Annotated in this window: 52 protein-coding genes (2 of these 52 cut by a window edge); 19 read left to right on the top strand and 33 right to left on the bottom strand. The window is 43.1% G+C overall.

Annotated features, from left to right (window positions below):
- Nucleotides 1-37, bottom strand: partial view of an acyl-CoA thioesterase gene (locus FQ084_RS11900; protein WP_149490847.1) — the start only. 866 nt of this gene lie to the left of the window's left edge; the window shows 37 of its 903 coding nt (coding positions 1-37); its start codon is at nt 35-37; its stop codon lies off the left edge, out of view.
- Nucleotides 38-387: 350 nt separating this feature from the next.
- Nucleotides 388-3276 (bottom strand): RNA polymerase-associated protein RapA, encoded by a 2889-nt coding sequence (gene rapA / locus FQ084_RS11895; RefSeq protein WP_188032963.1) that lies wholly within the window; start codon nt 3274-3276, stop codon nt 388-390.
- Nucleotides 3277-3988: 712 nt separating this feature from the next.
- Between rapA and FQ084_RS11890 the strand changes: the two genes are divergently transcribed.
- The 3 genes from FQ084_RS11890 to FQ084_RS11880 all read left to right on the top strand — a co-directional run bounded on the left by FQ084_RS11890 (nt 3989) and on the right by FQ084_RS11880 (nt 8535).
- Entirely contained in the window at nt 3989-6304 is a 2316-nt protein-coding gene (locus FQ084_RS11890) for a sensor histidine kinase (protein ID WP_149490846.1), read from the top strand.
- An 84-nt stretch (nt 6305-6388) separates the two neighbouring features.
- Nucleotides 6389-7357 (top strand): response regulator, encoded by a 969-nt coding sequence (locus tag FQ084_RS11885; protein WP_149490845.1) that lies wholly within the window; start codon nt 6389-6391, stop codon nt 7355-7357.
- A 236-nt stretch (nt 7358-7593) separates the two neighbouring features.
- The gene (locus FQ084_RS11880) at nt 7594-8535 is read left to right on the top strand and encodes a D-2-hydroxyacid dehydrogenase (RefSeq protein ID WP_149490844.1); all 942 of its coding nucleotides are present in this window, start codon (nt 7594-7596) and stop codon (nt 8533-8535) included.
- A 19-nt stretch (nt 8536-8554) separates the two neighbouring features.
- Here the strand turns inward: FQ084_RS11880 and FQ084_RS11875 are convergent, their stop codons facing one another.
- Together FQ084_RS11875 and FQ084_RS11870 are read right to left on the bottom strand one after the other, a co-directional pair.
- On the bottom strand, nt 8555-10180 hold the full coding sequence (locus FQ084_RS11875) for a flavin-containing monooxygenase (RefSeq protein WP_149490843.1): 1626 nt from the start codon (nt 10178-10180) through the stop codon (nt 8555-8557).
- 176 nt (nt 10181-10356) lie between these two features.
- Nucleotides 10357-11070, bottom strand: coding sequence for an RluA family pseudouridine synthase (locus FQ084_RS11870; protein ID WP_149490842.1), 714 nt, complete (start codon nt 11068-11070; stop codon nt 10357-10359).
- A 479-nt stretch (nt 11071-11549) separates the two neighbouring features.
- Between FQ084_RS11870 and trxA the strand changes: the two genes are divergently transcribed.
- The 3 genes from trxA (at nt 11550) to FQ084_RS11855 (ending at nt 14280) form a co-directional block, all read left to right on the top strand.
- Nucleotides 11550-11876 (top strand): thioredoxin, encoded by a 327-nt coding sequence (gene trxA / locus FQ084_RS11865; RefSeq protein WP_149490841.1) that lies wholly within the window; start codon nt 11550-11552, stop codon nt 11874-11876.
- 527 nt (nt 11877-12403) lie between these two features.
- On the top strand, nt 12404-13672 hold the full coding sequence (rho, locus tag FQ084_RS11860) for a transcription termination factor Rho (protein WP_149490840.1): 1269 nt from the start codon (nt 12404-12406) through the stop codon (nt 13670-13672).
- Between the two features lie 362 nt (nt 13673-14034).
- Nucleotides 14035-14280 carry a hypothetical protein gene (locus tag FQ084_RS11855; protein WP_149490839.1) on the top strand — a complete coding sequence of 82 codons (246 nt, stop codon included), beginning with the start codon at nt 14035-14037 and terminating at the stop codon, nt 14278-14280.
- A 162-nt stretch (nt 14281-14442) separates the two neighbouring features.
- Here the strand turns inward: FQ084_RS11855 and FQ084_RS11850 are convergent, their stop codons facing one another.
- Nucleotides 14443-15330, bottom strand: coding sequence for a neutral zinc metallopeptidase (locus FQ084_RS11850; RefSeq protein WP_149490838.1), 888 nt, complete (start codon nt 15328-15330; stop codon nt 14443-14445).
- A gap of 587 nt (nt 15331-15917) precedes the next feature.
- Between FQ084_RS11850 and FQ084_RS11845 the strand changes: the two genes are divergently transcribed.
- The gene (locus tag FQ084_RS11845; protein WP_149490837.1) at nt 15918-16274 is read left to right on the top strand and encodes a hypothetical protein; all 357 of its coding nucleotides are present in this window, start codon (nt 15918-15920) and stop codon (nt 16272-16274) included.
- A 285-nt stretch (nt 16275-16559) separates the two neighbouring features.
- Here FQ084_RS11845 and FQ084_RS11840 read toward each other — a convergent pair whose 3' ends face one another.
- The 5 genes from FQ084_RS11840 to rpmI all read right to left on the bottom strand — a co-directional run bounded on the left by FQ084_RS11840 (nt 16560) and on the right by rpmI (nt 21734).
- Complete coding sequence (locus FQ084_RS11840; RefSeq protein WP_079692789.1) at nt 16560-16859, bottom strand: integration host factor subunit alpha; 300 nt, start codon at nt 16857-16859, stop codon at nt 16560-16562.
- A gap of 248 nt (nt 16860-17107) precedes the next feature.
- Entirely contained in the window at nt 17108-19513 is a 2406-nt protein-coding gene (pheT, locus tag FQ084_RS11835; protein ID WP_149490836.1) for a phenylalanine--tRNA ligase subunit beta, read from the bottom strand.
- Nucleotides 19514-19581: 68 nt separating this feature from the next.
- Nucleotides 19582-20637, bottom strand: a complete 1056-nt coding sequence (gene pheS / locus FQ084_RS11830; protein ID WP_149490835.1) for a phenylalanine--tRNA ligase subunit alpha — start codon at nt 20635-20637, stop codon at nt 19582-19584.
- Nucleotides 20638-21021: 384 nt separating this feature from the next.
- Nucleotides 21022-21378 (bottom strand): 50S ribosomal protein L20, encoded by a 357-nt coding sequence (gene rplT / locus FQ084_RS11825; RefSeq protein WP_011281252.1) that lies wholly within the window; start codon nt 21376-21378, stop codon nt 21022-21024.
- A 158-nt stretch (nt 21379-21536) separates the two neighbouring features.
- On the bottom strand, nt 21537-21734 hold the full coding sequence (gene rpmI / locus FQ084_RS11820) for a 50S ribosomal protein L35 (protein ID WP_011281253.1): 198 nt from the start codon (nt 21732-21734) through the stop codon (nt 21537-21539).
- A 546-nt stretch (nt 21735-22280) separates the two neighbouring features.
- Here rpmI and hisIE point away from each other — a divergent pair.
- The 6 genes from hisIE (at nt 22281) to FQ084_RS11790 (ending at nt 28143) form a co-directional block, all read left to right on the top strand.
- Complete coding sequence (hisIE, locus tag FQ084_RS11815) at nt 22281-23129, top strand: bifunctional phosphoribosyl-AMP cyclohydrolase/phosphoribosyl-ATP diphosphatase HisIE (protein ID WP_149490878.1); 849 nt, start codon at nt 22281-22283, stop codon at nt 23127-23129.
- A 252-nt stretch (nt 23130-23381) separates the two neighbouring features.
- The gene (gene tatA, locus FQ084_RS11810) at nt 23382-23654 is read left to right on the top strand and encodes a Sec-independent protein translocase subunit TatA (protein WP_149490834.1); all 273 of its coding nucleotides are present in this window, start codon (nt 23382-23384) and stop codon (nt 23652-23654) included.
- Nucleotides 23655-23701: 47 nt separating this feature from the next.
- On the top strand, nt 23702-24412 hold the full coding sequence (tatB, locus tag FQ084_RS11805; RefSeq protein ID WP_149490833.1) for a Sec-independent protein translocase protein TatB: 711 nt from the start codon (nt 23702-23704) through the stop codon (nt 24410-24412).
- A complete protein-coding gene (gene tatC, locus FQ084_RS11800) occupies nt 24412-25278 on the top strand; it encodes a twin-arginine translocase subunit TatC (protein ID WP_149490832.1) in 867 nt (288 codons plus the stop codon). Before tatB ends, tatC begins: the two co-directional genes overlap by 1 nt.
- A gap of 236 nt (nt 25279-25514) precedes the next feature.
- Nucleotides 25515-27014, top strand: a complete 1500-nt coding sequence (locus FQ084_RS11795; protein WP_149490831.1) for a UvrD-helicase domain-containing protein — start codon at nt 25515-25517, stop codon at nt 27012-27014.
- A gap of 169 nt (nt 27015-27183) precedes the next feature.
- Nucleotides 27184-28143, top strand: a complete 960-nt coding sequence (locus FQ084_RS11790; RefSeq protein WP_316620846.1) for a tRNA dihydrouridine synthase — start codon at nt 27184-27186, stop codon at nt 28141-28143.
- Nucleotides 28144-28225: 82 nt separating this feature from the next.
- Here FQ084_RS11790 and FQ084_RS11785 read toward each other — a convergent pair whose 3' ends face one another.
- Nucleotides 28226-28651, bottom strand: a complete 426-nt coding sequence (locus tag FQ084_RS11785) for an MAPEG family protein (protein ID WP_149490829.1) — start codon at nt 28649-28651, stop codon at nt 28226-28228.
- A 14-nt stretch (nt 28652-28665) separates the two neighbouring features.
- Nucleotides 28666-29079, bottom strand: a complete 414-nt coding sequence (locus tag FQ084_RS11780) for an OsmC family protein (RefSeq protein WP_055125345.1) — start codon at nt 29077-29079, stop codon at nt 28666-28668.
- A gap of 538 nt (nt 29080-29617) precedes the next feature.
- Here FQ084_RS11780 and FQ084_RS11775 point away from each other — a divergent pair.
- A complete protein-coding gene (locus FQ084_RS11775) occupies nt 29618-30139 on the top strand; it encodes an RNA pyrophosphohydrolase (RefSeq protein ID WP_149490828.1) in 522 nt (173 codons plus the stop codon).
- An 82-nt stretch (nt 30140-30221) separates the two neighbouring features.
- On the opposite strand, the gene FQ084_RS11770 is transcribed toward FQ084_RS11775, so the two are convergent.
- The 3 genes from FQ084_RS11770 to FQ084_RS11760 all read right to left on the bottom strand — a co-directional run bounded on the left by FQ084_RS11770 (nt 30222) and on the right by FQ084_RS11760 (nt 34069).
- Nucleotides 30222-31316, bottom strand: a complete 1095-nt coding sequence (locus tag FQ084_RS11770; RefSeq protein WP_149490827.1) for an NAD(P)-dependent alcohol dehydrogenase — start codon at nt 31314-31316, stop codon at nt 30222-30224.
- 227 nt (nt 31317-31543) lie between these two features.
- Entirely contained in the window at nt 31544-32383 is an 840-nt protein-coding gene (locus FQ084_RS11765) for an NRDE family protein (RefSeq protein ID WP_149490826.1), read from the bottom strand.
- Between the two features lie 84 nt (nt 32384-32467).
- On the bottom strand, nt 32468-34069 hold the full coding sequence (locus FQ084_RS11760; RefSeq protein WP_149490825.1) for a DUF4139 domain-containing protein: 1602 nt from the start codon (nt 34067-34069) through the stop codon (nt 32468-32470).
- Between the two features lie 155 nt (nt 34070-34224).
- On the opposite strand from FQ084_RS11760, the gene lgt reads away from it, so the two are divergent.
- From lgt to FQ084_RS11745, 3 genes are all read left to right on the top strand, one after another.
- Nucleotides 34225-35109 (top strand): prolipoprotein diacylglyceryl transferase, encoded by an 885-nt coding sequence (lgt, locus tag FQ084_RS11755; RefSeq protein WP_149490824.1) that lies wholly within the window; start codon nt 34225-34227, stop codon nt 35107-35109.
- Nucleotides 35110-35195: 86 nt separating this feature from the next.
- Nucleotides 35196-36068 carry a thymidylate synthase gene (locus FQ084_RS11750; protein ID WP_149490823.1) on the top strand — a complete coding sequence of 291 codons (873 nt, stop codon included), beginning with the start codon at nt 35196-35198 and terminating at the stop codon, nt 36066-36068.
- A gap of 55 nt (nt 36069-36123) precedes the next feature.
- Nucleotides 36124-36696 (top strand): dihydrofolate reductase, encoded by a 573-nt coding sequence (locus tag FQ084_RS11745; protein WP_149490822.1) that lies wholly within the window; start codon nt 36124-36126, stop codon nt 36694-36696.
- 107 nt (nt 36697-36803) lie between these two features.
- Here FQ084_RS11745 and uvrC read toward each other — a convergent pair whose 3' ends face one another.
- The gene (gene uvrC, locus FQ084_RS11740) at nt 36804-38648 is read right to left on the bottom strand and encodes an excinuclease ABC subunit UvrC (protein WP_149490821.1); all 1845 of its coding nucleotides are present in this window, start codon (nt 38646-38648) and stop codon (nt 36804-36806) included.
- Between the two features lie 149 nt (nt 38649-38797).
- The gene (locus FQ084_RS11735) at nt 38798-40318 is read right to left on the bottom strand and encodes a DUF3360 family protein (protein WP_149490820.1); all 1521 of its coding nucleotides are present in this window, start codon (nt 40316-40318) and stop codon (nt 38798-38800) included.
- 426 nt (nt 40319-40744) lie between these two features.
- Here FQ084_RS11735 and FQ084_RS11730 point away from each other — a divergent pair, with 426 nt between their 5' ends.
- Nucleotides 40745-41302 carry a DUF4442 domain-containing protein gene (locus FQ084_RS11730; RefSeq protein ID WP_149490819.1) on the top strand — a complete coding sequence of 186 codons (558 nt, stop codon included), beginning with the start codon at nt 40745-40747 and terminating at the stop codon, nt 41300-41302.
- A gap of 248 nt (nt 41303-41550) precedes the next feature.
- Here FQ084_RS11730 and rplS read toward each other — a convergent pair whose 3' ends face one another.
- From rplS to rpsP, 4 genes are all read right to left on the bottom strand, one after another.
- Complete coding sequence (rplS, locus tag FQ084_RS11725; RefSeq protein WP_011281271.1) at nt 41551-41943, bottom strand: 50S ribosomal protein L19; 393 nt, start codon at nt 41941-41943, stop codon at nt 41551-41553.
- A gap of 247 nt (nt 41944-42190) precedes the next feature.
- On the bottom strand, nt 42191-42955 hold the full coding sequence (gene trmD / locus FQ084_RS11720; protein WP_149490818.1) for a tRNA (guanosine(37)-N1)-methyltransferase TrmD: 765 nt from the start codon (nt 42953-42955) through the stop codon (nt 42191-42193).
- Between the two features lie 144 nt (nt 42956-43099).
- On the bottom strand, nt 43100-43633 hold the full coding sequence (gene rimM / locus FQ084_RS11715) for a ribosome maturation factor RimM (protein ID WP_149490817.1): 534 nt from the start codon (nt 43631-43633) through the stop codon (nt 43100-43102).
- A gap of 180 nt (nt 43634-43813) precedes the next feature.
- Nucleotides 43814-44083, bottom strand: coding sequence for a 30S ribosomal protein S16 (gene rpsP, locus FQ084_RS11710; RefSeq protein WP_149490816.1), 270 nt, complete (start codon nt 44081-44083; stop codon nt 43814-43816).
- A 408-nt stretch (nt 44084-44491) separates the two neighbouring features.
- On the opposite strand from rpsP, the gene FQ084_RS11705 reads away from it, so the two are divergent.
- Nucleotides 44492-45964 (top strand): ATP-binding protein, encoded by a 1473-nt coding sequence (locus FQ084_RS11705; protein WP_149490815.1) that lies wholly within the window; start codon nt 44492-44494, stop codon nt 45962-45964.
- Nucleotides 45965-46031: 67 nt separating this feature from the next.
- Here the strand turns inward: FQ084_RS11705 and FQ084_RS11700 are convergent, their stop codons facing one another.
- The 12 genes from FQ084_RS11700 to FQ084_RS11645 all read right to left on the bottom strand — a co-directional run.
- On the bottom strand, nt 46032-46211 hold the full coding sequence (locus FQ084_RS11700) for a hypothetical protein (RefSeq protein ID WP_149490814.1): 180 nt from the start codon (nt 46209-46211) through the stop codon (nt 46032-46034).
- Between the two features lie 156 nt (nt 46212-46367).
- A complete protein-coding gene (locus FQ084_RS11695; RefSeq protein ID WP_149490813.1) occupies nt 46368-48053 on the bottom strand; it encodes an ATP-binding protein in 1686 nt (561 codons plus the stop codon).
- A 343-nt stretch (nt 48054-48396) separates the two neighbouring features.
- Nucleotides 48397-49113 (bottom strand): response regulator, encoded by a 717-nt coding sequence (locus tag FQ084_RS11690; protein WP_020444432.1) that lies wholly within the window; start codon nt 49111-49113, stop codon nt 48397-48399.
- A 532-nt stretch (nt 49114-49645) separates the two neighbouring features.
- Nucleotides 49646-50062: a F0F1 ATP synthase subunit epsilon gene (locus FQ084_RS11685; protein WP_149490812.1), complete on the bottom strand. Its 417-nt coding sequence runs from the start codon at nt 50060-50062 to the stop codon at nt 49646-49648.
- 116 nt (nt 50063-50178) lie between these two features.
- Complete coding sequence (gene atpD / locus FQ084_RS11680) at nt 50179-51612, bottom strand: F0F1 ATP synthase subunit beta (RefSeq protein WP_149490811.1); 1434 nt, start codon at nt 51610-51612, stop codon at nt 50179-50181.
- Between the two features lie 38 nt (nt 51613-51650).
- Nucleotides 51651-52532, bottom strand: coding sequence for a F0F1 ATP synthase subunit gamma (atpG, locus tag FQ084_RS11675; RefSeq protein WP_149490810.1), 882 nt, complete (start codon nt 52530-52532; stop codon nt 51651-51653).
- Nucleotides 52533-52776: 244 nt separating this feature from the next.
- Nucleotides 52777-54321, bottom strand: a complete 1545-nt coding sequence (gene atpA / locus FQ084_RS11670) for a F0F1 ATP synthase subunit alpha (protein WP_149490809.1) — start codon at nt 54319-54321, stop codon at nt 52777-52779.
- A gap of 91 nt (nt 54322-54412) precedes the next feature.
- Nucleotides 54413-55036, bottom strand: coding sequence for a F0F1 ATP synthase subunit delta (locus FQ084_RS11665; protein ID WP_149490808.1), 624 nt, complete (start codon nt 55034-55036; stop codon nt 54413-54415).
- 13 nt (nt 55037-55049) lie between these two features.
- Nucleotides 55050-55520: a F0F1 ATP synthase subunit B gene (locus FQ084_RS11660; protein WP_149490807.1), complete on the bottom strand. Its 471-nt coding sequence runs from the start codon at nt 55518-55520 to the stop codon at nt 55050-55052.
- Between the two features lie 117 nt (nt 55521-55637).
- The gene (gene atpE, locus FQ084_RS11655) at nt 55638-55886 is read right to left on the bottom strand and encodes a F0F1 ATP synthase subunit C (protein ID WP_025651437.1); all 249 of its coding nucleotides are present in this window, start codon (nt 55884-55886) and stop codon (nt 55638-55640) included.
- A 33-nt stretch (nt 55887-55919) separates the two neighbouring features.
- Nucleotides 55920-56786: a F0F1 ATP synthase subunit A gene (gene atpB / locus FQ084_RS11650; RefSeq protein ID WP_149490806.1), complete on the bottom strand. Its 867-nt coding sequence runs from the start codon at nt 56784-56786 to the stop codon at nt 55920-55922.
- Between the two features lie 725 nt (nt 56787-57511).
- A protein-coding gene (locus FQ084_RS11645; protein WP_149490805.1) for an ATP synthase subunit I crosses the window boundary here: on the bottom strand, nt 57512-57671 show its final stretch. Its footprint extends 248 nt past the window's final position; 160 of the gene's 408 nt are visible here — the last part of the coding sequence; its start codon lies beyond the right edge, outside the window; the stop codon is at nt 57512-57514.

Here is a 57671-nt window from a genome sequence, read left to right as displayed (position 1 = left end):
CCAACAGCTCATCTATCAGTTGCGAATAATCAGACATGACGATACGTTTCCTTATTTTTATCAATAACGCTCAATGCCAAAGCCTATCAACACGATATAACTTAAGCTAATACAGCATTTTAATTTAAAATAATATGAAATGGCTTGCAGTAACCCCACAAGATAACGCTTAGGATAAGCCATAAACAACCAATAAAACGATTGTTAAGAACTCATTATAAAGCGAAAAGCCAATCATCTTAATGAATATTAACAGCTTTGACTAAGCAGTCGCCGCTGAACGCTAAGCATCAAGTAACTATGTATCAAATAACTATCTAGGATAGTCATGATAAACAAAAGAACGAGATATTTGCTTATACCTCGTCCTATTTAGATTTCTTAAAATTACGGTTTCACCGCCACCAACACACGGATAGAGTCTGGGACTAAAGACAGATTACCCAATGCTTGCTCACCTTGGGCTTTTAGCTGCTCTAAGCGCTCAATCTCTTCTGGACGTACGTTAGGATTGATGGTTTGTAGATGTTTTAGACGTTTGATTTCACGTGACCACTGCTGGCTAAAACGAGCGCTTGCTTGCTCACCGATTCCTGCTAGCTGCTGACGGGCAATGTCTTCTGCTTCATAATAACGCTGCTCAATCACATCGCCGCGAACTTTAATCACTTGGCGGGCGCGGTTTTTATCCAAACGCTCAATATGCGGCATAATCATATCAGCGCTGATACGTGCTGATAAATCACTGCCCTGCTCACTAATAAACACACGGATGTTTTGTGTGGTCAACGTCGCAGGCAAATTGAGCAATCTTGGCGCAATCGCTTCGACGCGGAAATTCACCTCTAACATCACCATACCTTGTGGCATAGCAGCACTTTTGAGCATCGCAACGGTGGTATTACCAAAGGTGCTGGTACTTGCCAGCTCATAAATCGCGCGCATCAATGGATGCTCATGAGTAATGAATTCGATATCTTCACGCTGCAGCGCTTGCTCACGCTCGAATGTCAACGTCATGCCATCTTCATCACCCAGTGGCAGACCGTCGATATAATCACTAATCTCCGTACTATCAATCGGAGCAATCACCCATGAGCCATCACGCTGGATATTGTGGTCAATATTGGCGGAAGCAAAAAAGCGCTCGATAAATTGCGGCAATAAATTATGCCCATCGAATTCACGCATGGCATCAGCGATACGACCAGCAACGCGCGGACGGCATGAGTTGTACTCTAAAAGGCGATCACGACCAGCTTGCAACTGTGCCTCTAGATCCAAACGCGTTTGTAGCGCGGCATCAATAATATCTTGTAATGTCGTACGGTTAGCGTCGTTATCAGCGCCTTCGAGCATCGGCTTTAGGTCTTGGATATATTGCTCTTGCACGCTTTGGGCGGTCGGTGAAATCTGATTAAACATATTTAGTGCATCGTTATACCACTGATACAGACGCTCTTGCGCGGTACCTTGGACATAAGGGATATGCAGCATAATTTGCTGCGTTTGCCCGATGCGGTCTAGGCGACCGATACGCTGCTCTAGTGTGTCCGGATTGGCCGGTAAATCCCATAGTATCAACTGACTAGCAAACTGGAAGTTACGACCTTCTGAGCCAATCTCCGAGCATAATAATATCTGCGCGCCTTCACTATCGGCAAAGAATGCCGCCGCTTGGTCACGCTCAAGCAGGGTCATCTGTTCGGTAAAGATAGCGGTCTTAATACCGGCATGGAGGCGCAATACCGCCTCTAAACTTTCAACCGTCGCACCACTACGGGCAATCAATAGCACTTTTTTATGCTTGAGCTCACCTTTTAAGATATCAATCAACCACGGCACACGCGGGTCATCTTCTAACCAGCTGCCATCAGGTTGATTTTCTTCGCCCCATAGCTGCTCACGCAATTTGCCATTGGTTTGGTAGCTATCTATCCATGCTTCTGGCAACGGTAGTGGATACGGCTGGCTGCTACGCCCATAGAAGCCTTTAACGCTTTCACGGGTATTACGGAATAAAATACGTCCGGTACCATGACGATCAAGGAGTTCATTGAGCGCATAGGTTCTTAATTTTTCATCATCATTAATAGCACCTAACTCATCGACACTAATAGCAAGCAGATGACTTAAAGCGGCAATTTGACCGTCGCTTAAGGGCTTATCTTCGATTAAAACGCTAGCGACCGCAGCCGTTTCAGCAAAGGCTTCTTGACCATCAATAAATTCATCTAAATCATCAAAGCGATCGGGGTCTAATAAACGCAGACGGGCAAAGTGACTTTGCGCGCCAAGTTGCTCCGGCGTTGCGGTTAATAGCATGACGCCCGGTGTTTCTTCGGCAAAGTCAGCGATTAAGTCATATTTATCATTGCCGCCTTGCACCTCATCCCAATGCAGGTGATGCGCTTCATCAACCACCAATAAATCAAAACCGGCTTCCATCGCTTGGTCATATAAGTCAGGATGATCAAGGAGTAAGTCCATACCAGCGATGATACATTGCTCAGTCGTAAAGACGTTTTGCTCAGGGTCATGTTCTTTAATCGCCGCCGTACGTACCAAATCAAACAAAGCAAAATTTAGGTTAAAACGACGACGCAGCTCAATCATCCACTGATATTGCAAACTGTCTGGCACGAGAATCAATACACGCTCAGCCTTACCCGTTAGTAGCTGTTGATGAATAATCAAACCCGCTTCAATGGTTTTACCCAGACCGACTTCGTCAGCAAGCAACACGCGTGGCGCGATACGTTTGCCAACTTCATGCGCTATATACAGCTGATGCTCGATGATATCGACGCGCGCGCCCATCAAGCCTTTCAGCGGATGACCAGCAAGCGCCGACTGCATACGTAGGATATCTTGACGCAGCTCATACCAATCACCGCGCTCAATACGACCAGCGAGCAGGCGCTCAAGCGGCTTGGCCAACGTAATATTGGCAGCCAGACGGGTTTCCATAATGCCGCGCTCGTGCTCATCGACACTGTATTTGAGCACGCCCATCACTTCTTCGACCGCCGTCACTGTATAGCTTTTGCCTGCTTGGTCAGAAATGCTATCACCCACTTTAAACACCACGCGTGATAACGGCGCTGAGTTTTTTGCATAAACGCGGGTCTCTTCACTTTGTGGAAATAGGATATGCACACAGCGGTCATCGACATCGATAACCACCCCCAAGCCAAGCTCAGACTCCGTATCAGATAAATAACGTTGACCAACGGCGAATTCGGTGCTGTGCAATGAAGCGATAGAGATAGTCATAAGGCGGTGTCTTTTGTACTCAGGTGATAAGAAAATAGATAGTTAATGAGGCAAGCTACCATAACTGGATTAATAGCTTAGTATCATTAATAAGCTGCTGGTCATTGGAAATATCAACAACCCCCAACTTGTCAGCTCGGCCAATTGATAAAACAGACCATTATATAACGTTAGCGACTAGATGAGTGCGTTAAGTTAATTTTTCAAGAGCATATTTTGGCAAGATTGTTGCAAAGCTAAGCATAAGTTGGTCTTATAAAACAACGAGATAACGACTCGCAAGTAACCAAAAAATATTGCCATCATATAATTGTTGCTGTATTGTTAAAAAATGCAATAAGTTATTTCTTAGTATGATACATGCGACTTCACATTTGAGCAGCTAGATTACAGAATTTATCGAATTAGCCCGCTTATCTAAGTAAACCGATTACCTGTTCCATATATATTTTTATACATCAATAGCTGTTTCAGAGTTTCTCTAGACATCTATAGAAATAGTATTACCAATAATAGTCCATTAAGTTATGCTTTCATTTGATTATTATTAATTTAAGTTATATGAATTCTTTCTGAAGCTGTGTTTTATAAGTGTTCATTAGATACATTTTAAGCTTCATCTACCTTTAGCATAATCACATAAGTCATGTTAGCCAATAAATCCCATTGGCAATCTTCTTTGTGCTCTCTAATCCCAAGGACAAATCCCGTCATGAGTGCCTCCAAAAAAGTTGGCTTTTTTAATCAAGTCAGTACCCAAGTTACCACCATTTTGTTCATTGCTTTTGCGGTCGTACTTGCGGTCGTTGTTTATGTCGTTGATAAAGAAGGTCATGATAAAATCCGCCTTGAGTCAGCAAAGCTGGTCGCTGAGCGTGGTAATACCGCCGTTAATAGTATCTCCGCCGATATCAATCGCGTCATGCGTAGTGCCTTGCTGTTACAGCAAAGTGCACAAACGCTACCACCACAAGAAGCGATTTTACAAGCCAGTACCGCCAATGCTTTTGATAAGCGTGATTATAACTTATTAGGTAGTGGCGGCATTTGGCCAGAAAAAGGCGCCCTGGGTGCCAATGCTGCAACCCATCCGTTTTTGATGGTGCGTCAAAATGGCGATTATCAAACGGTATTGAGCGACCCAAATCCTACCAACCCTTATTATCAAGAAGATTGGTTTAGTATTTTAAAATTGCTAAAACCTGAAAGCTGCATCTGGAACCATGTCCGCGCCAGCCAAACCAAAGGCGAGCTTGCAATGAGCTGCGGTGTTGCTATCGAACGTGACAATAAGTTCTGGGGCGCCAGCACGGTTAACTTTACGCTGAACCAGCTACAAGAAAATATTGTTAAGTTAAGCGAAAGCTCGGGCTCAGGTTATATTCTATTGCTGGATAATAGTGACAAGGTTATCGCCTCATCTAACCCTGAACGCTTAAGCTATATTGATGAAAAAACCGGTACGCCGCTTGATATCAAACAAGTTATTAACTCTGACCCTGCTTGGAATCCTGTACTAAACTTTTTAGAAGCTCAGCGTAACGAGACTATTGAGCGTGTTGCTGCTAGCGTATCGCCGCAAGTTCAGCAAGTATTGAACACGCTTGATAAAGCCGAAACCGGTACCGCTAAAGGCTACTATTTAGTGAACTACGCTGCTTATTTAAATAACGGTGAAAATAAGCAAAATGCTATGGATAGCCGCTTGTTACAGAGCTTCGAGCTGGCAAAAGACAGCTACTATAACGGCAGTCAAGCATATGTGTTCGAGATTCCTGAGACTTATTGGAAACTTATCGTGGTACAGCCTGATGCTGAGATTAATGCCATCGCGGATAACTTGAGTGAAAACTTGATTAACTGGATTGCACTGGCGCTACTGATCACAGCGGGCGTGATTTACTTTATGCTGACTTTCCTGGCATTTAAACCATTGAAAGAAACCACTGATAAAATCTCTCAAGCGGAAAAACTGATTAACGACAAGCAATATAATAAGCTGAGCGAAGTTAAATTCACTGAAGGCCGCAACGAGATTGGACTAGTCAACGGCTCTATTAATGACCTACTGGATCGAATCCAATCTAACGAAGGTAAGCTTGCCAATATCAATCAGCAGCTTGAGATTAAAGTTGAAGAACGTACCGCTGAGCTGCAAGATACGCTAAAAGAGCTGAAAAATTCCCAGCTGCAATTGATTCGTTCAGAAAAAATGGCGACTTTGGGACAAATGGTTGCTGGTGTTGCCCATGAAGTAAATACGCCATTGTCTTATGTGCAAAACAACCTTGAGATTATCGGTCAGCTGACCGAGCAATACGAAGAGCTGATTGAATTGGTACAAGGCTTAAAAGGTATCAAGCCTGACTCTACGACAACTGATGGCAAGATTGATAAGCTATTGGCAGATATTGTCCGTGCGTCGGATGAAATCCAAGAAGATGATTTGTCAGCTGAGCTCAAAGAGCTGATTAAAGACTCGCTATTTGGCGTCGAGCAAATCACCGAGATGGTCCTAAATCTACGCAACTTTGCTCGTCTTGATGAGTCAAAAGTGAAGACCATCGATGTACGGGAGTGTATCGAAGCCTCGCTTAAAATCGCTGGTAACTCTATCAGACATCAAGAAATTGTCACTGACTTTGCGCCGACACCTGAGGTTAAATGCTCGCCGTCACAGATTAACCAAGTGTTGGTGAACTTGCTCAATAACGCCGCGCAAGCCATGGGAGAAAAACCGGATGGCAAAATTGAAGTGCGTACCCGTGCCGATGACAGCAATGTCTATATCGATGTCAGCGACAACGGTAAAGGCATGAGCGCAGAAGTGCTTGGTCAAATCTTTGAGCCGTTCTTTACCACTAAAGGCGCAGGCGAAGGTACGGGTCTCGGTATGGCCATCAGTCAGCAGATTATGGAGCAGCATAATGGTGACATTAAAGCGGTTTCGACCGAAGGCGTTGGCACCACCTTTACCTTAATGTTACCGATTAATAATGATTTGACAGAACAAAGCCTAGCAGCGTAATCGCTAGGTTTTGCTGTTATTTTAATTGCTATTTTAATGATTATATAAAGCTATATCACTATTATTCATCATAAGGAACTCATCATGAATGAATTGGAAAACGACACCAATAATAACATTAGTACCGCTGAGCTAAGTGCTGAACCAAAACCGAAGTTGGCGTTTATTGACGATGAGCAACGTATCTTACGTTCTATGAAACTGCTGTTTCGTAAAACGCATGACGTTTTTATCACTACTGACCCGACTGAGTATATTGACTATATTAAAAACAATCACGTACACGTTGCAGTCAGTGACCAACGTATGCCTGAGCGTGTTGGTGTTGATATCTTGCGCGAAGTCAAAGAAGTATCGCCGTCTACCATGCGTATCTTATTGACCGGTTATGCCGATTTGAACGCAATTATTGGTTCTATCAACGATGGTGAAATTTACCGTTATTTAACCAAGCCGTGCAAATCTGAAGAGCTACTTGCCGTCGTCGGACGCGCCACCGAAATCGCTTTGACGTATAACCCAGATGAAGACGCTGAGCAGTTCGACAGCTCAGGTAATAAGCAAACGCTCTTGGTGATCGATGAAACTGACGAGCTGATTGAGCAAATAAGCAAGCAGTTTTCGCACAGTTATAAAGTACTGCATGCAGAAGGCTTAGAAGAAGCTTACGATTATTTGGCGAATGAAGATATCGGCGTGTGTATTACCGACATCAATGTCAGTGGCGAAAACATTGCGCCGATTATCTTTACCTTAAAACAAGATGCGCCGCATTTAGTGGTCCTGGTACAGACTGAATTTCAGGATGCGGGCTTACTGATTGACTTGATTAATAAAGGTCAGGTCTATCGCTGCTTACCAAAACCGATGCGCGCCAGCCTGCTTGAGATTAGCGTCAACCGTGCATTCCAACATCATGCAAAACTCAAAGCCAGTCCTGACCTGGTCAAACGTTATGAAGTCGAGCATGACCCTGAAAACGACGTTCGTATTGACTTGAGTAGTCGCGTACGTAGCCTTATTGGCAGATTGCGTAAGCGCTTCTCCTTATAAGCATGGGCTTAGCATACTTAGCAATATGAGATGCTGAAGATTAACTACTGATAATGAAGTGCTAAGAAATTAAGCATAAGAAAATTATTGCCCCATAAAATAAAACCTCTATTTCAATGTTGAAGTAGAGGTTTTTTACTGTACGCTTTTTGACTAAACCCTGCAACGTGCTACATTAGCTCAATAATCACTCTATATATAAAAACAATCAATAAAACGGACATTAAGGAATCATCATGCAAGCGGTTTTTTTAGACAAAGGCACCTTTTCTGATAATATCGATTTACCAGCGCCTCGCGGTGTCAGCGACTACATCACTTATAATGACACGCCAAAAGACAATGCGCTCATCATCGAGCGCTGCAAAGACGCTGATATTATTATTACCAATAAAGTCCAAATCACTGCTGACGTCATCGCCAACTTACCCAAGCTTAAGCTTATTCAGCTGACTGCCACCGGTATGAACAACGTCGATCAAGACGCTTGTGCTAAGCATGGTATCGCGCTATATAACGTCGCTGGTTACGCGGTCAAAAGCGTGCCCGAACATACCTTTATGCTGATGCTCACTGCTATGCGCGCTGGCATTCATTATCATGAAAAAGTCGCTGATGGTACGTGGGAAAACAATGGTAATTTTTGCTTGCTTGATATACCGCTGATAGATTTGGAAGATAAGACGCTTGGTATTATCGGCGTTGGGACTATCGGTAAACGCGTTACCGATATTGCTCGCGCTTTTGGTATGACTGTCTTGTGGGCTGAGCATCAAGGGCGTGCGCCGCGTAATGATAACTATACAATGTTTGAGGACGTGCTGGCGCAGTCTGATGTACTGAGTTTGCATTGTCCATTAAACGAGCAAACCAAGCATCTTATTAAGGCAGATACTTTAGCAAAAATGGCTAAAAAGCCGCTGATTGTTAATGTCGCTCGTGGCGGTATCGTTGATAGTCAAGCGTTGACTGATGCGATTCATAACGAGAAAATTATTGGTTATGCCACTGATGTATTTGAGCAAGAGCCGATTGTCAAAGACGATCCTTTATTAACCCTTGCTAACCATCCTCGGGTGATATTTAGCCCACATAACGCCTGGGGCAGTAAGAGTGCACAAGAAACCTTATGGCAAATACTCAGCAAACAAGTCGCTGAATTTATCGATAAAAATTAAACAAAAGCCACTAAAAATCTTAGCGACTAAAACGTAACCAATCATCTTTTATTTTACGGTGCTTGAGCATCACGCGGTCACTTAGATAATTATTGGTGACCCGCCAAGGATAGATATCGCCTTGCTTAGGCAGCTCGTGTTGCGCGCGCTTGACGTAGCCTGACGATAGCGCGCCCATGACCGTATCTGGCTGAACATGCGCTTCGGCATGGTCGGTCTGTGCACACGCTATGGCAACTTGGTAGCGATGCTTATGCATATAACTCAGTAGCCGTATCACATACTGACACGCCAAATCGATTTTTAGTGTCCATGAAGCATTGGTATAACCGAACAGCGCCGCCAAATTAGGCACACCTTCGACCAGTACCGCTTTGTAAGTCATACGACTACCAATGTCGACCGATTGACCGTCGACATACACCTTTGCCCCGCCCAGCATTTGTATCTTGAGTCCCGTTGCAGTAACGATAATATCAGCATCGAGGTGATTGCCAGAGTCAAGCATGATGCCCGTCTTGGTGAAATGGCTAATCTTATCAGTCACGACGGCGGCGCGCTTACCATGCAATGCTTTAAATAAATCACTGTCTGGCACTGCGCACACCCGTTGCTCCCACGGATTATAGTCAGGCACAAAGTGAGCCACATCAATACCGCTACCTTTTAACTCCTTTTTAACGCCACTTTTCAAGAGCGCTTTCATAGCTTTTGGCGCGTAGGTGGCCGCTCGATAGATTCCTTGTTGCGTCAATACATTGCGTGCACGTAACACGGTATAAGCCTGCGACTTTGATAAGGGTGAAAACCGACCCGCTAACCAATCAAGCGCATGATCATCGCCCGGCACACTTGCCACATAGGTCGGCGACCGCTGTAGCATCGTAACATGCTGCGCGCATTGCTCACCTGCCTCATCTACTAGCGCTGGCAATAACGTCATGGCCGTGGCGCCACTACCGATAATGACGATTTTCTTATCATCATAATTGAGATTTTGCCAATGCTGTGGATGGACGATTTCACCTTGAAAATCTGCTTCGTTTTCAAAAGCAGGGCGATACCCTTGCTCATAATCATAGTAGCCAGTTGCACCAACGACAAACTTGGCTGTTAAGGTAAATACCTGCCCACTGGCATGATTTTTGACTATTGCCGTCCATTGCTGCTCATCACTAGACCAAGATAGTTGCTGTACTTCATTCTGATAACGAATGTGTTCGCTGATACCAAACTCGTGTGCTGTAGCAGCGATATAGCGTTTAATATCCGCGCCTTCCGCTAGCATTCTATAATCCAGCCACGGTCTAAAACTATAGCCAAACGTCAACGCATCAGAATCAGAGCGAATACCAGGATAAGTAAATAAATCCCACGTACCGCCCAAATCTGCGCGTTTTTCTAATACTACAAATCGCTGTGTGCTTTTTTGCTGCTTCCTTTTTACTAGGTTTTTGAAGAGACTTGGACTTTTATGTCCAAACAGCCCTTTGTGCTTTTGCTGCTGTAATCGACAAGCCATGCCTATACCGGCAATACCAGCGCCGATGATAAGCACCTCATAATCTACTGGAATATCTAATGAGTGCTTCTTAGATTTGAAACGACTCTTAGTCGCCTGCTTGGCAGCAGTAATATCAAGCATAATACGATCCTTGTTTTTGCATGATGAGTGTCATATTTAGCGTATAACAGTAGTATGAAAATATCAGATTTTTAAAATTTATGGATTTTAGTTGATTCTATAATAACAGAAACTATAACTGATGGTTTTTATGAAATAGCCTCTAAGCTTAAATAGAAAAGAGAAAAACAAACCTCTTAAAAAGGGCTTGGACTTTCCCAATCCATCCACGCGCCAAGTGTAGGATGCTTAAGACGCAGTTGCTGCGCATGCAGATTCAGTCTTGGCGCAATGTCTAAGGCAGCGCCTTCTGCATAAATCGGGTCGCCAATCATCACATGTCCGACATGGACCATATGCACGCGCAGCTGATGACTGCGACCGGTGACTGGTTTTAACAGTACACGTGTGACTGTGTAACCGTTACACTCTTCATGCGCTAGCACCTCATACAGGGTTAATGCATGCTTTGACCAGTTAGGGTCAACGATATGGCGCGGTTTGGTTTCCGGCTCATAACGTACTGGCACCGATATTTCACCCTTGGCACCAACGCTTTGCCACTGACCAAAGACACGCGCTTGATAGCTTTTTTGTGGCAGCCGCTCAATAAACTGCTTACTAATATGGCTTTGCGCGGCGGCATTTTTGGCAAAAATCAGTAGCCCTGAGGTATCCATATCTAAGCGATGAATCAATTTGACCGCCGGATTGGCACGCTCAAGCCGCGCCAATAAACTCACTTTTAGCGTTTTACCATCGACACTCAATAATCCTGCAGGCTTATCGACGACCCAAATATCATCGTCTTCATAGACGGTAACCTCTTGCGCAAATTCTCGAAAAAACTCCAGTGGATACGCATTTTCTTGAGCGTTCAGGGCATCTATTTTTTCATCGGTGAAAGGCATAAAATTGGGCTACTTATAGTAAGGAATTATGTATATTAATCAGGTATTAATAGTTATAAACGAGCTATACGGATAAACTGCTGATAGCAATAAAATTCAAGGCTAAAGCTATTCTTAATAAAGCCATCCTTAATTTTGGATAAAACTCACTTTGAGCAAAATCGGTTGTGAACGACCAGTTAAAAATAATAATAAATCAGTATTCAAAAAGATAGCTAAGTTTGTGCTAAAGATGACGATAGCGGTAACAAGTCACAGACAAAACATAACCTGTGTCGTTATGTTTCGATTTATTGTGCTAATAGTAATTGTTAAACAATTTAACCAGCCTGCGTCTGTCAACGCTGAGCAAACATGTTAATATAATGGCAGATTTTTACCCCTTCCTAACCATTCTTCAGCCATTCATCTATTTAATATGACTGCCATATTTATAGTGACGACTGGTGATAGAAACACTAAAACAAGAGAGAAAAACTATGTCAGATCTTATTGTTAATACCACCGATGCAAACTTTGACCAAGACGTCCTACAATCAGACGTGCCAGTGCTAGTAGACTTTTGGGCAACCTGGTGTGGTCCTTGTAAAGCCATCGCCCCTATTTTAGAAGATTTAGCGACTGAGTACCAAGGTAAAGTTAAAATCGTTAAAGTCGACGTCGATAGTAACCCACAAGCGGCCAGCCGTTTCGGTATTCGCAACATTCCTACTCTATTTGTCTTTAAAGACGGCGAAAAAGTAGATTCAGTGATGGGTCTACAGCCAAAGGCAGCATTGGCAGCCGTATTAGATAAACACCTATAAGTCGTTTCCTAGTAGTTGTACACTGAAAGGTTTTATTAAAAATCGACAACGAAAAAGCTATTGTCTGCATCAGATAATGGCTTTTTTGCTGCTTTTCTGAGCAAAAAACGAGATTATGCGAATTTTTTGGCAAAAATTATTGACAATGCCAGCTTGAAGCCCGTATAGTCTGCTGACAAGAGAAAACTAACCATTTTCCTAAGTGTCTTGTCGCTATTCTCCTCGTGTTTATCAACAGAAACACAATCGTCATTATAAAACATCACTACTGAACGCAATGACTAAACACAATTACTGATATTGAGTTTTTGACGCAGACTCTTATGTAGACTTCTTTATCTTTACCTCTTATGACCGTGCCTGTATTTCTTGCAACGCGTCTATAAGCTGGCACGTAAAATCTATCCTACATAAACCCCGATGCTGTGCATATATCCTCTATCGCCCTACACCTGTTGTTTTAATCAATGTCTTGATTTGTGCTGATAATGGCATCTCTCATCTGATCAACTGCTAATGACCTATCTATGAATCTTACTGAATTAAAGAAAAAAACAATCGCTGAGCTATTGGCCATCGCCAAAGAAATGGGTCTTGATAATATGGCACGTAGCCGTAAACAAGACATTATCTTTGCTATTTTAAAAACCCATGCCCGTAACGGTGAAGCCATTTATGGTGACGGCGTGCTTGAGGTTCTTCCTGATGGTTTTGGCTTTTTGCGCTCATCTGAAGGCTCTTATTTAGCAGGTCCCGACGATATCTATGTCAGCCCAAGCCAAATCCGTCGTTTTAGCCTCAAAACAGGCGACAGTATCGCTGGTACCATTCGTCCACCAAAAGACTCTGAGCGTTATTTTGCGCTCTTAAAAGTTGGTGAGATTAACTTTGATACGCCAGATCGCTCGCGTCATAAGCTGATTTTTGAGAACTTAACGCCACTATTTCCAACTGAGCAATTAAAACTTGAGCTTGGTAATGGTACGACTGAAGATTTGACTGGTCGTATTATTGATCTAATTGCCCCCATTGGTAAAGGTCAGCGTTCTATCATCGTCGCACCGCCAAAAGCCGGTAAAACCATGCTGCTACAAACCATTGCGCAGTCAATTACCCGCAATAACCCTGAATGTTATTTAATCGTTCTCTTGATTGATGAGCGTCCAGAAGAAGTCACCGAGATGGTGCGTACGGTACGTGGCGAAGTTGTGGCCTCTACCTTTGATGAGCCGCCACAACGTCATGTCCAAGTGGCTGAAATGGTCATCGAAAAAGCCAAGCGTTTGGTTGAGCATAAACAAGACGTGGTCATCTTACTTGACTCTATTACCCGTCTTGCCCGCGCCTATAACACCGTTATTCCATCATCAGGTAAAGTATTGACCGGTGGTTTGGATGCCAATGCGTTAGAGCGTCCAAAACGCTTCTTTGGGGCGGCGCGTAACGTTGAAGAAGGTGGCAGCTTGACCATTATTGCCAGTGCGCTGATTGATACGGGTAGTAAAATGGACAGTGTTATCTTTGAAGAATTCAAAGGAACAGGTAACCAAGAGATTACTCTTGAGCGCGACTTGGCGGAAAAACGTGTCTTCCCAGCGATTAATATCAAAAAATCGGGCACACGCCGCGAAGAGCGCCTACTTGATGAAGATAAATTACGTAAAGTTTGGATTTTACGTAAGCTGCTTCAACCGATGGATGGCGTGCAAGCTACTGAGTTCTTACTAGACCGTCTAAAAGAAGCCAAAACTAACGACGAGTTCTTTGAGCAAATGAAACGTAAATCACAAAACTAATTTATAGTTGTACTTTATTAGATTAATTATCTAGTGATATGCTTGGAAAATAAAGACTGCCTTAGGGCGGTCTTTATCATCTTTGCAACGATTCATTTAAAGACTTTATCAATATTACCTTAAACATTACCAAGGTAATCCTTGAAAACAGTTAGCGGACTTTCACTATTAATACAATGACTGTAAGCAAAAGCCCTACCGACGATATAGTAAAGCAACATACTTTACAGAATATTTGCAAAGATTAGCCTTTTTACTACGACTAGAAAGAGATAAACAGGCTATTATGCAAAGTAATACAGACATATTTAGATACATCCTGTATATTGGATTTCAAACTTGACGACTTAATAGGTGACACTATGAAATTTGCTAAAACTTTTGCACTAACGGCTATCGCTAGCTCTGCTCTTATGATGGGTGGTTGTGCTAATAACGGCTATGGCTATAACTCTGGCTTAAATAACACTGCTAAAGGTGCAGCCGCTGGTGCAGCTGCTGGTGCCCTTCTTAAAAGTGGCGGCAATAGCAAAGACATCGCTCGTGGCGCAATTGGTGGTGCTGCAGTGGGTGGCGCTGGTGCTTATATTCTTAACAACAGCAGATAATTGATTTTAAGTAGCTGTATTGGTTGATAGTATCTGATTAAAAATATTATCTAACCAAATAGCTTATACAAAAAAGCCTGCAATCAATTGCAGGCTTTTTTATGTCTCATAGTTTTAGTTTAATTAAAGAGAAATCTTATAAATTAACTTATAGAAACTGAGTTATAAAGCGCCACTAAATGTGTCGCAAGATTGAATGTTACCACTCTCTAAACCACGGGTGAACCACTGAACGCGCTGTTGACTGGTACCATGAGTAAAGTTGTCAGGAACTACCTCACCACCACTGGCACGCGCTAAGCGATCATCACCGATTTGACCAGCAGCGTTGATTGCTTCATCGATATCGCCTGCTTCTAGGAATTGGACACGCTCTTGATTACGCTGTGCCCAAACGCCAGCAAAACAATCCGCCTGTAGTTCTTGTAATACCGAGAGCTTATTGGCCTGTGCGCGCGTGACTTGACGACTAGCTTCATTGACTTGTTGCGTAATACCTAGCAAGGTCTGTACATGATGACCGACCTCATGAGATATCACATACGCTTGGGCAAAATCCCCTGCTTTACCTTGGTTTTCGCTATCGCCTGAGCCTTGCTCATCACCAGTAATGCCTAAGTTTTGGCGCATTTCCACAAAAAACGACGTATCCAGATACACAGTCTGATCACCTGGGCAATAAAAAGGTCCGGTTGCCGAACTGGCACTGCCGCAAGCCGAGCTGACTTGTCCATTAAATAAAATCAATGACGGCTCTTTATAGGTGCTGCCTGCCTCATTAAATATCTGGTGCCAAACTTCTTCCGTATCCGCCAATACCACCTTTACAAACCTTGTATCACGGTCATCACTGGTCGCAGGCTCAGTAGAGGTATTACTACCACCGCCTGCAACCACTTGACCTGTCTGTAGCGCCGTCATCGGATTGACCCCAAATACTAGCCATAAGATGCCGGCAATGATAATACCGCCGATGCCGCCACCGATCATCTTGCCACCACCACTGCTTGTACGCACATTAGAGCTGCCGCGTCTATCTTGCCATTTCATAATATCTCTCCTAAAAAATACGATAGACATTGCTGTTCATATCGTCGTTAGTGCTGTTATATAATTATGGATATTAAATAATCTTTAGCGCAATCCCTTGATTGACTATTTTATTTAGCCAATGACAGTAAAAAATTAAAGAACGGTCATGAGCCTTCGTATCTCATCGCTTGTATTAACGACTTTTATTGATATCATCTATATTTATACCCTGCTAATACCCATCATTTAAGGACTGTCTTTGGGAATAATAGTACTGACAATATGCCCTAAATAAGTATAGAATAGCGTCCGAGCCATGAGAGAAAACCTTTGATAGGAAAGTTCTTAAATCATACTGATGTCGTTGATTATACGTCGATTAATTTGGCTTGTTGTATTAAAAATTATATTAAATAGGCAAAGTAAAATCCTATTTACAATTTTATTGTTACTTAATTGTACAAGCTCTTTCCATACGGAAAGAAATCCTATAGAATGCGTGGAAGCTGAGTAGCTGTGATTAATCCTAGTTGAATTCTGAGACATCTCGGACATTCAACTTTTCTTGCTGCTACTGATCATTTCATTTTCCCGGAGAAAACCTTATGAACTTAAAATTACTTGCTCTAGCTGGTATCATGACTGCAACTATGGGCCTTACTGCCTGTGACAGCAACAAAGAAAACGCTGCTGAAGATTTATCTGACGCGCAAGAAGAAGTAACTGATGCACAAGAAAACCTAGACCAAGCTGCTGTTGAAGGCGAAGCTGTTCCTGCTGAAACTGTTGAAGCTGTTGACGCTGCTGAAGCTGAAATCGCTGATGCACAAGTTGGTACTGCTACTAACGAAATCGATGCTGAAGTACCTGTAGACGGTACTACTACTAGCGTTGACGTAGCTAGCGAAACTCCTGCAGTTGACGCAGCTGACGAAGTTGTAGTTGAGAAACCAGCTCAGTAATTTTTATTTTCGTAATAAAAATACTGCAGTAAAAAAAAGAGAGCTTACGCTCTCTTTTTTTATGCCTGCTATTTAGGATTTTTATAAGGCTATTAAAGAATAGATAGATAATGCCCTATGTTTAACAGCGTTATAGATAACATGAACCACGATAAGCTATTATTTTAAAATAATAGCTTATCGCTTATTACCCCACCTTTTAATCATAAGATTTATCTGCTTAAAAAGCCGATAGGCTTACTTTCACGCAGGCGATTGGTTAAAAAGGCAACTTTTAGTCAATCCTTATTCGTCAAATAAACGTTCATCAACCTGCTGACGAAATTTTTGACCCGTTTTAAAGGTAACCACGCGGCGCGCAGACACCGCAACAGGCTCACCTGTCTTTGGGTTACGACCTGGACGGCTATTTTTATCTTTAAGTTCGAAGTTGCCAAAGCCTGACAGCTTGACCTCTTTGCCATCAATCAAACTCTCTGACAATTCATCAAAAAAGTTCTCTACCAAACAACGGCCTTCTTGGCGTGTTAGGTTAAGATGACTCATCAAATGCTCAATCATGTCAGATTTGGTTAAGGTGCTCACAGTACGACTCCTATGCTATGTCGTGATGTCGAATATCATGGTTTAGCGGTATGAGGGTTGATATTGGTCATTATAAAGGGTTTTTACCATCTTTTTAATAAAGTCTGCATAAAAATCCTTTATTAATAACCACTTACCTTATTTTATGAATAAGATTTTCTGTCTATTAATAATTTTAAAAATAGCAAAGCTCTATAGCCTCGCTCATGAGGAGACCATAGAGAATTTTATATTGTTATGACTAGGTATTAGCTGTCACGCAACTGGGCAGCGTGCTGTTCGGTTAGGGCTTGCACTACCTTATCGGTCGCCATTTTCACCGCCTCATCAGATAATGTCTGCGTTCTGTCTTGCCATATCAGCGCAAAGGCTAATGAACGCTGATCAGTTGGCACTTTGTCGCCTTGATAAACATCAAATAGCCATAAATCTGTTAATAGCTCACCAGCTGCCGCGCGTATAGTCGACTCTAAAGTCTGTAAGCTGATGTCGCTATTTACTAGTATGGCGATATCACGGCGTACTTGCGGGAATTTGCTTGGGGTGGTGATGGCATGCTGTTCACGTACGAGGGTCAGTAGCGGCGCAAGTGCTAATTGAGCCACCCAAGTAGCAGGCAAATCTAACTGCTTGGCCGTATTAGGATGCAGTTGACCCAACCAACCGACATACTGGTCATCGATATAGAGTTTGGCGCTTTGACCAGGATGCAAGAAGGCAAGCTCACTACGCTCATAACGGATACGCGCACTATCTACTTGCGCAGGTAATAATTGCTCAATATCATGCTTAAGATCGTAAAAATCTAACGCACGGTTTTGATACGCTTGCTCGTCCCAGACATCGCCGACTGCGACCAAAGCAATACTTGGTGTTTGTACCAATTCGCTAATACTTTGACCAACAAAGCTAAGACCTGTTTCGAAGAAACGCACACGCGGCTGCTGGCGATTGAGGTTGTATTGCACACAAGGCAATAAACTTGACAGCAAAGTACGGCGCATTACTGCTAAATCACTAGAGATAGGATTGGCCAGTGCCAACACTTCTCCTAGCGCTTTGTCATCGAGCAAAGCTTCTATTTTTGCATCACTAAAGCTAAAGCTTATCGCTTCCATATAACCGTTATCGACCAGCGCCAGCTTCATTTGGTGAGTCAAGTCCGCCGTATCGTCATAATCCATGCTGACTTGCAAATGCGGCAATACGCTTGGAATATTATCATAACCATAAATACGAGCAATCTCTTCGATGATGTCCTCTTTGATACTCATATCAAAACGATATGATGGCGGCGTGCAAAGCAGGCTATCTGCTTGCTGCTCTACTGCAAACCCTAACTGAGTCAAAATACGTACCATGACTGCTGGCTCAATCTCGATACCGATGACATCAAGGACTTTAGTGATTGGCAAGGTAATAGGCGCACGTGCGGGTAAATGCTCACAACTTTCGACTTTGACTATTTTTTCTGCTTGACCGCCAGTAACGCTCGTAATCAAATCAACAGCACGCGCTAAAGCAAGCGCTGGCAACTCAAAATCTACCCCACGCTCAAAGCGTTGTGAGGCATCCGTATGCAGACCAAAACGGCGTGCACGTGCAGCGATTGCCAATGGATTAAAAAACGCACTTTCTAATACGATGTTGGTGGTGCTATCAGTGACGCTGCTACGCTGACCACCCATAATACCGGCAAGTGCAAGTACACCTTGATCATCCGCAATGACCAATTCATCACCGGTTAAAGTAATGGCTTGCTCATTAAGCAAAGTAATGCTTTCTTCAGGCCGTGCCAAACGCACCACGATATCACCATCGATGGTATCAGCATCAAAGGCATGTAGCGGCTGACCTAATTCCATCAACACATAGTTAGTCACATCAACTAAAAAGTTATGCGAACGTAAACCTGACTGCACTAGTGCATCTTGCATCCACTTTGGTGTATCGATGCTACGATCAATATTGCTAATCGACTGTAATAAATAACGTGGGCACGCCTCAACTGCACTAACGGTGACAGCAAGAGTTGCGCCGTTATCCGTCACCGCTACATTAGTTGGAATCTCAGGCGGCTGCATCGGCAAATCGTTAATGACTGAAATTTCGCGCGCAATTCCGCGTACGCTAAAGCAATCACCACGGTTTGGGGTAATAGAGATATCTAAGATTTGATTGTCTAAACCCAAATACTCACGAATATCCATGCCAATCGGCGCATCAGCTGGCAACTCAAGCAGACCATCGATGCTATCGGTTAAGTCAATTTCAGACGCACCGCAGAGCATACCATTAGAGTCGACACCGCGTAGGTTACCATTTTTAATTTTAAAACCTTTTGCATCATCGCTTGGCAACACTGCACCGACGGTCGCAACAGGTGCTTTCATACCGATAGTCACATTGGGTGCACCGCAAACAATTTGTAATGGCTCAGCTGCACCAATATTAACCTGAGTCACGCGTAATTTGTCAGCATCTGGATGCTGCTCGACGCTGATAACTTCACCAACCACCACACCGCTAAAGGCGCGGGCGACTGCAAAGCGATCATCAATCTCTAGCCCTGCCATCGTAAGTTGTTCAGCCAATTGCTCACTGCTATTGTTGGGATTTACCCATTGACGTAGCCACTGTTCGCTAATTTTCATAAATATCTCGGATCAGAATTTTATAATAAAGATTTTGAATTAAAGGTTTGACGATTAATAATGAAAATCTAGCCAAACTGCTTTAAAAAACGTACGTCGTTTTGGAAAAATAAGCGCAAATCATCAATACCGTAATACAGCATCGCAAAGCGCTCAATACCCATCCCAAAAGCAAAGCCAGTGTATTTATCGCTATCAATACCGCAGTTGGTCAGCACTTGTGGATGCACCATACCGCAGCCCATGACCTCAAGCCATTTGCCATTATCATCGAGGATATCGACTTCAGCAGAAGGCTCAGTGAATGGAAAAAATGACGGACGGAAACGCACGGTCAGTTCTTTGGCAAAGAACGCCTCTAAAAATTCACTAATTAAACCTTTTAACTCAGCAAAGGTACTCGACTCGGTAACCATCAAACCTTCTAGCTGATGGAACATCGGTGAGTGGGTTTGATCGGAATCATTACGATAGACGCGACCGGGGCAAATAATGCGAATCGGTGGTTCGTTCTTTTCCATGGTACGAATCTGTACTGGGCTGGTGTGCGTACGTAGTAGATAGTGCGCATCAAAATAGAAGGTGTCATGCATCGCACGTGCTGGGTGATGCGACGGAATATTGAGCGCTTCAAAATTATAATAGTCGCTCTCAACTTCAGGGCCAGTTGCAACATTAAAACCTGCTTGTATAAAATACTGCTGCATACGCTGAGTAATCATGGTCACAGGATGCAAATGACCTTTTTGACCACCGCGAGCAGGCAAGGTGATATCAATACTCTCGCTCGCAAGCTTGGCATTTAATGCTGCGACTTCTAGCTGCTGCTGCTGCGCTGTTAACGCTTCTTGAATACGGCTACGCACTTCATGTAACCAGCCGCCGTAAGTTTTTTTATCATCGCTACTCAGTTTACCCATCTGCTTCGACCAGCCAGTTAAGGGGCTCTTTTTACCCGTCAGCTGCACACGCAAATCTTGCAGCGCACGCACATCCGTCAGTTGTAGAACCAATGCTTCAGCGGCACTGGCAAACTCGGTTAGCTGAGCTTCGTTAAGCTCGTTAAGCTCTGTAGATAAGGTCGGTAGCGCCGACAAATCGGTGGTAGCAGCAGGGGTAGTCATAAGACGCATTCTTCCTGATTTAAACGGACTATTAATAATAGTGATTGGTAATTGTAGGGATTTGACCAAATATTGCAAACCATTTACCCAATCATTTTAATATAAGGGCAAGTTATATGAATGGCTTGAATATTTAGACAATAACTTTTAATGATGACTTTAGACAATGAAAAGTGCAATTTTACAAAAAGAGTGTTATAGCTTAATTGTGCTAGAACTGGCAATAAAATACTTTAATATAAAAAAAGCCACCGACCAGCGGTAGCTTTTATTAATATCGACCTATTAATCAATATTATCCCTATCCATATAGATAACCACTTAGAAAAAATTACTTATAAATAAGCACTTGGCAAGCAGACTATCCTAAAGGACGGTTAATATTTATGCTAGTTCCGCTTTTGCTTTTTCAACCAATGCGGTGAAAGTTGCTGCATCATGCATAGCGATGTCAGCAAGTACGCGACGATCGATTGCAATGTTAGCTTTTTTCATGCCATTGATAAAGCGGCTATAGCTTAAGCCGTTTAAGCGTGCACCAGCATTGATACGTGCAATCCAAAGACGACGGAAAGTACGTTTTTTGTTGCGACGGTCACGATAAGCATACTGACCAGCTTTGGTCACTGCTTGTACCGCTACGCGGTAAACACGTGAACGGGCACCGTAGTAGCCTTTTGCGCGTTTTAGGATTTTTTTGTGACGACGATTCGCCTGTACACCACGTTTTACACGGGCCATAAATTACTCCAAGATTTCTTTAATTACTGTTAAGCGAGTCACGATGTCATTAAATAGTTGAATAACAGACATCGTTATCAGATTGCAAAGTCAGGTATTTTTAATTCAGTAGCTATTAATTAAACAGCGCTTAATTAAAGATAAATGACGATAGCCTATTAGATGTATGGGCACATACGACGAACTGCTGCTTCGTCAGACTTGTCCACCATCTTCAGACCGCGCAACTGGCGAATACGCTTAGCTGATTTCTTGGTCAAGATATGGCTTTTGAATGCTTGCTTACGCTTAAAGCCGTTCGCTGTTTTTTTGAAGCGTTTAGCTGCACCGCTTCTGGTTTTCATCTTAACTTTCATGATGATTTGCCTCTTTGTCTTTGATAGAACCTGGTCGTCAAATAGTAAAAACGAATAGTGGCTGTGAAAACAAGCACTAAACCTCTATTTGCCTCGAGGTGGGAGGCGCTATTTTAACAGATCATGCGCAGTTTTGCCAAGGAAAGTTTTGGCCGCCTTTATCGTATGTTGTTCTTTCTAATAACAAATACCCTACCACTTATTTTTATCTTCCAAACCTTGATTGTTAGCCGCTTAAAGTACAAGCTTAAAAGTAAAAACTGAGCTACAAAAAACTATCAATAGACAGTTAATAGAAACTAAGGTTAGCTAAGTGAATAGTTGGGTATTATTTACAATTATTGGTTTATCAAAACTCCGCTCAGGTATAATTGTGCTTTAATGACTGATTTAACATATTGAATGTCAGCTTAAGCTGTGTTTAAGTAGAGATTGCGCACTGATAAAGCGCTCACATAAATGATAGATAGGCTGAATGACCTTTATTTAGCGAATACTTAGCGGCTTTTTATTACTGACTACTTTCTACTTATAAGACGATAGATGATGACTTTACCTGCTTGGCTGACTGCCGTGAATTTTAATGCTGATGGTTTGATTCCTGCAATTGCGCAAGATCATCTGTCAGGACGTATTTTAATGATGGCGTGGATGAACGCCGAATCCCTACAATTGACTGCGCAAACGCAGACCGCAGTATACTTTTCACGTTCGCGTGCCAAGTTATGGCATAAGGGCGAGTCCTCTGGGCATACGCAGCGTGTACATGATATTCGTCTAGATTGTGACGCCGATGTGATTGTGCTGAGTGTGACTCAAGCAGGTGGTATCGCTTGTCATACAGGGCGCGAGTCTTGTTTTTATCAGCGTTTGGATTTATCAGGGCAAACCCCTGAGTGGCAAACGGTCGACAAAGTATTGAAAGATCCAACAGAGATTTATCATTCAAATGCTACAGCAAAAGCTACTCCTCAAATTAATAATGTACCATCTCAAAATAGAGTTCATTCGGATACCAATCAGAATGACCGTAGCCTCACCACTCACTCTATTTTGCAACAGCTCGATGGTGTATTGGCAGAACGCAAACAAGCAGATGTTGATAGCTCGTATGTGGCAAGCTTATACGCCAAAGGTCTCAATAAAATATTAGAAAAAGTGGGAGAAGAGAGTACAGAAAGCATCATCGCTGCCAAAGACTTTGCTAATTGCGATGAAAACAGAGACAAAGCACAATATGAGGAAGCGCGTCATGAGCTGATCTATGAGGTCGCAGATGTCTGGTTCCATACCTTAGTGGGACTGGCATGGTTTGATATAGAGTCAGATGCGGTATTACATGAGTTGGGTCGACGCTTTGGTCTCTCAGGTATTGATGAAAAAGCCGCGCGCTAGCTTTTGTAAGGTCAATAACATTTATAATATGAGTATGTTTTGTCATTTAAGAGGGTATTAACAGTAATAACAAGCGAAACCACTGCCCTGTTTGATTATTGTTGCTTTCACCTTTTTGTCACAAGTGCAGGTTATAATATAGTGACGTGTTACTTCGTATGAGATGTCGATATCTTTTGTTTACGATAGCAATATTCTATACACTCAACGTATTCATATAAAGACTGAAAACCAAGACATAAGGATAGCATTATGGGCAGTTTTTCCATTACGCATTGGCTGATTTTATTGGTCGTGGTGGTTGTTGTATTTGGCACCTCCAAACTAAGAAATGCCGGTAAAGATTTGGGCGGCGCGGTCAAAGGTTTTAAAGAAGCCGTCAAAGACGAAAATACCGAACATGCTAAAAAGCAGGTGGTGCTCGATCATGATGGTAATGCACATACAACCGATCGTCCGGCAGCCAATAAAGCGACTGACGCTGATATCAGTCCTGCTCCTATTGACGATAAGCACAATGTATAGTTCTGGGTATAACCTTGGTCGCATCTAGATAGTGATATTTAACGCTTATGTTTGATATTGGGTTTTCTGAATTATTGCTTTTTGGCGTCATTGCCTTAATCGTCTTGGGGCCAGAAAAGCTGCCCCAAGCGGCACGCACTGCTGGGCAATGGTATGCCAAAATTCGTCGCACAGTTTCTACCTTGCAGTCTGAAATCGAAGCGGAACTTGATTTGGCTGAAACTCGCCAACTGATGCAAAAAGAGCTTGCCAAAATTCGCCAAACTGAAGCGGAAATGCGACGTGAAATGGCAGAGATGCGCGGCAGTATGCAACAGTTTGAATCCTCACAAAACCAGCATCTAAAAGCAGCGCGTCACGTGAAGGATGCTGAAGTAGATGCCGAAAACGATAACGGTGACAATGAAAAACGCGATAATTCATTAGCGACACCAAAAGAGTTTGATTATACCTATGACAGTTATGGGTCAGATAAAAAGTCAGAAGAGTCTAAGCAAGCAGAGTCAGCGGCTCAAGATAATGACGATAGTCTAAAAACTGACTGTAGTCACAATGCCAAACAAGTGATTCAAACCGTCACAACTAGACCATGGGAAAATATGTGGTTCCGTCTTGGCGCTTACGATAAAGCGCGACGTTTGCCGCAACCGCCCTATTTACCCAATTATAAAGCCGACATTTTATTAAACAGCGCTATCAACCGTTTAGAGAATCCTTTACATAAACAGGCTTCTGTTAATAAGCAGGAGATTGAATAGTGGGTTTATTTAAACGTAAAAAAAGCCGTCAAGAAAAAGTAAGGGATACAGAGAGCAATGCAGCACCAGAGGCGCTTGATAACGAGGACTCTGATGATATCTTAAGCTCACTGGGCGATATGCCGATTACCGAGCATTTGATTGAGTTGCGTCGGCATCTGATTAAGATATGCGTCGCGGTACTGGTGATATTTTTAGCATTGGTCGGTTTTTCACGCGAGCTTTATGATTTTTTATCCGACCCCTTGGTTGCCCAGTTGCCCGCCAATTCGACGATGATTGCGACCGATATCACTTCCAACTTTATGGCACCGATACGCTTAACGATATTTGTCGCGGCCTTTTTTGCCATGCCGTATATCTTGTATCAAATCTGGTCGTTTGTGGCACCTGGGTTATATAAAAAAGAGAAGAAAGTCGCTATTCCTGTACTGATGTCTTCCATATTTTTATTTTATGCAGGCGTGGCTTTCTCTTATTTTATTGTACTGAAAGGCGTTTTAAAGTTCTTTATCATGTTTGCGCCGCAGAATGTCTTACCAATGACAGATATTGACAGTTATTTAAGTTTTTCCCTCAAGCTCTTTATGGTATTTGGGCTGACATTTGAGATTCCGGTTGTCACTTTACTATTGATATTGGCGGGTGTCGTCTCCATTCAGAGCTTAGAAGACAAACGCCGTTATATTATCGTTGGCTGTTTTGCCGTCGCTGCAATCGTTACACCACCTGATGGCGTGTCGATGTTGATGCTCGCCATCCCGATGTGGTTGTTGTTTGAGCTGGGATTATTTTTAGCGAAAATTTTGATTAAAGAAGAGCGCAGCCTTGATTTGGCAAACGATGCAGGATTAAAGAAAGAATAGCTCTACTTATCAGGCACTTATTTCAAAAACAGCATACACGCTAATCTGTTAATATAATCCGCTTACTTCCACTTTTATTTTCTATTAACTTTTTTATTATTGTCATGTGCGATTGCAAATATTTTGCAATCAACATTAACATTAACATCATCTGACCAATCAGCCATTGTCTATGCAGTGGCTTTTTTTACCCCCGTTATTTTTGCCCTCATTCTAGTATTTTAGGTAGCTTTATTATGTCCGCATCTATGCCAGCTTATATGAGCGATCCCACCGATGAGCAGCTGAACGCGCTAAATATGGCGATGGATCACAAGTCATTTAAAGTGGTCGCTTATGCGGGCGCAGGTAAAACGACGACGCTCAAATTAATCGGTGAGCGTCTGCGTGGCCGCGGCTTATATTTAGCATTCAATAAAGCCATTGCTAACGATGCGCGGCAGAAATTCCCCGGTCACGTCGATTGTCGTACCTTTCACTCACTTGCTTATCGTCATGTTGCCCGTGATATCACCGCAAAGCTATCACTACCACGCTTTTCGCCTAAACGTTTAGGTGATGACTTGGGTCTGCAACCGGTGCAAGTACGTAGGCAGATGGACGGCGTTAATAAATATATTACCCTCACGCCAGCACGATTATCGCGCTTTGTTAGTGATGCCATTAGCAATTTTTGTAGTACGCATGCCAGCTATCCTGCGCCAAGGCATATCCTATTTCCAAGTTGGCTTGATGGCTCAGATGCCGAGCAGTTACGTGAGATGCTCTACCCTGCCGTTGAACAGCGCTGGTTACAGTCGATTGATGCGCGCCATCCTGCCGGTATCGGACATGATATTTACCTCAAGCTTTGGGCATTATCAAAACCCAGTATCCCAGCGGATTTTATTTTATTCGATGAAGCGCAAGATGCTGACCCGCTGATGATGGGAATTTTGACCCAGCAGCCGCGTCAAGTCATCTACGTCGGCGATGCTCACCAGCAGATATATGAGTGGCGCGGTGCGGTCAATGCGATGAAAAAACTGCCATTGCCGCAAACCTTATTGACGCAATCGTTTCGTTTTGGCGAACCAATTGCTGAGATTGCTAACACTTTGCTTAAAGCATTGCAAGAAGATGTTCCTTTAAAAGGCAATCCAAATAAGCAGTCCTCTACCGAAAAAGGCATGGTACATAGTAAAAAAGATGCCATTCTTTGCCGTACCAATGCTGCCGCTATGTCACAGCTGTTAACGGGCTTAAAACTTGGGCATAGAGTGGCGCTACAAGCCGATACCGATCGCATGCTAAAATTCTGTCAGGCAGCCGAAAATTTAAAAAATGGTAAATCAGCTTACGGTGTACCTGAGCTCGCCTATTTTTATAATTGGAGTGATGTACAAGAGTATTCTGAAACCAATGAAGGGAGTGATTTAAAAACACTGGTGAAACTGGTCGACGATCACGGTACCAATGTGTTGAGCCAAGCGGTTAATAGCTTATCCAGTATCGAAAATGCTGACTATGTCATCTCAACTGCCCATAAAGCCAAAGGTCTTGAGTGGGGAAAAGTGCAGCTAGATGACGATTTTTATTACGATGTGACCACCAATGCGGTAAAAATCAGCCCAGAAGAATTGCGCTTGCTCTATGTTGCTTGTACACGTGCGCGAAGTAATTTGGACATTCATAATATTAAAGACTTGATATCAGGATTGCAGACCGGCAAAAAGGTCATTTTTGGTAATACTTAATAACCTTTTCATCATCTTCTCAAGACCCGACTATTTCACTTTATGTAATGAATAATTAGCCATGAATAACATCCAGACGTCTAACACTTCATCTTTATCTAAAGCCCTGCAAGAGCGCCAAGATACCGTACAGCAATTATTTGCCAATCCTGTTCGTCTACTCGCTCCCATGGAAGGCTTAACCGACCCGTTAATGCGGCAAATCCTAACACAGATTGCGGCAGACTTGGGGCGTCCTTATGATTGGTCAGTCAGTGAATTTATTCGCGTGACTCAGCATGTCTTGCCAGCGCATGTCTTTTATAAATACGTGCCAGAACTGCATCACGATGCTAAGACGGCCTCTGGTACACCGATTCATATTCAACTACTCGGTAGTGAAGCGCAATTAATGGCAGAAAACGCCGCTTATGCTTGTGAGCTTGGTGCGCCGGCGATTGACATTAACTTTGGTTGTCCTGCTAAAACGGTCAATAGCCATCGTGGCGGTTCCGTATTGCTTGATGAGCCTGAAGTGATGTATGACATTATCAGCGCCGTACGCCAAGCTGTGCCCAGTCATATTCCCGTATCAGCTAAGATTCGCTTGGGCTATACCGATAGCAGTCGCATGGATGATATCAAAGCTGCGATTGCTGCGAGCGGTGCAGATTGGCTAACCATTCATGCACGGACCAAAACCCAAGGCTATAAACCGCCCGCTTATTGGGATAAAATTCAGAATTTTAATACGTTGCACATTCCAGTCATTGCCAACGGTGAAATTTGGAATAGTGAGCAGGCGCAAAACTGTATGGCGCAATCAGGTACGACGCATTTAATGCTTGGGCGCGGCGCAGTTACCCGTCCCGACTTGATTGCCCAGCTCGATAATGTCAGTCGTCAAATTTATCAAAACCATCATGATCCGGACAATACAATGACGTTATTATGGCAAGACTTGATTGCACATCAGATTAAATTTTTAGAGGGTGCGGCGAAAAGCGATGTGGTTTTAGTCGGTCGTTATAAGCAGTGGTTGGCGATGCTCACCAAAGGCTATAGCGAGGCGAAAACACTGTGGGACGATATCAAACGAGAGAAAAATAAAGCAGTGATTATTAATGCTTTACACGCAAGCGTCGCTTAATGAATCACTACCGTATTGATGACACGCCTTATTTGTAGAGTGTCTGATTTGTGGAGTACCTTATACACTTAGCTAAATCGACTTACATACTGACCCGAATTGCTAAGTAAAATAACATCAATGAGCAAGCCATCGACAGCACCCAAAGAATAGAACGAAAGGTTGCCAAATTGGTAATATAGGCCACGCAAAAACCAATACGAATCAGCACATAAAGCCAAGCGATGGTATTAATAATCAATTGTGGTACAAAAAATAGCATTGCAACCAATACTGCGGCCAAAAATATGGGCAAAGTCTCATAGCTGTTTTGTTGTGCCGCATTAGCCCGCGCGGCAGCTCCCGTCGTCCCTTGTAAAAAATCACGCGGATGCGCATTATCAGCCAAATTAAAGCCGCCAATCGCTTTTGCCGTCAGCGCCATCGCTAGTGGTAGCAAACTTGCCACCACCATCGCCCAAATACCTGCCGCTGCGCTATCGGGAATCAACCTAAAGAATAGACTCATAAGTATAATCGTCCTTATCCGGCAATCACTTCAAAATCATGAGTCACATTGACCCCGCCCTGCACCAGCATCCGACTAGCTGAGCAGTATTTTTCTGCAGACAGTTTTATTGCCTTTTCTACTTGGCTTTCTTTGACATCTTGTCCCGTCACCACAAAATGCATATGGATATCAGTATAAACCGCTGGCACGGTTTCGGCGCGTTGAGCGGTCAACTCACAACGCACGTCAGTCACTTCTTGGCGCGACTTTTGTAAAATTGCCACTACATCATAACTGGCACAGCCACCAAGCCCTAATAAAATCAGCTCCATTGGACTGGCGCCTTTTTCTTTATCGGCATCGATTTGGACGTTATGTCCTGATGGCGACACACCCATAAAGGCTTTGTTTTCTTGCCATGTAACGCTTGCTTTTGACTCTGACATCTTAAATATTCCTTGTTTTCATTGTAAATGTCCCAATGTTTAATTTGCACAACTCTTAATTAACATAAGATTTAATTTGAATGGTGCCTATTTTTTATTTTCTGAGAAACAATGTTTTTTGAAAAAATAATTTCTTTTGCTAGTGTAGCATAAGCCAAAAAGAGATTTATGAAGTCATCACCTCATTTGATTTTTATCAACTGCCATCTTGATTACCTTTTGGAAAATGATGTTTACTACTTAACTTAATTCTTAAGTATTTATACCTTCATAATTATCTAAACTTATATTACTTGCAAGATTAACCGAAATTAACTTACAAAAGTCCGCTTATAAGTAGCTGATTTTAAAGCATTAAACTTGTGAAACATTTTATAGCAAAATACTGTTACACATTCCGGTTGTTTCTTGGTTTAATAACGGTAATGAATCTTATTTTGTCATGGTACCGATAACAATCACCTTATAATAACTATGATTGCTGTCACTGCACCTTGTCGAAATAAGCTATTTTTAAACAATTTAAAAGGGTTTAGTCATGATAGATGCAGACGGCTTTCGCGCCAATGTCGGCATCATCTTGGCAAATACACAAGGGCAAGTTCTGTGGGCAAAACGTATTGGTCACAACGCTTGGCAGTTCCCTCAAGGCGGCATCGACCGCGGGGAGACGCCGATGGATGCAATGTATCGCGAGCTCTGGGAAGAGGTCGGCTTACATCCGCGTCATGTGGATTTATTGGCGGTCACGCAAGATTGGTTGCGCTACCGCCTGCCGAAACGCTATGTGCGTCATGGGCAGTATCCTTTGTGTATTGGGCAAAAACAAAAATGGTTTTTGCTGCGCTTAGATGAGCAGAACACTCAACATATCCGCTTTGATGAGGGGAAACCAGAGTTTGATAACTGGCAATGGGTCAGCTATTGGTATCCACTCGGACAGGTGATTCACTTTAAACGCGGCGTATATCGTCGGGCCTTGCAAGAATTGGTACCCGAATTACCGCTCCAACAAGGACTTATTATTCCGGAACAAAACAACCATTTGTTGGTGGAATAAAGAACTAGAGTTTTTTTAATATCAAATCCAAAAGAGCCTGTATCTAGTAATACAGGCTCTTTTATATTTATAAGTGCTCAGCTTATGGCTTGATAGCAATTTTTAAGACGCCATCACGCTGATGCATAAATAAATCATATGCTGCTACTATGTCATCTAAAGCATAAGTATGAGTGACCATTTCTGATAAATCCACCCGTCCGGTTTCAATGACACTCATTAAACGGCGCATGCGCTCTTTACCGCCCGGACATAGAGCCGTTCGAATCGTGTGGTCACCGAGACCTGAAGCAAAGTGAGCCATAGGAATGGTTAAATCCTCAGAATAAACACCGAGGCTCGATAGTGTGCCGCCTGGTTTTAGTACTTTCAGCGCCTGCTCAAAGGTGGTTTTTAAACCAAGTGCTTCGATGCTGCTATCAACACCGCGACCACCGGTGAGTTTTAATATCTCGTCAACCACATCCACTTCATTGAAGTTAAATGTGATGTCAGCACCCATCTTTTTAGCCATTGCTAAGCGCTGATTATTGCCGTCAATGGCGATGATAGTAGAAGCACCTTTGAGTCTTGCCCCAGCAGTAGCACATAAGCCAATAGGTCCTTGTGCGAACACTGCAACGATATCACCAATATTAATATTGGCATTCTCCGCACCTTTAAACCCTGTAGACATAATATCGGGGCACATTAGCACTTGTTCATCGGTAAGACCATCTGGTACAGGCGCAAGATTGGCCTGTGCATCTGGCACTAGAACGTATTCTGCTTGCGTGCCATCAATGATGTTACCAAAACGCCAACCACCCGTTGCTTTATAGCCATGGCAGGCGCAACTACCGTCTGGCTGAATGTAGCCGCCATCTTGTGATGGAAAGCCATCTTGACAGGCGTATGAGCTAAAGCTTGGACAAATGGCACCAGCGATCACTCGTTGTCCTTCTTTATAGCCTTGTACCGCCGAGCCTAATTTTTCGATAATACCTACCGGCTCATGACCAATCGTTAGTCCTTTGGCAACAGGATACTCACCTTTAAAAATATGGATATCGGTACCACAAATCGTGGTTGTCGTAATTTTTAAGAGCGCATCATTCGGTCCTACATTAGGAATCTTTTTCTCTACAATCTCAATTTTACTAGGCTCAATAAATATTAGTGATTTCATCATAGTCATGTCACATTCCTTGTGTTGTCAATATTTGCTTAATCCACATTAGATTTAGCAATGATTATATTCAGAATAATCCATATTATTAATATAATAGTAGTAACCTGAAGAAAAATCCACAATTAAATTATGGAATTAATGATTGTCCATCACAGAGTGCTAAATACTGAGCACAGAATCTCTTATATTAAGTATCATTGAGCATAAATAAAGATCGACAAAATATTCATAAGTTATTCGCTCATATTGTGTTGGTATTCTCGACTGTCTAAGCGAACACAATGAGTCGTTTGTGATTCGGTAGACTGCGAAGGATTGTTACTTTTATGACTCAACGTTAAAATACTTTGAGTACGGGTACCATAAGTAGGTAGACTTTTCTCAAGATTGGTTAAATAAGTAGGCGCAATATAGATCGAAGACAAAGCTTGTTCTATTTCAATAGGTACGCCAGTCTCTGGCAGCGCATCCCTTGGCGCTGGTGTGCTATCAGATAGAACATTAAAAGCTGCGTCTTGCCAGTATTTAAAATCACTATTTTCGCTAATTAGTGGCAAAACTTCCTGACGTAATCGACCACGCAGACGTTCGGTCTTAAACCAAGCCTCTTCTGGTTGACCATTAGATAGCACGTACAATCCTGCATATAATGGTGTCGGCGCATGACCACGATTATTAACAATTACCGCTTGCGCCGCATCACCAATAATAAGATTGAAGCCTGCATAATCTTGTAAGCTGATTTGTCGCGCAAAGTCCATCGGGCTTAAACTACTGGTCAAGAAATCCGTGACCAATTCACCACGTGAGCGTTCATCGTTACCTGCCTGCATGCCATCACGAAAGTTCAATACCGCCGCCCAACGTCCGTTTTGCTTATAAAAACCCTTCTGCTGGTCTTGGTGAATACCCAGCCACGTACCGCCGCTTTGCTTATCGCGTCCTGCATAAATAGGCTTATCTGACCACTGATGTAGTGGCTCTGTCGGACGCTGCAAAAACTCATCACGATTGGACAGTAACACCAAAGGCAGTTCATCAAATAACTGCCAAGCAATGGCGACGATACACATAGTTTTCCTTTTATATGATTAGTATGGGTTTCTTATTTAGCATGTGGCTATGATTTAGTATTCAAAGCTACTTATTATTTACTATTAATTGGTATTTAACTGTTTATCCGCAGGGTAACTGATTTTATACGTCGACTGCACTACCTGAGATTGTTTACTTGGTAAATCAAACTCCCACGCGACCATACCTTTATTATCATTCCAATCTTTTGTGCTAATCACTGGTGTATGTGTTGCGCTTACCTTAATACTGTCATCACTACTCACAGGCTCTGCGCCTAACACTTGCAAGCGCACGCTACGATTGTGCTGATTGGTAAATTGATAAGCTTGGGTGATGGTTTTGGTTTGTTGACGGTTAAACACGCCTTTATCACCTTTTTTATCTTCATCAGTCAGCTGTTTCACAAGTAGGCTCGGATCAACACCAAAACCAATACCCTGCTCTTTTAGGCTCTGGTAATCATAGCGCGACTGACCAACATAATTATCGTCGCGGTACAGTTGCAACGAGCCATCTGCCCAAGCCGGTGTCAAAAATGGCGCAGACGCATACCAATAAGCGGCAGTCTCGGCACTAGGCGTGCTGCGTAGCCATAGCTTACTAGTGCCAGATTGTTCATCGATAATAGTGCGTACGCGCCTGCCATCACTAGGAATACTGACACGCTGCGGCAGGCGATACTCAGTGATACCATTTTTATTTTGACTGCTCACCGTAAAGCTCGGTAGCGGTGGCATACTTTCTCCCGATGCACCGCCGCCATAACTGTCTCGCGCAGAAACGACTATTGGAGCTGCCTCCATCATAGGCGATGCATAACGGCTTAACTTAGCTTGCTCTTCTTCATACAATGACAAACGCTCGACTCTGGGCAGCTGACTGGTGGTCGTTTGATTGGGATTAACGGTGCTTAAAATAACTGGCACATTGCTCCAGTTCTCTCCCGTTTGTTGGGCGATGACGGCAGAGGCGGTGATATTAAGCTGCTTGCTGTCTGTATTTAAGCGCGCTTGATAGGTCGGCTCCCAACTGGCACCGCGGACTTGATAGTGCAATTTAACGGTACTTGGCGTACGACTGGCGGTGCGCACACTGACTTGGGTCACACTATTCTGTGCCCGAGTCATATTGCCCGCCAGCATCTGATTGAGCGCATCTTGAGCTTGCACCTCTCGCTGCTGTAGCTCGACAATCCTTTTATTAATGCTTGCCGCTTGCGTCTCTAAATCGCGTGCATTATTGGCAAGCGTGCCAGCCGTATTTATTTGCGTGACCTTGGTCAAATTTTGCAAATAGGCTTTGGTTAAACGTGCGGCTTCTAACTCAGCGCTTATGTCAGCTAAGTTACTCTGCTGGCTTTTTACTGTAGCGTCGCCTTGATATTGGCATTGTGCCGCTTGCTCAGCGCTTAACGTTTCGATACTGACTTCGCCAACATTCACGTTACCAACAGCTTGAACGCTGATACTATCTGGTTCGATGGTTGGTGATAAGCAAGCAAAAACCAGTGTCTGCTCACCGCTACCGCTGATTGGTAAGGTACGCGTTACGCTAGCTAAGCCTTGGTAAATGGTGATATTTTCAATATTACTAATCGCCGCTTGTGCGCCTATAGGAACCCACAGCGTTACGCCTGATGCCACTATGCCTAGCAAAGATAATGTCGATAAATATGGCTGCATGAGGCTTCCTTAGAGATTGAGTCGTTTTTTTCATCTTATCGGTTTTTTTAGCACTTTGCTATCCATTCAATTAAGCATTCACTGATCATAGTATTCGCAAGCGTCAAATCTTGCTATTATAGACAGCATTTATTATCAATAATTATGATGCCTTTATGATGATTCATCCTCAGTATGATCCCGTAGCGCTTTCTTTGGGTCCAGTGGAAGTGCACTGGTATGGGCTAATGTATTTGCTAGCATTTGCCGCAGCTTATGGTCTGGCTTGGTATCGCAGTACCAAACGCGACAATTGGACCACCGATATGGTCTCTGACTTGGTCTTTTATGGCGCACTTGGCGTCATTTTAGGCGGTCGTATCGGCTATGTGCTGTTTTATCAGTTCGGTGAGCTTTTGCAAAATCCTGCTTATTTGTTACGAGTTTGGGAAGGCGGCATGTCTTTCCACGGTGGCTTTATCGGCGTCATGCTGGGCATGTGGTTCTTTGCGCGCAAATATAAAAAGACTACTTTTCAAGTGTTCGACTTTATCGTGCCTTGTGTGCCAACTGGCTTATTATTCGGTCGTATCGGTAACTATATCAATGGAGAATTATGGGGGCGCGTCTCAGATGGTGGCTATAACTGGTTAACCTATTTCCCGCAAGCCACTGCCTTTGATACGCAACAACTGCAAACCAATCCTGAGCTACAAGAGTTAATGCTTGAGGTAAATGGGCAGTATTTGCTACCCCGTCACCCATCGCAGCTATATGAAGCCTTTGCCGAAGGTCTGTTGCTATTTCTCTTTTTATGGTGGTATTCATCAAAACCGCGCCCACGTATGGCAGCATCGGCGGTGTTCTTATTAGGCTACGGTATCAGCCGCTTTATCATCGAGTTCTTCCGTCAGCCAGATGCTGACCAAGGATTCATCTTGTTAGGCTGGATGACCAAAGGGCAACTCTTAAGCGCACCGATGATTATCGCCGGCTTAATCATGCTGATTTATGCTTATAAACGCGGTATTTATGATTGGGGTAAGCAGTCAGCTTATTAATCCTTACTTAGCATCAATGTCTTTATTAACAGCGATATAAAGAATTATATTAAAGATACGTTTTAACAGCGTAAAAGAGCAATTTTATGAGCAGTAATTACTATACCAGTAAAAATGAGCAAGCCTATTTAGACTTGCTACAACACGTCCTTAGTCATGGCAGCGAAAAAGGCGATCGTACCGGAACCGGTACACTGAGCCACTTTGGCGCGCAGCTACGTTTTGACTTAGCAGATGGATTTCCCCTGTTAACCACTAAGAAAGTCCATTTTAAATCTATCGTCTATGAGCTATTTTGGTTTTTAAGTGGCAGCACTCACGTCGATTATTTACAAGAAAATGGCGTGCGCATTTGGAATGAATGGGCGACTGCTGAGCAAACAGCGCGCTTTAACCGTCCTGCTGGTGATTTAGGGCCAGTTTACGGTCATCAATGGCGCAATTATGGCGCTACTAAAGACGAAAATGGCATCTACAATAACGATGGTATCGATCAAATCACCCAAGTCGTTGAGCAAATAAAGAATAATCCCAATTCACGACGCTTAATCGTTTCTGGCTGGAATCCCGGCGAAGCGGAACAAGTTGCCTTGCCGCCTTGTCATACGCTATTTCAGTTTTTTGTCGCGGACAATAAACTGTCATGCCAGCTCTATCAACGCTCAGCGGATTTATTCCTCGGTGTGCCATTTAATATCGCCAGCTACGCCCTGCTTACCCATATGGTCGCGCAAGTGTGTGGTTTAGAGGTTGGTGAATTTGTTTGGACGGGTGGCGATTGCCATATTTACCAAAACCATCGCCAGCAAGTTGAACTGCAACTGACGCGTGAGCTTTATACGCTGCCAACCTTGACCCTTAATCCTGATGTGACGGATATTTTCGCCTTTAACTATGACGATATCAGCGTCAATGGTTATGAATCGCATCCTGCCATTAAAGCGCAAGTTGCCGTATAGCGTTTGTTTATTCGTCTGTTTTAAACCATATTTAAGAATTAGCAAAGGATAATTTATGAGTTATGCCAACACCGAAGTTGCCCAAATCGCGGCTATTAGTAGCAATCGCTGTATCGGCAAAGGAAATGAGCTACCGTGGCATATCTCAGCAGACTTGCAGCATTTTAAAAGCATGACGACCAAGCAAAATGATAGCGCGATACAAGGTATCGTCATCATGGGTCGTAAGACTTTTGAGTCGATGGGCAGCAGACCATTGCCAAAACGTATCAGCTTTATTATCACTACCCAATTAGACTATGCCGAGCAAAGTGGCTTAGTTGATAGTGAAAAAGCTTATGTGATGCATAATTTAGACGATGCGCTGACGCAAGCGGCTAGCCTTGCGCACGGTGCGCATCTTGATACTATTTGGGTCATCGGCGGCGAGCGCGTGTTTAAAGAAGCAATGATGTATACCGACCGTATCGAGCTGACTCACGTCGATACTGAAATCACTGATGGCGATGCCTTTTATCCTGAATTGCCAAGTGAATTTGCAGTCGCGGAAGAATCTGAGCAGATGCATGATGAAAAAAGTGCGCTAGATTTTAAATTTGTGACTTATAGAATAAAAATTGCTGAATAATAAAGTGCTATCGTTAAAAAACCAAAAAAAACTGGGGCTGTTCTAAATAATATTAGACCACCCCCAGTTTTTTTATCAGAAACTAATTTTAAGTGACATCAATCAAACTACTCATGCAGCACTTTATAGACCGTCTTAGCAAGTACCGGACCAATACCTTGTACGCCAGCCAGCTCTTGCTGTGAAGCACCTAACAATTGCTGCATACCACCAAAGTGATTGAGCAAGTCACGACGACGCTTTTCACCCAGCCCTGGAATCACTTCTAGCACTGATGACGAACGGCGCTTATCACGCTTTTTACGGTGCGCAGTAATGGCAAAACGGTGAGCTTCATCGCGAATATGCATCAATAAATGCAGCGCCTTACTATCCATAGGCAAATCAAGCGGCTCATGGTCAAGGAAATGCAATACCTCAAGTCCTGCTTTGCGCCCCTCGCCTTTTGCCACGCCGATAAGCAGAGTATCACCCAGTATGCCCAATTCTACCAACACCTCTTTTGCCATACTGAGCTGCCCTTTACCGCCATCAATCAGCAATAAATCAGGCAATGGCTGCTTCTTATAACGCCGTGTCAGCACTTGCTTCATCGCCGCATAGTCATCACCGCCGACAATATCATGAATCGCATATTGGCGATAATCACGGCGACGCGAGCCACCTTGGTCAAAGACCACACAGCTGCCGATGGTCGCCTCACCCATGGTATGCGAGATATCAAAGCACTCAATACGATCAATCGGTCGCTCTGTCACTTCTGAGAGGACATCTTTAAGGGCACCAAATCGAGCATGTAGCTCTAAATAATCACCAAGTTTGGTTTTTAGCGCATTGTTGGTATTTAATTTAGCCAAGTCTAACCATTCAGCGCGGTGCTCACGGACGTTGGTTTTGATGACAACTTTGCTGCCAAAATGCGTTGCCAGTGCTTCACTAACCGCGACCTGATCAGGTAACTCATCGCTTAAGATAATCTCTGCTGGCAAGTCATCCGTTACCTGAAAATAGAAGGAAGTAATAAATGCCGATAGATTGTCAGCGAGTGGTTCACTGCTATCGACATCAGGAAAATAGTTCTTACCACCGAGCACGCGCCCGCCACGGACGGTCAACACGTTAACACAGGTCATCCCTGCTTGACTGGCAATCGCAATCACGTCGGCCTCGCCTTGCACGGTATAAACGGCTTGCTTCGCTTGCACTTCGCGCAGCATGGAGAGCTGATCACGATAGAAGACCGCTTTTTCAAAATCTAGTTCCTCAGCAGAAGCTTCCATTTTTTCAATCAGCGTACTATGAATATCGCTAGAATCGCCCTTTAGGAAACGAATGGTGTTATTGACATCTTCTGCATACTCTTCTGCCGATACAAAGCCCACGCAAGGCGCTCGGCAACGCTTGATTTGATACTCCAGACAAGGGCGCTTACGTTGCTTAAAAAAAGTATTGGTACATTGGCGCATCTGAAACATTTTTTGCATCAAAACTAATGTCTCTTTTGCCGCATGAGCAGAAGGGAAAGGACCAAAAAAGCGACCCTTTTGATGGTTGCCCTTACCGCGCCCATAAGCCAATCTTGGATAAGGTTTATCGGCTGAAATAAACACATAAAGGTAGGATTTATCATCACGCAGTAGCACGTTATAAGGCGGACGGTGTTCTTTAATCAGGTTTTGCTCAAGTAGCAGCGCTTCAGTTTCACTACGGGTGATAATGGTTTCGATATTATGAATGCGCGCGACTAACGCTCGCGTCTTTGGATGGTCAATAGTCTTGGCAAAGTAGCTGTTGACGCGACTTTTAAGCGATTTGGCTTTACCGACATATAAAATATCGCCATTTTTACCGAGCATTTTATACACCCCTGGCAAATTTGGCAGGCGCTGAATCAAATGCTTAAGACGGGCTTTTTTATCGTCGACGGGACTCGATACTGAGACATTAACCATAGAATTTACTGCTCTCAAGATACTGATATATAGCTATTTATGGGGCGATAGTGAGCGTTTTACAAGAACCTTTATCAGGTTAGCAACAACCATAAAAAAAGCCAGCACCAAGGCTGACTTTTTACAGAAAAAATATCTCTACAAGGCGACTAGTGACGGAAATTTGGTAATAGTGCTGGAATACCTGGCAACATACCAACGATTGCCATAACTCCCGTTAATATCAAAAAAGTGACCACAGGGATAATCCAACGGCTCATCTTGGTTAAATTTGCACTCCGCTCTTTAGAACCAATCAAGCCTAAATTATCAAGTACGAGGGTAATTGACCAACCAAAGGCTGGATTTACTAAGGCTGAGGCAAAAACCACAATAGCAGCAGACTGAGTAGTTTTACCTTCACGTGTCATCTCCATCCCTGCTTCAAGCAAGGGAATAAACACACCAACAATCAACGCCACACACATCACTGGCTCCCAAATGGCTAAATCCATTGGATAACCCCAAATACCGGCAATAATACAAAACAAGCCCGTTAATATCGCACCTGCTGGAATAGGACGCTTGGCAATTGCCGCAGGCACAATATAAGTACCCCATGATGACGCAAAGTTTGCACCGCCCAGTAAAGAGCCTGCTACCTGACGAATGGAAGCACTGGTCATCGTATCATCGATATCCATTAGCACACGTTCCGTACGTTTTGGATAGCTGATTTTTTGAAACACTTGATGACCTAAAAAATCTGGCGACCACATGGCAACTGCCAACACCGCAAAGGGCAATACCACGATAAAGCTTTCAATAGTCGGCAAGCCTAGCATCCAACCGGTATTTTCGCCCCACCAATACATCGGATTCATATGCGGTAGACCGGGCGCTGTCTTGAAGGCAAATGGCGCACCCATGGCAAAGGCAACCCCGCCACCTAATATACAACTCAGAGGCACGGCAAGCCAACGCTTTTGGTAATTCTCTAGTACCGCATAAAGTATAATCGTGAGCAAAATAACCACAAAGGCAATATGAGACATGCCGATGCCTTCTGCCCAAGTGAATAGATTTTTAACTTGCGAGGTGGTACCAATAAAGCCTAGATACAGTAGTAAACCGCCACACACACCTTTACTGGTCAAGTCTGCCAGCAAACTGCCTCCTTTACTGATGGCAAGTAACAAACCAAAAGCACCGATAAGCAGACCAAAGGCCATCGGGTGACCGCCAGCGGCAACCACAATAGGAATAAGCGGAATCAGTGGGCCATGTGTACCGGCAAGGTTGGCTGTCGGTAGCAAAAAGCCTGAGAATAAAATGACAAAAAATGAAACGATTAGCAGCTCATAGCGGACGTTTTCTAAAACAAAAGCATCGCCCAAGCCAAGGGGACCTGCAAAGGTTGCCGCAATGGCGCCCACCATCACTACTTTACCAATGGTCGCTGCCATCGCAGGAATCGTATCTTCATATTCAAAACGATAATCACGGAACGGCAGATTAGGACGCCAGCGTTTCGGCTGCATGATTTGCAGTTCATGATTGAGATAGGCATTACGATTTTTAAAGCTGGAACTGGGCTTATGTAAATCTACATAGCTGTCTTGCAAATCGTTATCAGAAGAGGTTGGTTGCTGCAGGTTTGACCCTGAGGCGGGAAGCTGTGTACCACTCATCACATTTCCTTATGTCGACTGAGGTTTGAGCGGCCCTATTACCCTAATATCGGATGATATATCGAGCTGCCCGAAACAAAATTGCGGCTATTGTAAGGCATCGGCAGGGATAATGCGAGACCTTATACATTAAAAGATACTATGCATATCGTTATGAAAAATATTCATTATGGTTTGCCGTGCAATACTTATAAAAAGGTAATGAATCTATTTGAAAGATAAGCGTTATCATGGGCATTTTGCTTTGGTTACGCTTTAAAGCTGGTGAGATGGGGTATTTTTCACTATGATAAATGTCTTTTTACGGCTCATTGCTTGATAGCACGCATTGAAAAGCGGCAAGCACTGCCGTAGAGTCGACTGCATACAATAAAAACAACCCATACAATAAGATAAGCAAAACCGAAAAACCAATAGGAAATATTGATGAGTTTACTGCCTAAAAATCTTGAAACGCTGAAACGTAATGCCAAAAAAAACATCCTGCCATTACTTACGCCTTATCTGCTCAAATTGCGTATTAATACTTATGCGCCGTATATTGGTGCCGGTATCAAGATTGAGCATATCAACCTAGATCAAGGTTTATGCGTCGTCAACATGGGACTCAATAGCTTAAATAAGAATATCGTTGGCACCCAGTTTGGTGGGAGCCTATATTCGATGGTTGATCCTTTTTATATGCTGATGTTGATGCACCAATTGGGGAGCAGCTATGTGGTTTGGGATAAAAGCTCACATATTGAATTTATCGCCCCTGGTCATAGCAAAGTCACCGCGCGCATGAAAATTCCCAGCGCCGAGATTATTACCATTCAGGAACTGGCAAAAGACGGTGAGCCAGTATTTCGTGAATACCAAGTAGATATCGTTGACGATCAGCAAAAAACCATCGCTACTGTGACCAAGACCCTTTATATTCGACTGCGTAAGTACAGCAAATCTAAAGACCAAACCAACCGTATCGAAAATCTGGATAGTTAAAGATCGTTCTAAAACGATTATTTAAATTTAAAGCGACTTATGATTTAAAGTGACAGAAACAAAAACCCCAATCTGGCAGTCGCACAGATTGGGGTTTTGTCTTTTTTGGTACTACCCGCTTATTTATATGATAAACCTATGAATAAGGGCTTGTATCTGATTACTCTTTATTGCCGAATCGCATAATAGACGGCTCAGCAATAAAGTAATTTTAAGCACAATGCTTAAAACCAGATACTGGATATAATCTAAGCGTCAGCTTTTGGCTTAACAACTTTAGGTGCACGCGGAGCAAGCTTCTCGCGGATACGTGCTGATTTACCAGAGCGCTCACGTAAGTAGTATAGTTTCGCACGGCGAACAGCGCCACGGCGTTTCACTTCGATGCTATCGATGATTGGTGAATGCAATTGGAATGCACGCTCAACGCCAACACCGCTTGAGATTTTACGTACGGTAAACGCTGAGTTTAAACCGCGGTTACGCTTAGCAATTACAACGCCTTCAAAAGCCTGTAAACGCTCGCGCTCACCTTCACGTACTTTTACTTGAACCACAACGGTATCGCCGGGTGCAAAGCTTGGGCGCTCAATCAATTGAGCATTTTCGATGACCTGAACCAATGGATGCTTGTTGCTCATGAGAGTTATCTCCTCACATTAGATAATAGAGGCTTGACGCATATCACCTGTTTGTAATAATGAATTATATCTATTATTAATATCTTGTACTAACAACAGATACAACGTAAATGGGTTATGACAAACGGCCATTATGCTATGACTCGTTTTATTACTGCTCAAAATTTTATTACTTAACTGTTTATTGCACTGAACCTTATCAAACTGAATGATGACACCATCAAATAAAAATCAGATTTTCAAAAACCTACTTTTTATCTGCTTTACCCAATGCTTTGAGCCACTTTGCTTGCTCTACCGTTGGGGTAAACGCCTGCCATAAGTCAGGACGCCGCGTTTGCGTACGTTCGACTTGTTGGCTAAAGCGCCACTTAGCGATATTGGCATGATGTCCTGAAAGTAATACTTCAGGAACCGCCATACCAGCAAACTCATGCGGCTTAGTATAATGTGGACAATCAAGCAAGCCATCGACGAACGAGTCTTGCTCAGCTGACTTATCATCACCCATAATATCAGGCAGACGACGTATCACACTATCCATCAGTACCATGGCTGGCAGCTCACCACCCGTTAAGACATAATCACCAAGCGATATCTCAATGTCGACATACTGCGACAGTAAGCGCTCATCAATACCTTCGTAACGACCACATAATAAGATCATGCCGTCATACTCAGTCATACTGACCACACTACTTTCGCTGAGCGTTTTGCCTTGTGGTGACATATATATCACCGGACAATGCTCACTATCGACACGGCAGCCATGTTGACTGGCTCGCAGGCGGGCATCCTCAATCGCTTGGGATAATGGCTCAGCCATCATCACCATGCCAGGACCGCCACCATACGGGCGCTCATCAATACGGCGATAATTATCAGTGGTATAATCGCGCGGATTAATGCATTCGATCGTGACTTGCTTCTGAGTGACTGCCCGTCCCGTGATTCCAAACTCACGAATCGTGGCAAACATTTCAGGGAAAATACTAATCACGGCAAAATACATCGGATGTCTACTTGCACAATGGATAACAGTGGCTAAATAAATCGGTGTGACTATCAACAACCTTTAACGATAAAGCCGAAGCTTATCTCACCAAAACTTGTCTTAATAATTAATTATTAACCATTACTGATTAATAATCGCTTATTAATAATCACTTGGCCATGCCACAAGCACGGTTTTCTCAGCCATATTGACTTCAATCACTGTCTGCTTATGCCAAGGTATCAGGCGCTCTTCTTTATCCAAACTGTCTGAATTTGCCGTTACACGCATGATGTCATGGGCACCGGTTTCAAACATTTCAGTGATAGTGCCTAAATACTCATCTTGCTCGTTCATCACGCGCAAGCTGACCAAATCCGACCAATAATATTCGTCTTCCGCTGTTTCTGGCAAAACGTTTTGTTCGACCCAAAGGGTTACCCCATTCATGGTCTCAGCAACGTTACGGTCAGGAATTTGCTCAAATTGAGCGACAATACCTGTCCCTTGCTCACGCCAAGCCTTTACAGTCAAAGGCTTCATGCCAGTAGCAGTTTTCATCCACCAAGGCTGCATGTCAAATATTGCCGTACGATCATCCGTATCGCTAAATACCCATAGCCAGCCTTTAATGCCATAAGGCTTTTTTAGCTGACCAATTTTCATAAGTACACTAGCGTTTGGAACAGATGACATAACGGCTAACCTAACGATGATTAAGACAGCAATGCTGAATACAGTTCAATCAAAAGCGATAAACGCAATCAAAAGTAATAAACAGTTAATGGCGCACCCTGGTCAGACCAGTTACGCTATGTTTTCTAAAGCCGACCAATAAACGCAACGTTCACGCTATCAGTACTTAGTAGCCAAAACTTAAGCAGTTGCTTCAGTTTGAGCTACAGACTTGGTATAAGCTTTTGCTAATGAAGCAACGCGATCTGAAGGTTGTGCACCTTTAGCGATCCACGCATTATACGCTTCCATATTTAGGCGTACTGCTTCTTCAGACTCTTTAGCGAGTGGGTTAAAAAAGCCGATATTTTCAATGTAGCGACCGTCACGCGCGCGGCGTTGATCAGCAACAACTACTTGATAAAATGGGCGTTTCTTGGCACCGCCCCGTGCTAAACGAATAACAACCATGTGAATTCTCTCTTTCGCAGGTATACCAAAAAGGGCATAATTATATCACAGTCTTGTTTTATTGAAAACATAAACTGTGCTTATTTAATTATTTATTAACAATAGCTTAAATAGCAAGGCATGTAAAACATAATTCATAATTCATGGTCAATTTATTAGGCTTGACCCTATTAAATTGGCTACTAATTCTATCGGTAAAGCCAATAACCACATTATTTGATTATGCTATCCTACAAGCAAACCCTGCAATCAAAAAAATGGTTTGATAAAGCTTTAAATCGTAGGCTTGTAATACCGAATGAAGTTATATTTTTTATATGCAAAAACTCAATAAAAAAACGCTATGTTTATAGGTATTTTTTAAAAAAATTTGCCTTATAAATATCTTGCTCAACCTTTTGGACTCTTATGATTACACCAAAATCGCAACCACATCGCAAAGGTCGGCTCGCCCGCTCCTACTCCAACACTTGGCTGACCACCTTGATGGTGTCTTTTATTGTTATTATCAGTGTCGGGCTATCGATTTCGTTTTTTTGGCGTAGTCTATATTTACCTGAGCTTAAAAACCATGCGCGCTATCTGACGAGCGAATTACGCTTAATGAACAGCGTGAATCAAGACTGGAAACATGACCCTGCCGTACAGCAATGGATTTATCAGCATTCACATGTGGTGGTGGTCAATAATCCCAGTGATTTTCCGACAGTGTCAGATAAAGCGTTTGTGGGGGTTTTTACCGATGTATTACAACGCGAAATTGGCGCGCAGTTAGGTCGTCCAGTTGAGGTTTATTTTAAGTTTAAACCGACCCCGCAGCTTTGGGTGCAAGACAGTCGTGATACCAGCTTTTGGGTTCGTGAACCAGTGGTATATTATTCTCAGTACAGCCCCGGCCTATTATTATTATTTTTAGTGGGATTGCCCATTTTGACCTTGCTGACTATTATTTTATTGGCGCGGCAATTAAATCGTCCGTTGCGTTATTTGCAGCGGGCGGCAACCAACTATATTCGCTTGGGTCAGGCCACGACCTTACCGACCCATAATGGCCCTATTGAAATACGTCAAGTAAATATGGCATTCAACCGCTTATTTACCACCCTTAATCAAGCACAAAAAGAGCGTACGATTATGTTGGCAGGTATCTCGCATGATTTACGCACACCGCTAACCCGTATGCGTTTAACCGCTGAGATGCTGCCTGATGATTTTTTTCGTGAAGGTCTAATTTATGATATTGAGGATATGGATGCCATTTTGGAGCAGTTTATCTCATTTATGAAAGACGGTTCTGATGAGCCGGTACGCCTGACCAATTTAGATACCATCTTTAATGAGATCATGGTGCAATTTGCGCCGATGGAATTTATCTACCAGTCCGAATGTCACAAAATGCTTCCTATACGTCCGATGTCTATTAAACGCTTGGTTATCAATCTGGTCAATAATGCCAAACGTTACGGCAAACCACCCATTTATATATCCGTGACCGTCGTCCCGACATTTATAGAAAAAGCGGTGGTAGAAGACAGCGATGTGGTGACCGAAAACGAGGTTAATAAAGAAGCAAAAGAGCAATTGGTGATATGTGTGCGTGACTGCGGCGATGGGGTCGCAGAAGACCAATTAGAGCGCGTCATGCAACCGTTTGAACGTGGGGAATCAGCGCGTACCACTCAGGGTAGCGGGCTTGGTCTGGCGATTGTCGACCGTATCGCACGCTTACATCATGGGACAGTTGAGGCAATCAATCATCCAGATGGCGGACTCCAAGTTTGTGTTCGAATCCCATTAATTTCTAAAGTAGCTGGAGAGCCGCCATTGGATGCTGACAACGATAAAGCATCTAGCTCTACCGATAGTATGAATAATCCGTAGATAAACACCAATCACATTAAGGTCAAAACTTGGCTAATAATGATGAGTGGTTAGTTAATTACAATGGTTATTCTCTAGTACCAATCACGGGTGGAATATACTCAGCACTATTCGTAAAGGCTAAAGGTTGAGTTATTTCATCCTGTGCTGCCTTTAGCGTCTCAGTGCTGATTGGCGGTTGCAGGAATAAATAATAACCGAGCGCTGCTGCATTCAATACGACTAAACCACCAAATAAATACGGCATCCTTTGCCCTCCTCTATTTTTCAGCTGCTTTAAAAGCGGTAATGTATCATCAATCAATATTTCTTCAACTTTAGCCAACGATTTATCAGCTTCTATGCATTATCCTACCAATAGCATGTTTAAGTACTTTTCAGCGTTTAACAGTATTGCATAAAGTTAAGCATCAAAATCACGTTCGCTTTTTTCTTGGGTAAGTTCATCAGCAGCAAGCACTTGGGTCAGCGGTTTGATAGGCCAGGTCATGACAAATCGGGCGCCGCCAAGCTCACGGCTTTCGCCTACTTTCATATTACCATTAAACCAAAAGGCGATACGCGACACAATAGACAAACCTAGGCCGTAGCCACCTGACGCTCGTGTACGGCTATCGTCCAAGCGTGAAAACGGAATAAAAACCTTTTCACGATCGGCTTCTGGTATACCGTGCCCGTCATCTTCTACACTGACAAAGGCATTGCCTTTTTTGACCCCAGCACTAATGATAATGGTGGTTTCTGCATAGCGTAAAGCGTTACCGGCTAAATTCTGAATCACCCGATGCAAATAGCGCCTATCGGCAACCGCCGTTACTTTAGCATTGGGCAGGTTGGTCACTATTTTAATAGGCTTACCTAAGGCATTGGTCTCACGCTCAATTTGCTCAAGCAATTCTCGCAAATTCACAGGCTCCAAATCTAATTTCGGTGAGCCCTCTTCAAGCTTGGCATAGGTTAACATCTCATCAATCAAACCATTAAGCGCTTCGATATCCTCGTCAATATAATCCCGCTGCATAAAGCGCGAGTCTTCATCATCGGTATCTGCCAGCATATCGACAGCAAAACGAATACGAGCGACGGGCGTACGCAGTTCATGGGATACCGCCCGCGTCAGCTCACGCTGCGACTCAATCAAACGCTTAATATGCGCCGTCATCGCATTAAATGTCGCGGATAGGCGCGCAATCTCATCTTGCCCAATGACCTGTACTTTAATATCGAGATTGCCTTTACTTACTTCGTTTACACCAACTTGAATCAATTGTAATTTGCGTTCGAGCGGGAAAATAAGAGCATAAACACCTAAGCTGATTAAAAACATACTGATCAAAATCATACTGACAATCAGATTCAGCGGGAACCAATTAAACAACGGCACAGGACCGATTAAAATCGCCATATCATTGATTTCAGAGGGCACAACGACTGTAATTGACGAGTTACTTTTACTGGTATTGGTGTCTTGTAATAAGATGACCACCTCATCGCGGCGTAAGCGTGCCATCTGATCAGGATCTAAATTGAGGGTGTTAACTGCTTTAAATTCTAATGGAAAAGAAAACCTTTCTTCCAATTCAGCCAAACGCTTGCGCTTATCGGACAAGGTCGCATGGTAAGATAAATCATCGAGCAAAAACACAGCTATAGCTCGTACCTGCTGTTCAGTGACCTGCGATATGCGCGCTGTTAAAACACTTTTATTATCCGGTAAGCGGTAATAAACATCGGCATATATAGGTTGACTCACATAGCGAACGACGGCATTACCTTTCTCGAAACGACGCAATTCACTGGCATTAAAGTCTATCTCATTAATCGGCACAATACTGAATTCCGCGCCAAACAAACTGCTAGCGTCAGACAACCAATAGTCACGTTGGGAGTCACTCTCTTGATGAGCAACCCCTTCGCTGACGATATGAAAAGCGCCTGTCGCCATGCTTTCACGGTAAGACTGGACGCGTTCTTTATTGATCGTATCCATCAATAGCTGCGCGAATAACGCCACGCACAAACAGACTATTAATAGTCCAGCATAAATACGAACAAAGATACTGTGTTTAAGAGAAGAAACTAATGACATACGTGCCGTGACCAACCTAATGAATAAGAGTTATGGATAGCAGAATAAATGACAGCAAATGCGGTTACATTAATAAATAGCGACTATTTTTCAAATTGTACATGTTTTACTGTAGGCGACAAAAATACTGTGTACTCCCTATCACAACCAAGATAGGATAAATACCTGCTGCGCTATTTATGAAACGTTTATTAAACTAGCATATAAAATTATCGCTTAATTAAACCACATAACGTAGCTATTAAGGTTAAAAACTTAAAATTTAAACCATAAAAAACCAGCGTGAAGCTGGTTTTTTATGGTTTAACACTGAATAGTAAAAGCTTATAGCATAAATAGGCGATTAGTTGCCTTCTTTCACGAATAGATAGCCTTTACTACGTACGGTTTTGATACGTTTTGGATTTTCTGGATCATCACCGATTTTTGGGCGGATACGTGAGATACGTACGTCAATCGAGCGATCTTGACCGTCATATTCGATACCGCGTAGACGCTCAAAGATATCTTCACGTGACAAAATACGACCAGCATTAGAGGCTAGTAACCATAACAAATCGTATTCCGCACTGGTGAAATCAACCAGCTCATCGCCAAGGTTCACTGAACGCCCACCGTTATCGATAACCAACTCACCGAATTCTAAACGCTGTGGCACATCTTCTGATGGCGCATTTTCTGAACGACGTAATAACGCACGAATACGCGCTAATAAGACACGTGGCTGAGCTGGCTTGGCAACATAATCGTCCGCGCCCATCTCAAGACCCAATACTTGATCCATATCTTCGGTGCGCGCAGTCAGCATCAAGATGGGGTTTTGGTAATGTGGACGTACTTCACGGCAGACCGTCAAGCCATCACTACCTGGGAGCATAACATCAAGTACGACCAAATCTGGTTGCTCGTTGACAATACGGCGAATGGCACGATTACCATCCGTTTCAATCGCCACTTCTAGACCATTCTTGACTAAATAATCCTGAGTCAACATGGCCAGACGCTCATCATCCTCAACAATCAAAATTCGGGGGGTATTGTCATCATCATTCGTTGTCATTGTTATATCCTCTAATACATCTCATTTAAAAGTAGGCAAAATAAGAGCCGTAAAATGAATAGCACCACAAAATAGTGCAACTGCTGTTCATATAGCTGTTATAAACTTGGCAGCACAGTATACTATTAATCCTGCAGCTTCCTATACTATAGCTTATAGTCGTTAACAAAACCTATAAACTACGACCATTAAAAATTTAGTTTACGTCCAAAAATTAGACTCTTTATCATATTCAAAAAGTATCAAATAACTTTTATTCACTAATGACTTATTTGTTATGTCTAAACCTTAAAACATGATCCAGATCATTAAATAAAGCCTATAAAACAGCTTAACCATATAACTTAGCAAACTATTTTCTAACCCTTAATATAAACATATATTGCCATGGTTGCTAGTGGCTTTTAGACCAAAAGCTAAAAATCATCAAGAGTAAATATAAAAACATTAGCCATAAAAAAACAGCCCATAGAGGACTGTCTTTTTATTATTGCGGGCAAGAGCAAATAATTACTCTTACAAACAAAAAAGATTAAGCACGGTTTTTGTACTTACGGATGGTTTGTAGCTGAGCGACAGATTCCGCCAATGAAGCTAGAGCGGCATTGGTTTGTACGGTATCAGATTGGTTGACCAGCATTTGCTCCGCTTTATTACGCGCTTCAACGATCTTACTTTCGTCAAGATTGTGCGCACGCATGGCAGTATCAGCAAGTACTGTCACCATTTTAGGCTGTACTTCTAGTACACCACCTGACACATAAATCACTTCTTCTTCACCGTTAGGTATTTGTACGCGCATTGCACCGGGCTTTAGCAAAGTAATAAGCGGGGTGTGACCTGGCAATATACCAATCTCGCCTTCGGTACCACTAGCTATTAACATGCTAATTTCGCCTGAATACAACTCTTCACGAGCACTTACGACGCGACATTGTAACGTTGCCATACTTAATTCCTTACCATCAAAGCGCGATCAAAAACGCAATCAAAACTACGATACGTTACTGATGAGTAGATATAAGCTTTATATTATACCTACTCATTAGCAAATACGAATACAACTTACGCTGCAGAAGACTTCATTTTTTCAGCTTTAGCAACGACTTCATCGATGCCGCCAGCCATATAGAAGGCTTGCTCTGGTAAGCTGTCATATTCACCAGCGATGATTGCTTTAAAGCTAGCAATGGTATCGCGTAGTGGTACATACTTACCAGGGGCGCCAGTGAAGACTTCAGCAACGTGGAATGGCTGTGATAAGAAGCGCTGAATCTTACGAGCGCGATAAACGACCAATTTATCTTCTTCTGATAACTCATCCATGCCCAAAATTGCGATAATGTCTTTTAGCTCTTTATAACGTTGTAGAACTTCTTGAACACCACGAGCAACGTTGTAATGCTCTTCACCGATAACCAATGGATCTAGCTGACGCGAAGTAGAATCTAGTGGATCAACCGCAGGATAAATACCCTGTGAAGCGATATCACGGCTTAGTACCACTGTCGCATCCAAGTGAGCAAACGTCGTTGCTGGCGATGGATCCGTCAAGTCATCCGCAGGTACATAGACCGCTTGTACCGAAGTAATAGAGCCTGACTGCGTAGAAGTAATACGCTCTTGTAGCATACCCATCTCTTCAGCTAGTGTTGGCTGATAACCAACCGCTGATGGCATACGACCTAGTAGTGCTGATACTTCAGTACCGGCTAGTGTATAACGATAGATGTTATCAACGAACAACAATACGTCACGACCTTTGCCAGTGGCAGGATCTTTAGTATCACGGAAGTATTCAGCCATGGTCAAACCAGACAGTGCAACACGTAAACGGTTACCTGGTGGCTCATTCATCTGACCGTATACCATCGCCACTTTAGACTTACTAAAGTCTTCAGTGTTTACAACGCCAGCTTCTTGCATTTCGTGATAGAAATCGTTTCCTTCACGCGTACGCTCACCAACACCCGCAAATACGGACAAACCTTCGTGCTTAAGGGCGATGTTGTTGATCAATTCCATCATGTTGACGGTTTTACCAACACCAGCACCACCAAACAGACCAACTTTACCACCTTTAGCAAACGGGCAAAGTAAGTCGATTACTTTAATACCAGTCTCTAAAAGCTCAGTACTGTTTGACTGCTCTGCATAGCTTGGTGCTTCGCGGTGAATTGACCAGCGCTCATCTGCAGCAACTGGACCTTCTTCATCGATAGGACGACCAAGAACATCCATGATACGACCTAGCGTACCCATACCTACTGGTACAGAAATTGGGCCACCGGTATTGGTAACCGGTAGGTTACGCTTTAGGCCTTCAGTTGAACCCATTGCAATAGTACGTACGATACCATCACCAAGCTGTTGCTGTACTTCGAGGGTGGTTTCAGTGCCGTCTACTTGCAAGGCATCATAAATCTGAGGAACTTCGCTACGGTCAAACTCAACGTCAAGAACCGCGCCAATAATCTGTACAATACGACCGCTACTCATTGCGTTCTCCTTGAACTTCTATATATAGGTGTAGTCAATTATGAAACAGCAGCAGCACCGCCAACGATTTCCGAGATTTCTCGGGTAATCGCCGCTTGACGCAGCTTGTTATAAACCAACTGTAAATCGTTAATTAGGTCACCAGCATTATCTGTCGCCGCTTTCATCGCAACCATACGTGAAGACTGCTCAGAGGCAATGTTTTCCATCACCGCTTGATAGACAATCGACTCGATATAGCGACCAAGCAATTCATCAATCAATGTTTTGATGTCAGGCTCGTAGATATAATCCCAGCTAAGTTCTGTCTGAATGCCGCTCTCTTCTTCGCCAAATGAATCTTCTGGTAAAGGTACCAGTTGATTGACTGTTGGCTTTTGCGTCATCGCATTAACAAACTTATTATAAACCACGTAGATGCGGTCTATTTTGCCGTTAGTATAATCGTCAAGCATCGCTTGGACCGGCGCGTTTATCTGCTCAAAGGTTGGCTTATCACCGTAATCAGTCACAGCTGAGGTGACTTTACCACCAAAGTTTTTGAAGAAGCTGACGCCTTTGGCACCAATCACTGCAAACTCGGCTTGTACAGACTGGTCTTGATATTGCTGAATACTTTTAGATAGAGCTTTGAATAGGTTAATATTCAAACCACCCGCCAAACCACGGTCAGATGTGATGACAATATAGCCAACTTTATCAACTGGACGCGTTACCATGTACGGATGTTTGTAATCTGATGAGGCATGCACCAAATGCGAAATAACCCGGCGCATACTATCAGCATACGGGCGACCCACTTCCATGCGCTCTTGGGCACGGCGCATTTTACTGGCGGCTACCATTTGCATAGCGCGAGTAATTTTCTGGGTACTTTTAATACTGGTGACTTTGGCACGTATCTCTTTTAAGCTTGCCATAATGATTCCAATATAAGAGGGTTAAAAAGCATGGGCGTATGCAACAATCATTTAATATAAAACACTGAACTTACAGAATAATGTCTTTACATTTTGTGGCATGACGCAATCTTAGACCATTGCTGGTTAAAACAGTGGCGCTACTATCTTAAATAGTATTCCTTAAAAGAAACCTTATCAGATAATGCGCCACCGTATACGCTCTAAATTAAAGTGCTAACCAACTAAGGCTTAACCCGTTAAATTAATAACTGTGATTTTGTTTAAAGGTCTCTAAAGATGACTTTAAACGACCTGCGATATCGTCATTGTAATTCGCAGTGTCATCAATCTCACGCATCAATTCACTCTGCTCATCATGCATATAGCGTAAGTAAGCTTCTTCGAAAGAACCGATTTTTTCAACAGGAACGTCCGCTAAGAACCCTTCGTTCGACGCATAAATAACTGCGGCTTGCTCAGAGATAGACATTGGCTGATACTGTTTTTGCTTCATCAATTCGGTCACACGCTCACCATGATCAAGCTGTTCACGAGTTGCGTCATCAAGGTCTGATGCAAACTGAGCAAATGCAGCCAATTCACGATACTGAGCTAGAGCGGTACGGATACCACCAGACAGTTTCTTAATGATCTTAGTCTGCGCAGCACCACCAACACGCGATACCGAGATACCAGCGTTGACTGCTGGACGGATACCTGAGTTAAATAGGCTGGATTCTAAGAAGATCTGACCATCAGTAATTGAAATCACGTTGGTTGGTACGAATGCAGATACGTCACCAGCTTGGGTTTCAATGATAGGTAGCGCGGTTAAAGAACCCGTTTTACCGACCACTTCACCATTGGTGAATTTTTCTACGTACGCTGCGTTTACGCGTGATGCACGCTCAAGTAAACGTGAGTGTAAATAGAATACGTCACCAGGATAAGCTTCACGACCTGGCGGACGACGTAGCAATAGTGAAATCTGACGATAAGCAACGGCTTGTTTTGATAAATCATCAAAAACAATCAGTGCATCTTCGCCACGGTCACGGAAGTATTCGCCCATCGTACAACCTGAGTACGGTGCAATATACTGTAGTGCTGCTGGCTCTGATGCTGAAGCGACGACAACCGTCGTATATTCAAGGGCACCCGTTTGCTCAAGTTTGCGTACGACGTTGGCAATGGTAGAGCGTTTCTGACCGATAGCTACGTATACACACTTAATGCCAGAGGATTTCTGTGCAATGATCGCATCGATAGCCATCGCGGTTTTACCCGTCTGACGGTCACCAATGATAAGCTCACGCTGACCACGACCGATTGGAATCATGGTATCGACGGCTTTATAACCCGTCATTACTGGCTGATCAACTGATTGACGGTCGATAACGCCTGGGGCAATTTTTTCGACTTTATCAGTCATCTTGGCATCGATAGGACCTTTGCCATCAATAGGGTTACCTAAAGCATCAACAACACGGCCTAGCAACTCAGGACCTACGGGTACTTCTAAAATGCGACCAGTACAATAGGCTTTTTGACCTTCTTGTAGTTTTAGGAAGTCGCCTAATACTACCGCACCAACAGAATCACGCTCTAAGTTAAGCGCCATTCCGTAGATTTCACCTTCAAACTCAATCATTTCGCCGTACATGGCATCTTCAAGACCATGAATCTGCACGATGCCGTCAGATACTTTGACAATCGTGCCTTCATTCTTTGCAGTTGCACCCGCATCAAGGTCTTGAATACGCTGCTTAATCAGATTACTGATTTCCGCTGGATTCAATTGTTGCATTGCCTTGTTTCCTTTAATTTATGATAACCCGCCACTGACTTAAATGCTCTTATATCACGCAACTTTTATTAAGCTGCACTGATGATTGGCATTAGGCCGTTAGCTGTGTTTTTAACTGTTGTAACTTGCCACGCATCGAATCATCGATGATTTTGTCACCGACTTTAATCGTAGCGCCCGCCAAAAGACTAGGATCAACCGATTCATGAATCACCACGCTCGCATTTAGCGAAGCAGCAAGACGCGTTTGCAGCATATCACGCTGTGCATCGGTTAATGGATAAGCAGAGGTCACATAAGCGTCAAGCTGCTTTAAGCTTATTGCCTTGTGACGGCGATAATGCTCATAAACTTCAGGAAGCAGCGCCAGACGCTCTTGTTCTGATAACTGTTTAACGAAGTTACTAAGTGCTACTGATACTTTGGGATAGCTGGCGTTGCTGTCATGACGAGCCCCTTGGGTCTCGACCAATAACTGCTTAAAAGCAGAATCATTCGCGCTAGCTACTTCTGTATCATAAAGATCGACCAAAGCAGCTGACTTATGCTCAGCAGAAACAGCTGGATTGTCTAGCCAAGTACTGAACGACTTGTCCTTGACAACGGTGGCGGCAATAAATAAGAAGTTTTCCCACTCATTTACTACCCCGTTTTCATTGGCATAGTCAAACGCGGCTTTAGCGTACGGTCGTGCTAAGGTTGATAAGTCAGCCATGATATCCTCACAATTACAGCTTCGCCGCCAGTTGGTCTAACATACTGGCATGTTTTTGCACATCGACTTTGTCTTGCAAAATCTTCTCGGCACCAAGTACAGCCAGTTCAGCAACTTGGGCACGCAATGATTCGCGCGCTTGATTGATTTCTTGGTCGATAGAGGCTTGCGCTTGTTGACGAATGCGCTCACCTTCTGCTTGGGCTTGCGATTTTGCATCTTCAACAAGCTGATTAGCGCTCTTATTCGCTTGCTCAATTAAAGCAGCAGCTTTGGTCTTTGCAAGATTAAGCTCCTGCTGTACATCTTGCTCCGCGGTCGCTAAATCTGCTTTTGCTTTTTCTGCCGCATTCAGACCTTCAGCAATCTTACGCTGACGCTCATTAATGGCACCGATAAGTGGTGGCCACACGAATTTCATGCAAAAAATCACAAATATTGCAAAAGCAATGGCTTGACCGATGAGGGTAGAATTGATATTCACGTGATCACCTCTTTGTTAATGAAAAATCAGTTTCATTGATCATATTTGATAGCCAAACTTTGACTATGGTTAAGATACAAACTTTGACCACCAAACATTTACAACTGAGCTTTCTGATTAACCTGCTAGAGGGTTAGCGAACAACAATAGCATAGCAATACCAACACCAATCATCGGTACGGCATCAAGTAGACCTGCCACGATGAACATACGAGTTTGCAGCTGTGAACCAAGTTCTGGTTGACGTGCAACACCTTCTAAGAACTTGCCGCCTAGAATAGCAAAACCAATGCCTGTGCCAAGTGCGCCAAGACCGATAAGCAGTGCTACTGCGATAACTGTGTAACCACCTAATACTGGATCCATTGATGTATCCTCATTTACCTATTGAATGTATAATTAATGTTCAGTTGATGATGCAAGCGACATATAAACTATCGTCAACATCATGAATACGAACGCTTGAAGGGTAATAATTAAGATGTGGAAAATTGCCCACGGTACAGATAACGCCCATTGAATCCAAAATGGCATCAGGGCAATCAATACGAAGATTAGCTCCCCAGCATACATGTTACCGAATAGACGCAAACCTAATGAGATTGGTTTGGCAATCAGGGTAACAAACTCTAAGATAAAGTTGATGGGGATTAAAATAATTTGCATGATTGGGTTTTTGGCGCTAAACGGATGCAGTGTTAACTCACCGACAAAACCGCCCAACCCTTTTTCTTTGATACTATAGTAGATAATCAACGCAAAGACAGAGAACGACATGCCAAGCGTGATATTAGGATCAGTTGTTGGCACGATCTTGAAGAACACATGATGTGGATCATGACCCATTGCAGCGCCAACTAGGCCTGCAAGACTTGGAATAAAGTCGATAGGCAGTAGATCCATCAAGTTCATCAAGAAAATCCACACAAAAATGGTTAACGCTAAAGGCGCAATCAATTTTGAGGTACCACTGTAAGAATCACGAACGTTGTTATCGACAAACTCAACGATCATCTCAACCGCGGCTTGAGTCTTGCTTGGTACGCCTGAAGTAACTTTTTTGGCAACCATCCAAAAGATGGCACAAAATAAAATACCCAGACCGATTGACCATAACATAGAGTCAAGGTGGATAGCTTTAAAACCCATTAAACCTGCTTCTTCAGCAGTATAGGCAACTTTCCAACCTTCGCCCGGCAGATAGCCGTACGTCCAATTCGTTAAGTGGTGAGAGATATATTCTGATGATGTTTGCTCGGATGCCATAATGTAAGCTTCTTATTAATCAACGATTTAATCAACTACCAAAAATATGGTTGTCATCTGATGAGGTGTTGGCGCTTCTATTTGGTCTACTACTCAGTAAACCAATAAGTCCTGCTACAGCACTCATGTAAACAATAACATCCAACCCATAATTATCTAACTAATCTGTTATTACTAATTAACTGATGCTGCACTGCTACTGCTCAATTCGATAGCGTCGGGTAAATTTTAGCTATCAAAAAAGGGCTTATGATGATTCAGTAATAGCCCTTGCATGTGTACGCAAAAATGTCATATATGTGTTTGCTTATCTTGTTTTATCACGATAAACGCTTAATACAGCGCTCGTAAGCAAGATATTTAGCTGCCTATATTAATGCAGCGTGGTATTCGTGTAAAGTCAATTATGACTTTTTTATTTACTGTATGAATACGTTAATCGCTGTTAACGTTCGCTTACATAGCTTTGCGTCTATAATACGATATCAATAATTCCATCGTATTTCATAACCCTGCTTAGATAAGGGATTATTAATCGCAATTATTTGACACTTTACGCCAACTTAAGTGCGCCATATCCATACTTTTATTGTAAAAACGGTTCTGAGTCATTTTATGATGTATCAATGACGTTATAACAGTAATCGTAGAGAAGTTGGACCGCAGGATGACAAACTAACGTTGTTTATAATATTGACCATTAAAATGATAATCGTCTATACATACTAGCGTATATGCCACAACATCCAACTGTGACTAATCTGCATTACCATAAAACCGATGAATAGCGCAGGCGCTGATAGAGGTTGTATGGTAATAAAAATTAGTGCAAAACCAAATACGGTCAATAGCCACTTGACCATCTGACCACGATATAGCTGGCTG

This window comes from Psychrobacter sp. ANT_WB68 (genome assembly GCF_008369115.1).
Classification (GTDB): Bacteria; Pseudomonadota; Gammaproteobacteria; order Pseudomonadales; family Moraxellaceae; genus Psychrobacter.
The sequence above is the reverse complement of the archived record's forward strand: the minus strand, read 5'-3'. Positions and strand labels throughout refer to the sequence as shown.

Coding starts and splice junctions, on each gene's coding strand:
- rapA (WP_188032963.1), bottom strand. CDS start 3,276: ATGACTATCTCTATCGCTTCATTGCACAGCACCGAATTCGCCGTTGGT.
- FQ084_RS11890 (WP_149490846.1), top strand. CDS start 3,989: ATGAGTGCCTCCAAAAAAGTTGGCTTTTTTAATCAAGTCAGTACCCAA.
- FQ084_RS11885 (WP_149490845.1), top strand. CDS start 6,389: ATGAATGAATTGGAAAACGACACCAATAATAACATTAGTACCGCTGAG.
- FQ084_RS11880 (WP_149490844.1), top strand. CDS start 7,594: ATGCAAGCGGTTTTTTTAGACAAAGGCACCTTTTCTGATAATATCGAT.
- FQ084_RS11875 (WP_149490843.1), bottom strand. CDS start 10,180: ATGCTTGATATTACTGCTGCCAAGCAGGCGACTAAGAGTCGTTTCAAA.
- FQ084_RS11870 (WP_149490842.1), bottom strand. CDS start 11,070: ATGCCTTTCACCGATGAAAAAATAGATGCCCTGAACGCTCAAGAAAAT.
- trxA (WP_149490841.1), top strand. CDS start 11,550: ATGTCAGATCTTATTGTTAATACCACCGATGCAAACTTTGACCAAGAC.
- rho (WP_149490840.1), top strand. CDS start 12,404: ATGAATCTTACTGAATTAAAGAAAAAAACAATCGCTGAGCTATTGGCC.
- FQ084_RS11855 (WP_149490839.1), top strand. CDS start 14,035: ATGAAATTTGCTAAAACTTTTGCACTAACGGCTATCGCTAGCTCTGCT.
- FQ084_RS11850 (WP_149490838.1), bottom strand. CDS start 15,330: ATGAAATGGCAAGATAGACGCGGCAGCTCTAATGTGCGTACAAGCAGT.
- FQ084_RS11845 (WP_149490837.1), top strand. CDS start 15,918: ATGAACTTAAAATTACTTGCTCTAGCTGGTATCATGACTGCAACTATG.
- pheT (WP_149490836.1), bottom strand. CDS start 19,513: ATGAAAATTAGCGAACAGTGGCTACGTCAATGGGTAAATCCCAACAAT.
- pheS (WP_149490835.1), bottom strand. CDS start 20,637: ATGACTACCCCTGCTGCTACCACCGATTTGTCGGCGCTACCGACCTTA.
- rplT (WP_011281252.1), bottom strand. CDS start 21,378: ATGGCCCGTGTAAAACGTGGTGTACAGGCGAATCGTCGTCACAAAAAA.
- rpmI (WP_011281253.1), bottom strand. CDS start 21,734: ATGAAAGTTAAGATGAAAACCAGAAGCGGTGCAGCTAAACGCTTCAAA.
- hisIE (WP_149490878.1), top strand. CDS start 22,281: ATGACTTTACCTGCTTGGCTGACTGCCGTGAATTTTAATGCTGATGGT.
- tatA (WP_149490834.1), top strand. CDS start 23,382: ATGGGCAGTTTTTCCATTACGCATTGGCTGATTTTATTGGTCGTGGTG.
- tatB (WP_149490833.1), top strand. CDS start 23,702: ATGTTTGATATTGGGTTTTCTGAATTATTGCTTTTTGGCGTCATTGCC.
- FQ084_RS11795 (WP_149490831.1), top strand. CDS start 25,515: ATGTCCGCATCTATGCCAGCTTATATGAGCGATCCCACCGATGAGCAG.
- FQ084_RS11790 (WP_316620846.1), top strand. CDS start 27,184: ATGGAAGGCTTAACCGACCCGTTAATGCGGCAAATCCTAACACAGATT.
- FQ084_RS11785 (WP_149490829.1), bottom strand. CDS start 28,651: ATGAGTCTATTCTTTAGGTTGATTCCCGATAGCGCAGCGGCAGGTATT.
- FQ084_RS11780 (WP_055125345.1), bottom strand. CDS start 29,079: ATGTCAGAGTCAAAAGCAAGCGTTACATGGCAAGAAAACAAAGCCTTT.
- FQ084_RS11775 (WP_149490828.1), top strand. CDS start 29,618: ATGATAGATGCAGACGGCTTTCGCGCCAATGTCGGCATCATCTTGGCA.
- FQ084_RS11770 (WP_149490827.1), bottom strand. CDS start 31,316: ATGACTATGATGAAATCACTAATATTTATTGAGCCTAGTAAAATTGAG.
- FQ084_RS11765 (WP_149490826.1), bottom strand. CDS start 32,383: ATGTGTATCGTCGCCATTGCTTGGCAGTTATTTGATGAACTGCCTTTG.
- FQ084_RS11760 (WP_149490825.1), bottom strand. CDS start 34,069: ATGCAGCCATATTTATCGACATTATCTTTGCTAGGCATAGTGGCATCA.
- lgt (WP_149490824.1), top strand. CDS start 34,225: ATGATGATTCATCCTCAGTATGATCCCGTAGCGCTTTCTTTGGGTCCA.
- FQ084_RS11750 (WP_149490823.1), top strand. CDS start 35,196: ATGAGCAGTAATTACTATACCAGTAAAAATGAGCAAGCCTATTTAGAC.
- FQ084_RS11745 (WP_149490822.1), top strand. CDS start 36,124: ATGAGTTATGCCAACACCGAAGTTGCCCAAATCGCGGCTATTAGTAGC.
- uvrC (WP_149490821.1), bottom strand. CDS start 38,648: ATGGTTAATGTCTCAGTATCGAGTCCCGTCGACGATAAAAAAGCCCGT.
- FQ084_RS11735 (WP_149490820.1), bottom strand. CDS start 40,318: ATGAGTGGTACACAGCTTCCCGCCTCAGGGTCAAACCTGCAGCAACCA.
- FQ084_RS11730 (WP_149490819.1), top strand. CDS start 40,745: ATGAGTTTACTGCCTAAAAATCTTGAAACGCTGAAACGTAATGCCAAA.
- rplS (WP_011281271.1), bottom strand. CDS start 41,943: ATGAGCAACAAGCATCCATTGGTTCAGGTCATCGAAAATGCTCAATTG.
- trmD (WP_149490818.1), bottom strand. CDS start 42,955: ATGTATTTTGCCGTGATTAGTATTTTCCCTGAAATGTTTGCCACGATT.
- rimM (WP_149490817.1), bottom strand. CDS start 43,633: ATGTCATCTGTTCCAAACGCTAGTGTACTTATGAAAATTGGTCAGCTA.
- rpsP (WP_149490816.1), bottom strand. CDS start 44,083: ATGGTTGTTATTCGTTTAGCACGGGGCGGTGCCAAGAAACGCCCATTT.
- FQ084_RS11705 (WP_149490815.1), top strand. CDS start 44,492: ATGATTACACCAAAATCGCAACCACATCGCAAAGGTCGGCTCGCCCGC.
- FQ084_RS11700 (WP_149490814.1), bottom strand. CDS start 46,211: ATGCCGTATTTATTTGGTGGTTTAGTCGTATTGAATGCAGCAGCGCTC.
- FQ084_RS11695 (WP_149490813.1), bottom strand. CDS start 48,053: ATGTCATTAGTTTCTTCTCTTAAACACAGTATCTTTGTTCGTATTTAT.
- FQ084_RS11690 (WP_020444432.1), bottom strand. CDS start 49,113: ATGACAACGAATGATGATGACAATACCCCCCGAATTTTGATTGTTGAG.
- FQ084_RS11685 (WP_149490812.1), bottom strand. CDS start 50,062: ATGGCAACGTTACAATGTCGCGTCGTAAGTGCTCGTGAAGAGTTGTAT.
- atpD (WP_149490811.1), bottom strand. CDS start 51,612: ATGAGTAGCGGTCGTATTGTACAGATTATTGGCGCGGTTCTTGACGTT.
- atpG (WP_149490810.1), bottom strand. CDS start 52,532: ATGGCAAGCTTAAAAGAGATACGTGCCAAAGTCACCAGTATTAAAAGT.
- atpA (WP_149490809.1), bottom strand. CDS start 54,321: ATGCAACAATTGAATCCAGCGGAAATCAGTAATCTGATTAAGCAGCGT.
- FQ084_RS11665 (WP_149490808.1), bottom strand. CDS start 55,036: ATGGCTGACTTATCAACCTTAGCACGACCGTACGCTAAAGCCGCGTTT.
- atpE (WP_025651437.1), bottom strand. CDS start 55,886: ATGGATCCAGTATTAGGTGGTTACACAGTTATCGCAGTAGCACTGCTT.
- atpB (WP_149490806.1), bottom strand. CDS start 56,786: ATGGCATCCGAGCAAACATCATCAGAATATATCTCTCACCACTTAACG.